The sequence below is a fragment of the Stenotrophomonas sp. 05N37 genome, from assembly GCF_056397365.1.
The window spans coordinates 115,344-171,467 of sequence record NZ_JBFTNG010000005.1 but is presented as its reverse complement, the minus strand read 5'-3'; the positions used below and the strand labels follow the sequence as shown (position 1 = coordinate 171,467).

Genomic DNA, 56,124 nt, shown 5'->3' with positions numbered 1-56,124 from the left:
ACATGGTGCGCGCCAGCGAGATGCCGCGCTCGACCATCGCGGTGAACTGCAGTTCGTGACCGGGGCGCCCTTCATGCGCGCTCAGCGTCCACGCCGCCGAGCCGAAATTGAAGTCGTCGTACTGCGCGGCCTTGTCGCCGGCGGCCGGGTTGCCCAGCGGCAGCACGAAGGTGCCCTGCTGGCCGGTGTTGCCGACCAGCGGGGCCGGCAGGAAGTGCGGGGCCGGCGACGCGGCGCTTTCGGCAGCCGAGCCCAGGCGCATCTGCATCGGGCGCTGCGGCACGTCCACGATCTTTTCCTTGCGGATGATCGGGTCGATGGCATCGATCACGCCCCGGTAGTGGTGCTCGAGCTGGTCGTCGGCGATCTTGTCGCCCTTCAGCGCGCGCACCACCGCGACCGGATCGGTCGGATCGGCAACCTTGAGGCCCTTGGCCTGGGCCACCAACGGCGACAGCTGGCGCATCGCCGAACGGGTTTCCATGAACTCCAGCTGCGCACGCTGCATCAGCACCGCCGGGGCGATGTCGATGCCCACGCGCTTGAGCTGGTAGGCATACAGCGGCTCGGGCAGGCGGGCATCGGTGCGCGCCTTGGGCAGCACGTCCTTGCGGGTCCAGTCGCGGTACTCGCGCAACTGGGTGGCGATGGTGTTCAGCGCCTCGTCGGCGCCGGCCACCTTGTACTTGCCGAACAGCTGCTCGATACCCGTGATGTAGGTGTCCACGTTGGCCAGCGACTGCTCGACCTCGATCTTCGTCGGCTGCAGCAGGGTCTTGTCACCCAGGCGCTCTGCATAGCGCTGGCGCGACAGCGTGGTCACCGGCTGGGTGCCGGGCGCCAGGCCGGCGTAGGCCTTCAGGCGGTCCAGCGCCTTGGCGCGGCGCTCGGCCGAGACCTGGTCGGAGAGCAGCATGTTGATGCCGCTGAACACGGTCTGCGGGGTATCGCTCCACGGCAGCAGGTACTTCTCGTTGAGCTCGCTGCCTTCGATGTTCTGGTCGGCGGCCGCGATCATGATCGCCAGGTCCTGGCGCACGTTGGGGTCGCGCTCGGTGGCCAGCCTGGACTGCAGCTCGCTGCGCGCCTTGGCCATGGCGGCGCGGTAGCGGGCGCCGTTGTCGGGGCCGAAGTCGGCCACCTTGTCGTCGTAGCCGGGCACGCCGAAGAAGCCGGTTTCTTCCGGCTGGAACGGGCCCTGCGCGTCCAGCAGGATCTGCGCCAGCTGGTTGCTGCGGGCGACCCAGGCCGGGCTGGCCGGCGTCTTGCTGGTGGCTGCCTTGGCAGCCAGGGCCGGCGGCGCACTCAGCGCGGCGGGAACGGAAAGGGCCAACGCGACGGCAAGGACTAGCGGCTTCATGCAGGACTCCCGGATGACGGATGCCCGTGACCCTACGCACTCGGCGCACGGGCGGCAATCGGCCGGAGGTCATGGGCCGGGCTCAAACCTCCAGCGGCGGTGCCAGCGCCGGGCAGTCGCCCTGCGCGCGACAGGCCTCCAGCGCGCATTGGGTGGCCGCTTCGGCGTCGTCCAGCGCGGTCAGGTCGATCGGTTCGGCGTCCTTGACCAGCACGTAGAGCATCGGATAGTCCCACCGGCCCTGCGCGCGGTCGGCCTGCAGGAACAGCCGGCCCTTGCCGCGCGGGCCGCTGAGGTGGACCACGAACTGGCTGGAGCCGGTACCGCTGCTGTCGGTTTCGATGCCCCCCATCGGCAGGAGCCCGTCCTGGATCGGCTCGCCCAGGTGCGCCACCAGGTCCACGCTGCAGCGCGCGCGCCGCATGGCTTCCTGGTAGGGCTCGCTGCCACGGGCCATCCTCGACACCTGCTGCAGCCCGAACCAGCCGGCGCCGGCCGCGGCCGTGATCGTCAGCAGTGCGGCCAGCGGCACTGCCCAGCGCCAGTGGCGTGCCCACCAACCCCGGGGGTGGGTGGGAAGCGGGGGTGGCAGGGTCATCGGCGTCCTCCTTGTCGTGCCGGTGGTGCGGTGTGCGGGCTGCGCTTACGGTGCCAGGCAGCGCCCCAGGAAGTCCTCGGCCAGGCGGTAGCGGTGCAGCGCATTGCTGCCCGACAGACCGTGCTTGGCGCCCGGGTAGGTCATCAGTTCGAACGGCTGCCCGCGCTTCTGCAGTGCGCTCATCAGCGAGGTGGAATTGGTGAACAGCACGTTGTCGTCGGCCATGCCATGGATCAACAGCAGGCGCGAGCGCAGCCCGTCGATGTGGGCCAGCACGCGCGCCGCTTCATAGCCCTTCGGGTTGTTGGCCGGCAGGTTCATGTAGCGCTCGGTGTAGTGACTGTCGTACAGCCCCCAATCGGTGACCGGCGCGCCGGCCACGCCGCAGGCGTAGGTATCGGAGGCCTTGGCCAGCAGCATCAGGGTCATGTAGCCGCCGTTGGACCAGCCCTGCACGCCGATGCGCGCCGGGTCCACCCAGGCCTGCTGCTTGAGCCAGGCCACGCCACGCAGCTGGTCGGCCACTTCCACCGTGCCCTGCACGCCGTACAGCGCGCCACCGAAGTCACGGCCGCGGCGCGGGGTGCCGCGGTTGTCCAGCGAGAACACCACATAGCCGTGCTGGGCCAGGTACTGGTTGAACAGATGGTCGCCGCGGCCGGGCCAGCTGTCGGTGACGGTCTGGCTGGCCGGGCCGCCGTAGACGTACACCACCACCGGGTAGCGCTTGGCCGGATCGAAACCGGCCGGCTTGATCACGCTGTAATGCAGGTCGGTCGTGTTGTCGGCCGCCTTGAGGGTGCCGAACTCCACCGGGCGCTGCGCGTCCAGGTAGCGCGCATACGGGTGCTGCGGATCCTGCAGGTTGTTCTCGACCAGCGTGGCGATCTTCTCGCCGTTGGCGCGGTACAGCGCGATCTGCGGCGGCGTGGTGGTGTTGGACCAGCTGTCCACGTAGACGCTGGCATTTTTGGCGAAGCTGGCGCTGTGCATGCCCGGCGCCTGCGACAGGCGCCGCGGCGTGCCGCCCTGCAGCGGCACCGCATAGATCTGGCTCTCGCGCGGGGAGTCCACGCCGGCACGGAAGTAGACCGTGCCGGCCGCTTCGTCCACGGCCAGCAGTTCGTCCACCGGCCAGGCGCCGGCGGTCAGCGCGGTGACGGTCTTGCCGTCCTCGGACACGCGGTACAGGTGCTCGTAGCCGGTGCGCTCGGAGGACCACAGGAAGCCGCCCTGCTTGAGGAAGCGCAGGCTGTTGTGCAGCGGCACCCAGGTCGGCGAGGTTTCGCTGACCAGCGTGTGCTGCGCGCCACTGGCCAGGTCGGCCTGGACCAGGTCGAGGCGCTTCTGGTCGCGCGACTGGCGCTGGAAGGTGAGCCGTTGCGGATCGCGCCAGTCCACGCGCGCCAGGTAGATGTCCGGGTTGCGGCCGAGGTCGATCCAGCGCGGCGCGGCATCGGCCCTGGGCGCGATCACGGCCAGCTTGACGGTGACGTTGTGGTCGCCGGCAGCCGGGTAGCGCTGCTCGATCATCTCGGTGCGGTCGGCGTACATCTCATAGCGCTTCTGCACCGGCACCGGGCTTTCATCGATGCGGGCGAAAGCGATCGCCGAATCGTCCGGCGCCCACCAGTACCCGGTGTGGCGGTCCATCTCTTCATCGGCGACAAACTCGGCCACGCCATTGCCGATGGTGTCGCTGCCATCGCGGGTGAGCTGGATCTGCTGGCCGCTGGCCAGGTCGATCACCCACAGGTTGCGCGCCCGCACGAAGCTGACAAAGCCGCCCTTGGGCGAGAGCTTGGCATCGGTGGCGAAACCTTCGCCGTGGGTGAGCTGGCGTACCGCCGCCTTGCCCTGCTTGCCCAGGTCGTACAGGTACAGCTCGCCGCCGAGCGGAAACAGCAGCGTGCGTGCGTCGGGCGACCACTGGTAATCGACGATGCCGGTCATCGCGGCGATGCGCTGGCGCTCGCGGCGGGCCTTCTCGGCGTCGCTCAGGGTTTCTTCGCCCGGCAGCACCACCTTGGAGTCGACCAGCAGGTGGGTCGTGCCGCTGGCGATGTCGTACGCCCACAGGTCCAGCTGGTTGCGGTCGGCGTCCTTGCCGCGCAGGAAGCTGACCTGCGAGCCGTCCGGGGCGACCTTGGGTTTCATCAGGGTCGGGCCGGACAACGGCAACGGGCCGGTGATGGCGTCCAGGGTCAGCTTTTCAGCGTGGGCGAGCGTGGTCGAAGCGAGCATGAGGGCAAGTGAAGCAAACAGGTGGCGCATGAAGGATTCCGGCAGCGTCTGGACGTTCCCCGCCCGCCTGGGGCGGACGGGGAGCAGTTCATCCTAACCAAAAGCCTTGCGGTCGTGCCGGGGTGGCCGGTGCCCCGGCCGCGCCAGGCATTGCCGGGCGCTGGCCAACGGCCGGCACTTCCCGGGCTCAGCGCTGGCCGAACAGGTGCTTGCGCTCTTCTTCGCTGAGCGGCTTGCCGGCATCCGGGTTGACCTGCTGGCGCAGCGCGTAGGCACGCTGGGTGGCCGGGCGCGCGGCGATGGCCTCGTGCCAGCGCTTGAGGTGGGGGAAGGCGGCAAAATCCACGGGCAGCTTGTCGTAGGCGCCGATCCACGGATAACTGGCCATGTCGGCGATGCTGTAGTCGTCCCCGCCGAGGAAGGCGCTGTCGGCCAGGCGCTTGTCCATCACCCCGTGCAGGCGGCGCACCTCGTTGTTGTAGCGCTCGATGGCGTAGGGGATCTGCTCGGGCGCGTAGACGTTGAAGTGGCCCATCTGCCCGCTCATCGGGCCCAGCCCGGCCATCTGCCAGAACAGCCACTCCAGCACCGCCACCCGGCCGCGGGCATCGGACGGCAGGAAGCGGCCGGTCTTCTCGGCCAGGTACAGCAGGATCGCGCCGGACTCGAACACGCTCTGCGGGGCGCCGCCGTCGGCGGGCTGGTGGTCGACCAGGGCCGGCATCTTGTTGTTGGGCGAGATCGCCAGAAATTCAGGCTTGAACTGGTCGCCGGCGCCGATGTTGACCGGCTTGATCTGGTACGGCAGGCCCAGCTCTTCCAGCAGCAGCGTGACTTTGTGGCCGTTGGGGGTGGGCCAGTAGTACAGATCGATCATGGCGACGCACTCGCGGATAGGGAAGCTGGAGTCTAGTGCGTCGGTTGGGTGGCGGCGTCATCGCGGACCCGTTAACCTGCCGCGTCCCCCGCAACGCAGCATTCCAGCATGAGCGCCACCGAGAAGCCCATCAGCCCCCTGTCGTCCCTGATCTTCGCCTCGCGCTGGCTGCAGCTGCCGCTGTACCTGGGCCTGATCCTGGCGCAGTGCGTGTATGTGTTCCTGTTCGGCAAGGAGCTGTGGCACCTGCTGCACAAGGCCAACAGCATGGGCGAGCAGGAAATCATGCTGCTGGTGCTGGGGCTGATCGACGTGGTGATGATCTCCAATCTGCTGGTGATGGTGATCGTGGGCGGCTATGAGACCTTCGTTTCGCGCCTGCGCCTGGAAAACCACCCCGACCAGCCGGAGTGGCTCAGCCACGTCAATGCCAGCGTGCTCAAGGTGAAGCTGGCGCTGTCGATCATCGGCATCTCCTCGATCCACCTGCTGAAGACGTTCATCGCCGCCGGCAGCCTGGACAGCCTTCCCTCCTGCAACAGCGATGTCTACATCCAGGCCGTGGCGACCGCTGTCGCGGCCGCCGGCCCGACCGCCGCCGCTGCCTTCAAGTGCACCGCCTTCACCTCCACCGGGGTGATGTGGCAGACCATCATCCATGCCGCCTTCATCCTGTCGGCGATCGGCATCGCCTACACCGACAAGCTGATGAGCGGTACGCCCAGCAAGACGCTGTCGCACTGACGCTTGCCCGGCGGCGCCGGCATCGGTCACGATGCCGGCCTGCCCTCGCCGCCCGGCCCCAGGCCGGGCGCGGTGGTGCTAGATTGCACACCTGCAGTACTGCCGTGGACGCCGGGAAACGTCCATGGGCCTCGGCCAGCCTGACCGCATCGGGCCTTACGTATCGTCGTCTTCAAAGGGGAGTTGGATGTCGCACGTCAACACGATCGCCAAGGCGCGCCTGCTTGCGCCGCTGACCTTGCTGGTGGCCCTGGCCGCCTGCTCGGGCAAGGACGAAACGGCTCCGGCCGCACCCGCCACACCGGCCGCAACGCCCGCCGCCGCACCGGTCGCCGCACCGGCGGTGTCGGCCAAGGTCCAGTCGATGGGCACCGAGGAACTGCGCGACCTGGCCAGCAAGGCGCTGCGCGAGAACCGCATGTACGCCCCGGCCGGCGACAACGCCATCGAGTACTACCTGGCGCTGCGCGACAAGACCCCCGATGACGCCTCGGTCAAGAGCGCGCTCACCGACCTGCTGCCCTACACCCTGATCGCCGCCGAGCAGAGCCTGAGCCGCGAGGACTTCGCCGAGTCGCAGCGCCTGGTCGCGCTGATCGAGAAGGTGGACGCCACCGCGCCGGCACTGCCGCGCCTGAAGCAGGGCATCACCGGCGGCATGCAGACCGCCCTCAAGCGCACCCAGGAAGAGACCGACAAGGTCAAGAAGGACGCCGAGAACCGCACCAAGCAGCTGGCCGACCAGCAGCGCCAGGCCCAGCAGCAGGCCACCGAAGCCGAAGCGGCACGCGCCATCGCCGCCCAGCAGGATGCCGCCCGCCGGGATGGCGAGCGCCAGGATGCCGAACGCCAGGCCGCGACCCGTCGCGAGGCCGAACAGCGCCAGCAGGCCGCCGCTGCCCAGCAGGCTGCCGCCGCACGCCAGGCCGCCGCACCGGCGGCCGCGGCGCCGAGCCTGCGCCCGGTCAGCACCCCGGCCCCGCGCTACCCCGCCGAAGCGCTGCGTTCGGGCACCTCCGGCGAAGTGCTGGTGGAGATCACCGTCGGCACCGACGGCTCGGTCACCAACGCCCGCGTGCTGCGCGCGACGCCGTCGCGCGTGTTCGACCGCGAGGCGCTCAACGCGGTCAAGCGCTGGAAGTTCGAACCGGTTGGCGCCCCGGTGACCACCCGCCGCACCCTGGCCTTCGCGCCGGGCGGTTGATCGCCGCAGCATTGCCGTCATGGGAAGGCCCGGAGCGATCCGGGCCTTTTCTTTTCAGCGGTCGGCGTCGACCAGGTCGCGCAGGGCGGGATCGCGCGGGACGAGGATCTCGAACAGGCCCAGCGCATGCAGCCCCGGCAGCAATGCGCGCAGGTCGGACGCGGCGCGGGCGCGTGCACCCGCGCTGGCAGCGGGGTCCTGCAGTACCCGCGCATTGGCAAGGAACGCACCCACGCTGCCTTTGCGCACGATGATGCCGTCGCGGTGCACGTGGTCCTGGTGGTCGGGGAGCAGGTCTTCGGGGCGCATGGTGGGCGACCTTTCATCGGGAGGCGCTCCAGTGTCCGATCCTGGCGCCGGCCGTTCTGTCGTATAACTGCCAATTGATATGGCAAATCAGACATCCTCCGCCCTGATCGACCCCATGCTGGCCGACGCCGCCCACGGCCCGCTGCTGTTCGCTGCCAGCAACCACCCGGCGGTGGGCCCACGCCGCACACCGCGCCACCAGCACGCGCGTGGCCAGTTGATCGGTGCGCGCCAGGGCCTGTTGCAGATCGAGGCCGGCAGTGCGCACTGGCTGCTCCCGGCCGGCCACCTGGCCTGGATCCCGCCCGGCCTGCCGCACGCGTTGCTCGCCCCGCAGGGCTTCGATGGCTGGAGCCTGTACTTCAGTGCTGCGGCCAGCGCGCGCCTGCCGGCCGATCCCCGCGTCCTGTTTCCCGACGCGTTGCTGCAGGCGGCGATCACCCGCGCGCTGGCCTGGCGGCCTGCAGCGCTGGATGCTGCCCAGCAGCGCCTGGCCGAGGTGATCGTGGATGAGCTTGTCGCCAGCGTGCCCTTGCCGCTGGCACTGGCCCAGCCCCGTGACCGCCGCCTGCGACAGGTGGCACGGGCATTGGCGCAGCAGCCGCATGACGGGCGCGAGGTGGAGGCGTGGGCCGCACGGATCGGTGTCTCCGCCCGCACGCTGGCGCGGCGCTGGCAGGCCGAGACGGGCATGGGGCTGGCGCAGTGGCGGCAGCGCCTGCGGGTGCTGCATGCGCTGCCACAGCTGCTGGCCGGCGACTCGGTGACGCGCACCGCGCTGGGCCTGGGCTACGACACGACGAGTGCGTTCATTGCCGTGTTCAAGCGCGAGATGGGGACGACACCGGCGCGGTACGTGCGCAGCCGGGGCGCGACGGCGTGATGTGGGGGCAGCCACGCGATGCGTGGCTGCAACGTCGACCGCAGGTCGCTGACGGGTCGGCAACGCGTGGCGGATCCGGTCGGGGCGATGGCACTGTTGCCATCGCCCCGTTCGCTCAACCGGAGATCGCCAGGCGCTCCTGGTGGTAACGACGCACTGCCGCGTACCACAGCACCGCTGCCAGGCCGAAGCCTGCCGCCAGGTACACGCCCCACATCTGCGCGCTGATCGCCTCGTGGCGGATGATCTTCAGCAGCATCTGGTTCTGCGCCAGGAACGGCACCGCAAACTGCCACAGCTCGCTCTTCAGCGGGTACACCATCAGCGCATAGCCAGGCAGCATCGGCAGCAGCATCAGCCAGGTCATGTGGCTCTGGGCTTCCTTCATGCTCTTGGCCGCCGCCGACAGGAAGGTCAGCAGGGAGGTGCCGATGAACAGCATCGGCAGCATGATCAACAGCATCTGCGCCATCGGCAGGAAGCCCATGTTGAGTTGCCGCCCGGCCCCGCTGCTGGAGAGCTGCGCGCTCAGCTTGAAGGCCAGCAGGGTGAGCAGCAGCGAGGCCATGCCGACCACGCAGGCGGCCACGATCTTGCCGCTGACGATCGCGCTGCGCGGTGCCGGGGTGGCCAGCAACGGTTCCAGCGACTGCCGCTCGCGCTCACCGGCGGTGGTATCCATGACCAGGTAGGCACCGCCAAGGAAGGAGGTGATGGTGAGCAGCACCGGCAGCAGGAAGGACAGCACCTGGCCACGCTTGGCTTCGGCGGTGGCGAGGTCCTGCGTGGCCAGGTCCAGCGGCCGCGCGACCTGGGCGTCCACGCCACGGGCGAGCAGCCGCAGCGCGCCCACCTGCTGGTTGTAGCCGGCCAGGGCGGTCTGCAGGCGCATGCTGGGGATATCGGCAGCGCGGCGGGTGCTGTCCTTGACGATCTCCACCAGCGCAGGGCGGCCTTCCGCCCAGTCCTTGCCGAAGTCCGGGCTGATCCGCAGCGCGACGTCGATCTGCTGGTCGCGGATCGCCGCGGTCAGGTCCTTGGGCGCATCCACCGCGTTGAGCCCCTGCGCGGCCAGGAAGCGCACCAGGTTGGGGGCGTTTTCACGGCCGATGGTGGCGATCTCCAACGGCTTGTCGATCTGGGTCTTGACCCGGCTCTCGGCCAGCTTGCCCATGCCCAGGATCAGGATCGGGTACAGCAGCGGGCCCAGCAGCAGGGTCAGCGCGAGGGTGCGGCGGTCGCGGGAAAGGTCGCGCAGTTCCTTGCGCATGACAGTCAACAACGTGGCGAACGAACTCATGCGTGCAATCCTTCTTCCGAACCGATCACCTTGACGAAGGCATCCTCGAGATTGTCTTCCCCGGTCTGCGCGCGCAGCTCATCGGCGCTGCCGGCGGCCATCACCGTGCCGTGCGCGATGATCACGATGCGATCGCAGAGCGCGGCCACCTCCTGCATGATGTGGCTGGAGAAGATCACGCAGCGGCCCTCGTCGCGCAGGCCGCGCAGGAAGCCACGCAGCGCGCGCGTGGTCATCACGTCCAGGCCGTTGGTCGGCTCGTCGAGGATGACGTTGCGCGGGTCGTGCACCAGTGCGCGGGCGATCGCGGTCTTGGTGCGCTGGCCCTGCGAGAAGCCATCGGTCTGCCGGTCCAGGATGTCGTCCATATCCAGCGCCTTGGACAGCACCCGGGTGCGCTCGCGGATCTGCGCCGCGCTCATGCCGTGCAGCTGGCCGAAGTAGGCGATGTTCTCGCGCGCGGTCAGGCGCTTGTACACGCCACGCGCGTCGGGCAGCACGCCGAGGCGGCGGCGCACGGCGACCGCGTCGGCGGCCGCGTCGATGCCATCCACCAGCACCTTGCCCTGGTCCGGCGTCATCAGCGTGTACAGCATGCGCATGGTGGTGGTCTTGCCGGCGCCGTTGGGGCCGAGCAGGCCGGTGATCTGGCCATCCTCGGCATGGAAGCCCACGTTCTCCACCGCCTTGATCAGGCCGGTCTTGGTCTTGAAGGCTTTATGCAGGTTCTCGGCGACGATCATGGTGCCCATCCGTTGAACGAAGTGAAGGCCGGCACCGGGCTCAGTGAGTCCAGGCAGGTGGCGTCGAGCGACTTGGCGTCTGCCTTGTCCATGAACTGGCCGAGCAGGCGCGGCATGCAACCGGCGTTGAGGGTGCCGTGGCCCTGGCCCTTGGCGACCAGGTGACGGCCGTTGGGCAGGGTCTTGAGCACCTGCTCGGCGTAGCGCGGCGGAGTGACCGGGTCGAACTGGCCGGACAGCAGCAGTACCGGCAGGTCGCTCTTCAGCGGCGCGGTGAAGTCTTTCGGGCGCGTGCCGACGTTCCAGCCCGGGCACGCGGCGAAGAACATGCGCGCCACTTCCGGCCCAAGCAGGCGGTCACTGGTGGCCGGCTCCTGGTACCGGTCGGCATCCTCGGCGCAGATCACCGACCACTGCATGCCACGATTCATCTGCACGCCCAGCGAGCGGCCGGCCATTTTGCTCAGCGACGCAAGCGAGGCGTAGCGACCATGCGCGGCTTCATCGAGCACCACCGGCAGCAGCGAGGACAGCTCGGGCATGTACGAGAACATGAAGGCCAGGCCGGTGACCGAATCGGCGGTGAGCACGTCGCGCTTGGCCTCGGCGGTGCCCGGGTCGCGGTACTCCACCTCGACCGGAGCCTTGGCCAGCGCGGTCATCACGTTCTTGAGCTGGGTGCGCGTGTCCACCGGGAAGCGCTTGGCGCAGACCGGATCCTTGCGGCACTGTTCGGCCTGCAGGTCGATGGCCGCCTCGAAGGTATTGGCGAAATCACCGCCGACCACCACGTCGTTCGGGGCCACGCCATCGATCACCACCGCGCGGGTGTGCTGCGGGTAGTGCGCGGCGTACTGCTGGGCCACGCGCGTGCCGTAGGAGCCGCCGATCAGGTTGATCTTGTCCACGCCCAGTGCCGCACGGACCGTGTCGATGTCGGCGATGGCCTGGGTGGTGGTGTAGAAGCGCGTGTCGGCGCGATCGGCCAGCGATGCGGCGCACTGCCGCGCGAAGTCGGCGATCAGCTGGGTGGAGGGCGTGGCGGTGTCGTCCAGCGTCATTTCCTTGCCGTCGGCACCCACGCAGGTCAGCGGATTGGATTTACCCGTGCCGCGCTGGTCCACCAGGATGATGTCGCGCTGCTTGCGCACTTCGCGCAGGGCCAGGTTGATCACCGCGGCCACCTCGGTGGCCGCCTGCCCCGGCCCGCCGGCCAGGAAGAACACCGGGTCGTGCTTGCCCTCGCCTTCATTGCTGGTTTCCAGCCACGCGATGTTCAAGCCGATCTTGCGACCGTCCGGGGCGGCCGGGTTCTCGGCCACCTGCAGGGTGGTGCACTGGGCCTCGACGTTGTCGCTGGCCTGGGTGCTGGTCAGCGTGCACGGCTTGAACGTCAGGCGTCCGTACTGGCGTTGCGCCGCATCCGGCGCGGCCTCCGGGGTAGCCTGGCAGGCGGCCAGCAGCAGCAAGGCTGCAGCGGTCGCCAGGGGACGGCAGGAAACTCGCATGTTCGATCGCATCCTGGATTGAAGGGGTTCAGCATGCCATGACGACAGGGCAGGCTGGATGTGACCGATGCCATGCCGCGGCGTCGGCGGGCGGCGCAGCGATCAGGCGGCGGCCACTGACGCGGCACTGACGGTGCGGTCGCGGCCGTCGGCCTTGGCCTGGTAAAGCGCGGCATCGGCGGCGGCCAGCAGCGCCGCAAGATCGTGCTGCCCCGATCCCACCGCCAGCCCGATGCTGGTGGTGACCTGCACCTGCGCCGTGCCCACCTGCGCCGGATGCCGGCGCAGCTGGGCGTGGATCGTCGCGGCAAGCTCGACTGCCCGGGCATGCCCGGCGCCCGGCAGCAGGACGACGAACTCTTCGCCCCCGTAGCGACCGAGCAGGTGCTGCGGGCTGGACATGCAGCTCACCAGCACCTGCGCGACCTGCTGCAGGACGCGGTCGCCACACTGGTGGCCCCAGCGATCGTTGATCTGCTTGAAGTGATCCACGTCCAGCAGCAACAGCGCCATCGGTTGCTGCGCGCGGAGGCCGTGCTGCAGGTGCGCCTGGCCATCGGCCAGCACCGCGCTGCGATTGAGCAGCCCGGTCAGGCCATCGGTGCGCGCGGCGCGGCGCAGGTCCACCAGCATCCGCTCGACCAGCAGCAGGACCAGGGCGAAGCAGCGCGCCAGTTCCAGGAAGATCCCCGCCAGGTAGGTGGCGAACATCGGCGCGCCGGCCCGGAAGATGTCCTGCCCGGCACCCGGTGCCACCGGCAGCCACAGCCGCACCAGGTACACCCCGGCTTCGGCGGCGAAGATGGCAGCGGCAAGCCGGCAGCTGGTTCGCTGCGCCGGCGGTGCATGGCGGACCAGCAGCCAGGCCATCCAGCCGTTGACCAGGACCGCGAACAGGCTGGCCACGTTCAAGCGGATCGCCAGGTTCGGGAAGGGCACCACGAACACCACGATACCGGCGACATACACACCGGCCAGCAGGGCGGGCTGCCACGGTGGCAGCCGCCGCTCCAGGTGGCGGGCCACGCCATAGAGCATCAACACGGCCGACAGGGCGAGCACGGCGTTGCCGAAGATGACCAGGGGCACGACGGGCAACTGCGCGCGCAGCGCGACCGAGGTCAGGCTCAGCGCAAGCAGCCACAGGCTGGCCGTCCACAGGCGCAGTGCCGGCTGCCCGCGCAGCACCAGCAGCAGCAGCGAAAAGCCCAGTGCGATGCCCAGGCACAGCAGGTAGCCGAGCACGGCAACGGTGGGAAAATCCAATGACATGTCGCCTCGGGCGCCGGAGGGGCGGCCGCAGTTTACTGTGCGGCAAGGCGCGATGCCCGGGCGGGGAAGCCAGCCCCTGACGTACACTCGGTGGCTACCTCAATGCACGAAAGGAATCGTCATGCAGCCTGCCGCAGATCCCTCGCCGTGGACCGAACTGGTCCAGGCCCTGACCGCCAGCGGACTGGCGGACCAGGTGTGCAGTTCGCCGGCCGATGCCAGTTGGCGCCGGGATGGCGCGCTGCCCGACGATGCCCCCTCCGCAGCGCAGTTCGAGGCGCTGCTGCCGCAGGCCTACCGCACCTTCGTGGCAGCGCACGGCTATCCCCTGCTCGCCGTGCCCGCCGAACTGCACTATGGCTTCGCCTTCCTGCCGCCGCTGGCCGCACGCCAGGTGAGCACGCTGATCGCCGATGAGGAACGCGACTTCGCCGAGGTGCGCGCGGCGCGGCGCGCCGGCCAGTACACCTGGCGGTACGTGATGTTCGCCGGCTGGAACTTCGCCGATGGCGATGGCTGGGCGTTCGGGGTTGATCCGGAGGCCGAGGACGACGCCGAGCCGGTGGTGTGGCTGCTGGAAGGCGGCGTGGTAACGGAGAACGTGGGCACGTTCCAGCAGTGGCTGGCCGAACGCGCCGCCGATGTGCGCCGCCGCGTGGGCGCGCTGGATGCCGATGCGCTGGCCGAGGCCGCCGCGTGGGAAGGCGACTACGCCGATGGCGCGCAGGACCTGGAAGGCTTCGACGGCTGAGCCTGTCCCTGCGCGTGGCGGTGCGTGGATCACGCGATCCCGGATCGCATCTGCCCGCGCAGGATCAGGGATGAAGACATGCCACCGCTGGAACGGGCCCTGTCCAGCGACGATAGCGAGGCCAGTCCCTGTGGGAGTGATGCAGGGCGACGCTACTGCAAAGGCAGCCATGCGGCATTGCGCCTGCACCGGCCGCCAGGGGACGGCAGGACGCTCGCATGTTCGATCGCATCCTGGGATGTAGGGTTCAGCTTGCCATGACGGTGCCCTGCGGCGGATGTGACTCAGGTACTGTCCATCGCCGCGCTGCGCAGCATGTCGTCTTCAGCCCGGATCCTTGATCGCCCCGGACACCGGACGGCCCTGCCTGCGGTGCGGAAATGTGAGCGGCCATCCAGTCGCGGATCTGGTGCCATCACAGTTCGCTCCATGGCACCGCTTTTTGGGAACGGATCACCTTGATCGCCCACCAGGCCGGTTCGATAGTCCCCGCTCCACCGTTTGGCCGTACCGCGCCCGCGGGCATGGCGGCCCCGCGGAGGAGACAACGCACTCCACACCAAGAGGACGACGATGAACAAGACGATACTTGCACTCTCACTGCTGCTGACCGCGTTGGCCAGCCCCGCCGCACCGGCCAACCCACCGGAGGCGCCCCGCGCCACCGTGCAGGAATGCCGCGCCTATTGGAACATCTCCCCCGCCGCCTCCAGCCAGCGCTGCGTGGTCCAGACCATCAGCCCCTTCGGTCCCGACGGTTGCACCGTCACGGCCAACTGCCCTTACAACGGGGGTTGGGTCACCAGTGGGATGACCGTCCACGACAAGTGGGAACTGGGCAAATTGAAGAACTGCTCGGGTCGGTTGGGCACCGACTGTTGAGGCTTGCGCCCGCCGCGGCCTCGCGGGGTCGCGGCGGGTATGCGTCACCACGACTCGCCAATGGTTGTGCGAAGGGCGGCACGCAGCTGTTTTGATGCCAGCGCGCCTCCGGGCTAGGCGGCCCTGCCCGTGTCACGTGGCTCGGAGGCGCAACCCTTTCTGCGTTTCCGGAGGCAGCACGCGCATCACTTCGCTGAGGTGCGCGCTCTTATGGTGAGTCGGTCGCCTGGTCGCGACGGCGTTATCGAGGGTGACTCCGTCCGGCGCCATCGGCCATGCATCTTTTTGAACTCGCCACGAGTGTGACCTGCGCTTCTCTGGGCGGAAACCTCCCGCTTTCCACGCTTCGCCTTGCCGAAAGATCACATTTCACATCTCCAGAGGAGCGCAGGAAATGGTGGTTTGCGGTCGACCCGGAGGGCGATACGGAAAATTGAATCTTCATGGCGGACGCCGCATCATCACCACTGAGGGCCTTCAACGTTGCATTGAGTGGCTTGGGTGCAGGTCGTGGGGAGCCCATAACATCCCGAAGGAAAATTGAAGGGCCACTCCCCCAAGATGCCCTCCCGGTATGCTTTTCGATGTAAATGGCATCAGCATGAAGGCGTGCCGCAACGCCCGTTTCAACGGAGACCTCCCAGCGGGCATGCACACTCTTGGCCTCGGAAACAGCGCCACATCCCGGCACATACAGATGGCAGTAGTAATTTGCCATCACATTCGCCTGCTTCCTGGAGATTCCGTCATTCAGATCGACGCCGCCCAGGTCATTGGAAACGTCCTCGGCCTGTGTCACAACGTTTTGAGCCAACGTTGAGAAGGTGAAGGACAAAAGGGCGGTGGACGCCAGGACCTTGATGGTGCTCATCCAACACTCCACCGCTCGAAATGAGGAAGGGTTTCAAGTTACCTGCCCTTCGTCGCGCGTGTCCAGAAAGCAGCAGGCACACGGCTGGTTGGCCCAAGTGACTCTCGGACCCGGCCGACAAACTGAATGAGACGATCAGCGTCTTACCTGTCACACGTCCGGCCCGCCAGCCACAAACGAGGTCATCGTCATGGGTGAGCTTGATGCAAGTCAGACTGACCCGTCGTGCCCCCGTTGAGAAGAAGTGCCCATCGAGACGCACTATTGCGCCGCGACGTGAGCGCAGGCACGACCGGATCTGTCTGGTCTGATCCAGGAAGAAGCCACTCGTCATTACAACGCGCATCCAGATGGCGATGGGCTTCAACCGGGTACGAGCCGTCATCCTGTATGAGGATGGGAACGTACGGGTGCTTCAGCGCACCAGCAAACACTCCTTCCGGGGGTACTCCCTGACGCATGGCCAAGCATCCCGCTTGAACCTGGGCCGCAGCATACGCTTGCGATCGGCCCTGCCAAGCAGGGCGCGCTCAGGATTTTTTCGGGGGTGAGCTGACGTACTTCTCCCGCCGCACCTGCGGCGTCGGCAGCCCGGCGTCCTTCAACGCCTCGAAGGTGGCATCCACCATGTCCGGGTTGCCGCACAGGTAGGCGATGTCGGTGGCCGGGTTGGGCGCGAACTCGGCCAGGTGCTGCTGCACGTAGCCATGGCGCACATCCGGGTGCGGATTGTCGGGCAGCTCGCGGGACAGGCACGGCACGTAGCGGAAGCCCGGGTGGGCGTCGGCGAAGGCGCGGAAGTCGTCGCTGTAGAGCAGCTCGGCCGGGGTGCGGGCGCCCTGCAGCAGGACCACCTCGACGCCACGCTCGGCCATGGCGGTCGCCAGCAGCGGCAGCATCGACCGGTACGGGGTGACCCCGGTGCCGGTGGCGATCAGCAGGTAGCGGCCGTTGTGATCGCCCGGCTGCAGGCAGAACCGGCCGAACGGGCCGCTGGCGGTGACGTGGCCGCCGATGTCCAGGCCCTCGAACAGGGCCGTGGCGGCGCCGCCGGGGACGAAACTGACCGCGATATCGACCGCTTCGCCCGCGCCGAGGGCGTGGTTGTGAATGGTGGCCAGCGAGTAACTGCGCTTGGCGGCGGTGCCGTCCGCGTACTCGAAATGGACCTGGATGAACTGGCCGGGCTGGAAATCCAGCGGCTGGCCGTCATCACGCAGGAACTGGTAGTGGCCGACGGTCGGGGCCAGCATGCGCCGGTCGACCAGTTTGAGGGGGAATTGGGCAGGCACGACTTTTCGGGACAGTGTGTAGCCGGGGCAAGCCCTCGGGGTCTTCTATAATAGCCCCTCCCCGCCCCTATCCAGCGCCAGCCCATGGGCGCGAAGGCAAGAGCTTGGCTTCCCAGAACACTCCCGCGCCCTCCGCCGCCCCCGCCCTGCGGGTGCGTGACCTCCGCAAGACCTACGACAACGGCACCCAGGCGCTGAAGGGCGTCTCGCTGGACGTGGCCCCGGGCGACTTCTTCGCCCTGCTGGGCCCCAACGGCGCCGGCAAGTCCACCCTGATCGGCATCATCAGCTCGCTGGTGAACCTCAGCGAGGGCCAGGTCGAGGTATTCGGCAGCGACCTGGTGCGCAACCGCAGCGCCACCATGCGCCTGATCGGCCTGGTGCCCCAGGAAATCAACTTCAACCTGTTCGAAAAGCCCTTCGACATCCTGGTCAATTACGCCGGTTTCTACGGCGTGGCCCGCGCCGAGGCCGAGAAGATGGCCGAAGAGGAGCTCAAGCGCGCCCACCTGTGGGAAAAGGCCCAGGTGATGAGCCGCACCCTGTCCGGCGGCATGAAGCGCCGGCTGATGATCGCCCGGGCGATGATGACCCGCCCGCGCCTGCTGATCCTGGACGAACCCACCGCCGGCGTGGACATCGAGATCCGCCGCGACATGTGGCGCGTGCTCAAGGAGATCAATGCCGCCGGCACCACGATCATCCTGACCACCCACTACCTGGAAGAAGCCGAGCACCTGTGCCGCAACCTGGCCATCATCAACCACGGCCAGATCGTCACCCAGGGCCCGATGCGCGAACTGCTGGCCAAGCTGGACGTGGAAGGCTTCCTGTTCGACATCGACGGCAGCCTGCCGGCCCAGCTGCCGGAGATCGAGGGGGCCACGCTGATCGCCACCGACGGTCACACGCTGGACGTGGACATGCCGCGCGCGATGGACCTCAACCGCGTGTTTGACGCGTTGAATGCGGCGGGCATCCGGGTGCGTTCGATGCGGACCAAGAGCAACCGCCTGGAGGAGCTGTTCGTGCGCCTCACCGGCAACCAGGAGAACGCGGCATGAGCACTACCCCGACCCCCGTCCTCACCGACGGCCAGCGCAACCGCATCGCCCTGATGACCATCGTGCGCCGCGAAGTGGCGCGCATCCTGCGCATCTGGGGCCAGACCCTGGTGCCGCCGGCCATCACCATGACCCTGTACTTCCTGATCTTCGGCGGCCTGATCGGCTCGCGCGTGGGTGAAATGGGCGGCTACAGCTACATGCAGTTCATCGTGCCGGGCCTGGTGATGATGAGCGTGATCCAGAACAGCTACGGCAACATCAGCTCCTCGTTCTTCGGCGCCAAGTTCGGCCGCCACGTGGAAGAGCTGCTGGTGAGCCCGATGCCGAACTGGGTGATCCTGTGGGGCTATGTGTCCGGTGCGGTGCTGCGCGGCCTGATGGTGGGCGTGATCGTGCTGATCATCGCCATGTTCTTCACCCCGGTGCGCATCCCGCACCCGCTGGTGACGCTGACCACGGTGCTGCTGGGCGCGACGATCTTCTCGCTGGCCGGCTTCATCAACGCGGTGTACGCCAAGAAGTTCGATGACGTGGCGATCGTGCCGACCTTCATCCTGACCCCGCTGACCTACCTGGGCGGCGTGTTCTATTCGGTGAAGCTGCTGCCCACCTGGGCCGAGGCCGCCACCCACGCCAACCCGATCTTCTACATGGTCAACGCCTTCCGCTACGGCCTGCTGGGCACCAGCGACGTGCCGCTGTGGGTGGCCTACGCGCTGATGCTCGGTTTCGTGGTGGTGCTGACCGCGCTGGCCCTGTGGCTGCTGAAGCGTGGTGTGGGCATGCGCAGCTGACACCACAGCGTCACCTGATCGTGGATCGGGGATGCCCGGTCGGCAGTGGGCCTCGGCGGATTCGCCGGGGCCTTTTGCTTTCCGCAGTGCCGCACCGGCGGGTCCATCCGGGCCTGCCTGGCCACAAGGCCAGCGGGAATAGGGGCACAATGGCCTCAATGAGCGTTCAACAGCAGTGAGATTCCAATGCGCATACTGATCCTGGGCGCCGGCGGTACCGGCGGTTATTTCGGTGGTCGCCTGGCCCAAGCCGGCGTGGACGTCACCTTCTTGGTGCGCCCGGCGCGCGCGGCACAGCTGGCCGGCGACGGGCTGGTGATCCGCAGCCCGCTCGGCGATGCGACGTTCCCGGTACAGCACGTCACCGCCGAGGCGCTGCCGGCGCTGGCCGCGGCGCAGCCGTTCGACCTGGTGATCCTGAGCTGCAAGGCCTACGACCTCGCCAGTTCCATCGAGGCCATTGCGCCGGCGATGGGGCCGCGGACCACGGTGCTGCCGATCCTCAACGGGCTGCGCCATTACACCGATCTGGATGCGCGCTTCGGCCGCGACGCGGTATTGGGCGGGCTGTGCTTCATCAGCGCGACCAAGGCCGCCGATGGCGCGGTGGTGCATCTGGCGCCTGCGGCCAAGCTGACCTTCGGCGAGCGCGACGGCACCGGCAGCAGCGCACGGGTGCTGGCGCTGGCGGCGGCCTGCGTGCAGGCCGGCGTGGACCACGTGGCCACCGATGCGATCGGCCAGGAGCAGTGGATCAAGTACACCTTCCTGACCACGCTGGCGGCGGCGACCTGCCTGATGCGCGCCGATGTAGGCACGATCGTGGCCACCGATGACGGCGCGGCGATCGTGCGCGGGCTGTACGACGAATGCCTCGCCGTAGCCGAGGCGGCCGGCGAGCCGATTCCCGCCAAGGCGCGCGAGATCGCCCTGACCGCGACCACGCAGGCCGGTTCGGCGCTGAAAGCCTCGATGCTGCGCGACCTGGAGGCCGGCCAGCAGGTCGAGGCCGAGCATATCGTCGGCGACATGCTGGTCCGCGCGCGTGCCGCCGGGCAGGCGGCGCCACTGCTGGCCGTGGCCTATGCGCACCTGCAGGCCTACCAGCAGCAGCGCAAGGGCTGAGCATGGCCGCCGACGCCGCGCCGGCACGCGTGCTGGTGCTGGGCCTGGGCTACGGCGGGCGGCATCTGGCCGCGCTGCTGCACGCACATGGCATTGCGTGCAGCGGCACCGTGCGCGATCCGGCCACCGCGCCGGCCGACGGCGTGCCACGCCATCGCCTGGCCGAGGGATGCGCCATCGATGCGGACGTGCGTGAGGCGATCCGAACGGCCGACGCGATCCTGTGCAGTGTGCCACCCGATGCCGAGGGCGATCCTGCGCTACGGCTGCTCGGCGAGGCGCTGCACGATGCACCGTCGCTGCGCTGGGTGGGCTATCTCTCTTCGACCGCCGTGTATGCCGACCGCGATGGCGGCTGGATCGACACGCGCTCGACGGCCGATGCCACCGACGACACCGCACTGAAGCGCCTGCGTGCCGAACAGCAGTGGCAGGCCTTGGCGCGGGCGCGCGGCTTGGCCTCGGCGGTGTTCCGGCTGCCGGCGCTGTACGGACGCGGACGCAACGCGCTGGTGCAGTTGGCGCAGGGCAAGGCGCGGCAGGTCGTGCGTCCGGGCCAGGTATTCAACCGGCTGCACGTGGAAGACCTCGCCAGTGCGGTACTGGCCGCGATGCGCCGGCCGCAGGGCAACGCACTGTATCTGCCGGCCGACGATGAGCCGGCGCCGCCGCAGGACGTGCTGGCGTACGCAGCGGCGCTGAGTGGCCTGCCGTTGCCTGCCGCGCTGGCCTGGGATGACCCGGCCGTCCCTGCCTCGCTGGGGCGCTTCTACGGCAGCAACAAGCGCATCGACAGCCGTGGCACGCGCGAGGCGTTGCAGTGGCAGCCGCGATTCCCGACCTACCGCGAAGGGCTGGCCGATGCGTGGGCAGCCGGCGACGGGGTCGTCACCGCCCCCGCGTAACGCCGGGCCATGCTCGGCGGCTTTTCGGTGCGGTGTCCGGGTGGCGGGCTTCGTAGCCGCTGTTTCAGTATGGGCGCTGCACTGAGTACGCCCGGTGTGGGCCGCGCGTTGCGCGGTTGCCGAGCATGGCTCGGCACTACCAGATCGGGCACTGTCGCGCGTTGCTCGATTGCCGGCGTTACCGGGTCCGACATTGAATACGCCCGGTGTGGGCCGCGCGTCGCGCGGTTGCCGAGCATGGCTCGGCACTACCAGATCAGGCACTGTCGCGCGTTGCTCGGTTGCCGGCGTTACCGGGTCCGACATTGAATACGCACGGTGTGGGCCGCGCGTTGCGCGGTTGCCGAGCATGGCTCGGCACTACCAGATCAGGCACCGTCGCGCGTTGCGCGGTTGCCGGGCATGACTCGGCGTTACCGGGTCCGGCATTGAATACGAACGGTGTAGGCCGCGCGTTGCGCGGTTGCCGAGCATGGCTCGGCACTACCAGATCAGGCACTGTCGCGCGTTGCGCGGTTGCCGGGCATGGCCCGGCACATCGGGATCAGGCTGCGTCGGGCAGGCGGAAGAACGCGCGCGTGGCCGCCGTTGCGTTGGCCGCGGTGACGTCGACATCCTCGCCACGGTCACGCGCCAGTTCCTCGACGATATGCGACAGGAACATCGGCTCGTTGCGGCGGTCCTTGGGCATCGGCTTGAGCGAGCGCGGCAGCAGGTACGGCGCGTCGGTCTCGATCATGAGCCGGTTGGCCGGGATATGCCGGACCAGCTCGCGCAGGTGGGCGCCGCGGCGCTCATCGCACAGCCAGCCGGTGATGCCGATGTACCAGTCCTGGTCCAGGTAATCGAACAGTTCCTGGCGCTCGCCGGTGAAGCAATGCACCACCGCCGCGCCGAGCCGGCCATCGAAGTTCTTCATCTGCGCCATGAAATCGGCGTGCGCGTCGCGCTGGTGCAGGAACAGCGGCTTGCGCGCGCCGTCGGCAGCCCGCACGTCGCTGGCCAGCTGCAACTGGCGTTCGAACGCGCGGTGCTGGGCCGGGCGCGGGGCGAAATCACGGAAGTAATCCAGCCCGCACTCGCCCACTGCCACCACCTCGGCATGGGCATGCAGCGCACGCATCTCCGCATCGCACTCGTCGGTGTATTCCACCGCATGGTGCGGATGCACGCCGGCGGTGGCGTAGAGGAACCCCGGGTGCTGACGCGCCAGCTCCAGTGCCATCGGCGAGTGCTCGCGGCTGGCGCCGGTGATCACCATCTGCACTACGCCGGCATCGCGCGCGCGCGCCAGCACGGCATCGCGGTCGCGATCGAAGGAATCATGGGTGAGGTTGGCGCCGATATCGATCAGGTGCATGGGGGGCTACAGGACAGTGAACCCGCCCATTCTACCGTGCCGCCTGCACGGCCCCGGCGTACGCGTCTCGCCGCCCTCGCCCACGGCCCGTATCCTTGGCCGATGAGCACGCCGATTTTCCCGATCTCCCCGCTGCTGCCGCAGATCCTCGCGCAACTGGCCACCCACTCGCGGCTGGTCCTGGAAGCGCCACCCGGCGCGGGCAAGACCACCCAGGTGCCGCTGGCGCTGCTGGACGCCCCGTGGCTGCAGGGCCGCAAAATCCTCATGCTCGAACCGCGCCGGGTCGCCGCGCGCAGCGCTGCGCAGTTCATGGCGCGCCAGCTGGGCGACGAGGTCGGCGGCACGGTCGGCTACCGCATCCGCTTCGAAAACAAGGTCTCCGCGCGCACCCGCGTGGAAGTGGTGACCGAAGGCATCCTGACCCGGATGCTGCAGGACGACCCGATGCTGGAGGGCGTGGGGGCGCTGCTGTTCGATGAATTCCATGAGCGCCACCTGGCCGCGGACCTGGGCCTGGCGTTGGCGCTGGATGTGCAGGCGCAGCTGCGCGAGGACCTGCGCATCGTGGTGATGTCGGCCACGCTGGATGGCGAGCGCCTGGCCCGGTTCCTGGACGCGCCGCGCCTTAGCAGCGAAGGCCGCGGCTTTCCGGTGGCGATCAGCCATTTCCCTGCACGCCGCGAGGAAGCGCTGGAGGCGCAGGCGCGCCGCGCGGTGGAGCAGGCATTGGCCGAGCATCCCGGCGACGTGCTGGTGTTCCTGCCCGGCCAGCGCGAGATCGCGCGCACCCAGGCCGCGCTGGAGCAGGCATTGCCGGCCACCGTGCAGGTGCTGCCGCTGCATGGCGAGCTGCCGGTGGAGCAGCAGTCGCGCGTGCTGCAGCCCGATCCCGAGGGCCAGCGCCGGGTGGTGCTGGCCACCAACGTGGCCGAATCGTCGGTCACCCTGCCCGGCGTGCGCGTGGTGATCGACGCCGGGCTGGCGCGCGAGCCGCGTTACGACCCCAACAGCGGCTTTGCGCGGCTGGACGTGGTGAACATCGCACAGGCCTCGGCCGACCAGCGCGCCGGTCGTGCCGGCCGCGTCGCCGAGGGCTGGGCGTGGCGGCTGTGGCCGCAGTCGCAGCGCCTGGAGGCGCAGCGCCGGCCGGAGATCGCCCAGGTCGAGCTGGCCTCGTTGGCGCTGGAACTGGCCGCCTGGGGCAGCGACGACCTGCGCTTCGTCGATCCGCCACCGAGCGGTGCGCTGGCCGCCGCGCGCGAACTGCTGCAACGACTCGGCGCCTTGAGCGACGGCGGCGGGCTCACCGCAGTGGGGCGCCGCATGCTGACCCTGGGCACGCATCCGCGGCTGGCGGCGATGCTGCTGGCCGCCAGCGCCGGCGAGGAGCAGGCGCTGGCCTGCGACCTGGCCGCACTGGTGGAAGCGCGCGACCCGCTGCGCCAGGGCGGCGATGCGCTGGCCGCCCGCTGGCGCGCCCTGGCCGCCTTCCGCCAGGGCCGTGCACCGCACACGGCCAATCGGGGCGGGCTGGCCACCATCGACGCGGCCAGCAAACAGTGGCGCCGCCGCCTGCGCTGCGAGACGGCGCCACCGACCTCGGTGGAAGCACATCGGCTCGGCGACCTGCTCGCCCACGCCTTCCCCGACCGCATCGCCGCACGCCATCCCACCGACCCCCTGCGTTACCTGCTGGCCAACGGACGCAGCGCGCGCCTGTTCGATCCCAGCGACCTGCGCGGTGAGCCGTGGCTGGTGGCGGTGGAGCTGCGCGACGAAGCGCGCGATGCCTTGCTTCTGCGGGCCGCACCGGTCGATGAGAACCGGCTGCGCCGCGACTTCCCCGCCCGCTTCAAACAGGAAGACGTGGTGCGCTGGGATGCCGACAAGCGTGCCCTGGTGGCGCGCCGCGAATCCCGCTTCGACCGCATCGTGCTGGACAGCCGCTCGGCCGGACGCGTGGATCCGGCGCACGCCGCGCAGGCGCTGACCGAGGCCGTGGCCGAACTGGGCATCGATGCGCTGCCGTGGACCGACGGCCTGCGCCAGTGGCAGGCGCGCACACTGGCGCTGCGCGCCTGGATGCCCGAGCTCGACCTGCCGGACGTCTCCGATACGGCACTGATGGACAGCCTGCGCAGCTGGCTGACGCCGGCCTTCAACGGCAAGACGCGCCTGGATGCACTGGACGAGGCGAGCCTGGGCGAGGCACTGAGGTCGTCCCTGCCGTGGGCGCAGCGCCAATCGGTGGACCGGCATGCGCCGGTGCGCATCAGCGTGCCCTCCGGCATGGAGCGCCCGATCCACTACGCGCTCGACGCCGACGGCCACAGCCCGCAGGCCCCGGTGCTGGCGGTGAAGCTGCAGGAGCTGTTCGGCCTGGCCGACACCCCGCGCATCGCCGACGGCCGCGTGGCCCTCACCCTGCACCTGCTCTCGCCGGGAGGCCGCCCGTTGCAGGTCACCCAGGACCTGCGCAACTTCTGGGCCAACACCTACGCCGAAGTGAAAAAGGAAATGAAGGGCCGCTATCCCAAGCACCCGTGGCCGGACGATCCGTGGACGGCCACGGCCACCCACCGCGCCAAGCCCCGCGGTACCTGACGCGAACGTCGCATTCATGGCTGCCGGCTGACCGCGTCATCCGGTCCCACGGCAGGTGGCCGGGCAAGCGGCTACAGTCGTGGTCCGGTCGTGGCAGGCGGCTAACACGCCCTACACGGCCCACGCCCCACACTGGATCGGAACCAAGCAAAGGACCCCCCATGAGCAGACTGACTGTGATTACCGACCGCGCCCTCGAGCGCGCCCTGGATCTGGCAAGCAGCGCCGGCGACGGCCTCAAGCATGCCGGCGGCAGCCTGCGCCACTTCGGCCCGCAGGCCACCGACTGGATCAAGACCGGCGCCGCCCTTGGCGCGGTGAAGACCGGCAGCAAGGTCGCCGCGAAAGTGGTCCGCCGCAATCCGGCCGTGACCATCGCCGCCGCCGCGGTGGGCGTGGGCCTGCTCGGCTACGCGCTGTACCGCAAGCAGCAGAAGAAGAAGCTCGCCAACGGCGAGGTGGTGGACGGCCAGGCGCAGCGCATCAGCGCCCGCAACCGTCGCGCCAGCACCGTGGTGGACGAACACAGCGACATCGGCAGCGACGCCTGATCCTTGCGGGTCAGCGTTGACGCATCGAAACCGCCGGCAACGCCCGGCGGTTTTTTTTTGGCTGCGCTACCGGATCTCGCGCCATTGGCCGGGCTGCAGGTCATCGAGCGCGTGCGCGCCCATCGACACCCGCACCAGCCGCAGCGTGGGTAGACCGACGGCCGCCGTCATCCGCCGCACCTGGCGGTTGCGGCCTTCGCGCAGGGTGATCGCCAGCCATGCGTCGGGCACGGTCTTGCGGAAACGCACCGGTGGATCGCGGACCCAGAGCGCAGGCGCGGGATCGAGGCGCTCGATCTTCGCCGGCAGGGTCGGCCCGTCATTGAGTTCCACGCCGCGCCGCAGCGCCTGCAGCTGGTCATCCCCGACGCTGCCTTCCACCTGCACCCAGTAGGTCTTGTCGGCCTTGTGCCGTGGGTCGGTCAGCTGGTGGGCCAGGCCACCATCATCGGTGAGCAGCAGCAGGCCTTCGCTGTCGTAGTCCAGCCGCCCGGCCGCGTACACCGCCGGCGGCAGGCCGAAACCGGCCAGCGTGGCCCGCGGCGGCTGGCTGCGGTCGGTGAACTGGCACAGCACGTTGAAGGGTTTGTTGAAGGCGATCAGCATCGGGCGGGACAACGCGGGGGATGGGCCATTGTCCCATCCCCCGGCGAACTCAGCGCGCCGGCTTCACGAAACGCAGGGTCATGCGGTCGCTTTCGCCGATGGCCTGGTACTTGGCCTCGTCGGCCTTGTCGTGCTGGTTGGTCGGCGGCAGCGTCCACACGCCATTGGGATGGTCCTTGGTGTCGCGCGGATTGGCGTTGATCTCGCTGCTGCCAGCCAGTTCGAAACCGGCCGCCTTGGCCATGGCGATCACCTGCTGCTGGCCGACATAACCGGTCTTGTCATCGGCCGGCACGTCGGCCTTGGCGCGGTGTTCGACCACGCCAAGCACGCCGCCCGGCTTGAGCACGCTGTAGAAGCCCTTGAACATGCCCTCGGCCTGGTTGGCGCTGCGCCAGTTGTGCACGTTGCGGAAGGTCAGCACCACGTCGGCGGAATTGGCCGGGCCGAACGTCGGCGCCTTCGGGTCGTAGGCCACGATCGTGCTCTTGTCATACAGCGTGGCGGTGCCGGCGAACTTCTTCTCCAGGCCGTCGCGGCTGCGCTGCTGGTAGTCGCGGCCGCGCCCTTCGGCCACGGCCATCGGGTCGACCACGGCAGCCACGTAGCGGCCCGAGTCATGCAGCAGCGGGGCCAGGATTTCCGAATACCAGCCGTTGCCCGGGGTGACCTCGATGACGGTCTGGCCCGGCGCGACGCCGAAGAACGACAGCGTCTGCGCGGGATGGCGGTACGCATCGCGCTTGACGTTGGCCGGATCGCGGCGACTGTCCTGCACCGCCTTCTGCACGGCCGGCGTGATCGCGACCTGCGCGTTCGGCCCGGCCGGTTTGATCGCCATCGCCGGCGCGGCAAGCATCAGGGTGGAGACGGTGAACAGGCAGGCACAGGTCAACGAACGGGCTTTCATCGGCGGGGCTTCCGGTAGCGGGATGGCGCGAGACTAGCAGCCAACCGTGTACAGGTGTTCACAAAACGTTAGTGCGACGCAGCAATCCGGAACACTGTTTTGTGCCTGTTGCCGCAACGCTGTCACCACGTCGGCCGTATCCTGTGGAAACGATTCCCAGGGAGAACATCACCCATGACTGTTACGCGTGAACTCGGTCGTTCCGGCCTCCAGGTCGCCCCCATCGCCTTCGGTGGCAACGTGTTCGGCTGGAGCGCAGACGAAAAGACCTCGTTCGCCCTGCTGGATGCATTCGTCGATGCCGGCTTCAACCTGGTGGATACCGCCGATGCGTACTCGGCATGGGTGCCGGGCAATGCCGGTGGCGAATCGGAAACCATCCTGGGCCGGTGGTTCAAGCACAGCGGCAAGCGCGACAAGGTGGTGCTGGCGACCAAAGTGGCCAAATGGGCCGAGCGCCCGGGCCTGTCGGCCGACAACATCGCCGCGGCCGTGGAGGATTCGCTGCGCCGCCTGCAGACCGACGTGATCGACCTGTACCAGGCGCACGAGGACGACGAGTCCACCCCGCTGGAGACCACCCTGGCCGCGTTCGGGCGCCTGATCGAACAGGGCAAGGTACGCGCCATCGGGGCCTCCAACTACAGCGCCAGCCGCCTGCACGATGCGCTGAAGGTATCGGCCGACTACAAGCTGCCCCGCTACGAGACGCTGCAGCCGGAGTACAACCTGTACGACCGCAGCGGCTACGAGGCCGGCCTGGAGCCGCTGGTCCGCGAGCAGGGCCTGGGCGTGATCAGCTATTACTCGCTGGCCAGCGGCTTCCTCAGCGGCAAGTACCGGCGTGCCGAGGATGCGGCCAAGAGCAGCGCACGCGGGCGCAGCGTGGTGGACAAGTACCTCAACCCGCGTGGCCTGCGCATCCTCACTGCACTGGATGATATCGCCGGCAAACACGGCGCGAGCGCATCCCAGGTCGCGTTGGCCTGGTTGATCGCACGCCCCGGCATCACCGCGCCGATCGTGAGTGCCACCAGCGTCGAGCAGCTGAAGGACGTGCTGGCCGCCGCGCAGGTACGGCTGTCGGCCGAGGACGTGGCGCAACTGGATGCAGCGAGCGCCGAGCAGGACTGAGTCGCCGTCCATCGCCGATGACACGCAGCCGCCGCAGGGCGGCTGCGTCGTTTTCGATGCGGGCGAAACGACGAGATAATAAAAAAGTTTCATTTTCTGCTTGCGGACTGAAACAAACCCCGGTAATGTTCGCGCCCATCGCCGCAGTGTGCGGCACCCATCCACCCAACCGAGCCCGTCATGCACCGTTGTTTCTCCGCCATCGCCAACCGACTGCACGCTGCGCACAGCGCGCTGCGTCTGTGCGACAGCGCGGGGAAAGCAGATGCACTGACCACCGACTGATCTTTCCTGCACGGAGATCGGTCACCGATCTCCGAGGCACGCCAACGCCCTCGGATGCTGCATCCGGGGGCGTTTTCGTTTGCGTTGGCGTCGCCTCACCCCAGGATCACCATGCCGTATCTCCCCATCGTCCACACCCGGGCAAGGACTGCCTGACCACAAGGACGTGTCGTTTCGAGGCGCGCAAGCGCTGTGCCCTGGTGTGGGGCACGGGCGACGGGGGATTATGTGCATGACATATTGATATCGGTCACCCGATATTGATGCGTCGTCAATTCGATTATCTCAACGGCGCAGGCTTTTCCGCCTGCCTGGTGCGCGCGACGTTGTCGTGGCGTATGCCGGGATGCTCGGATCCGACGCGACATCCGCCTGCTGGTGCAGGCAACGGCGCGAGCCGTGGAGGTCGGTTCGATTCCGGCATGTCACTGCGCAGCTCTGGTAGCGCGGCAGGCACGTCCTGTCGTCGCGGGTTCGATTCCCGCTCCACGCCGCTGCACCCGGGCGAAAGCCCACCCGGGATCCCCCGCCCTGCCGCCGCATCGCAATCCATCGCGAGCGCGTGCCGGGCAACGCTACCGCCGCCGGGCCCTGGCCCTGGACGCGCACCGGCTCCAACCCTGCCACGCCTGCCGAGGTGGCAGCGTTCGTGGGTACGACGCCGACAGCGCCACGGCGTCGCTGCGATGGCGTCGCGGGGCTCCCACCTTCTTCCGCCCCCACCGGGGCACCCCGCGCGCCAGGTCGGTATCCGGCTGGCGCGCGATCGATCTACCGGATGCCACCACCAGAGCCCACAGGAGAATGCACATGTTCTGGACCAGGAAGGTCGTGATCGGCGACGGCGAGCGCGGCCTGGTGTATCGAAATCGTCAGTTCGAGGCCGTGCTCGGCCCCGGCACCCACCGCTGGTTCGATCCACGCGGCGAGCGCACGATCGTGCTGCACGACATCCGCACGCCGCGCTACGACGGCGCCGATGCCGACTTGCTGATGGCGCGTCACGATGCGTCGTTGCAGCAGGCCTTCCTGCTGGCCGATATCGGGCCACGCCAGATCGGCCTGGTGTACTACCAGGACCGCCTGCGCGATGTGCTGGCCCCGGCCGCGCGCCAGTTGTACTGGCGTGGGCTGGTGCCGGTGCGGGTAGAGACGCTGCCCCTGGAGGCGGTGCCGCAGGTGCCGGCCGAGGTGGTGCTGCGCCTGCGCCAGATCGGTCTGCTGTCGCGCTACACGGTGACCACCCATGTGCCGGAGCAGCACGCGGCACTGGTGTTCATCGATGGCCAGTTGGCATGCACGCTCGGTCCCGGCCCGGCGTCGTTCTGGAACCTGCAGAACAACGTGGTGGTGGACGTGGTGGACCTGCGCCTGCACAGCGTGGAGGTGGGCGGCCAGGAGCTGTTGACCCGCGACAAGGTATCGCTGCGGGTGAACCTGTCGGCCAGCACCCGCGTGGTCGATCCGGTGGCGGCGCGTACCGGCGTGGCCAAGGTGGGCGAGCAGGTCTACCGCGAGCTGCAGTTCGCGCTGCGCCAGGCGGTGTCGGCGCGCTCGCTGGATGAGCTGCTCGGCGACAAGGCCGCGCTGGATGCCGAGATCCTGGGCAGTGTCCGCGCGCGCGTGGCCGGCCTGGGCACCGAGGTGCTCGGCGTTGGCGTCAAGGACGTGATCCTGCCCGGTGAAATGCGCGAGATCTTCAATGCCGTCGTACAGGCCGAGAAGCAGGCGCAGGCCAACGTGGTGCGGCGTCGCGAGGAGGCCAATGCCACGCGCTCGCTGCTCAACACCGCCAAGCTGATCGAGGACAACCCGGTGCTGATGCGGCTCAAGGAGCTGGAGGCACTGGAAAAGGTCACCGAGAAGATCGACAAGCTCACCGTGTTCGGCGGCCTGGATGGCGTGCTGAAGCAGCTGGTGACGATGAAGCCATGACATGCCCGGCAGGGGGAAGGGAATCCACCTGCCGGCGCTCAAGGGAATGACCCGATGAATACGCAAACACACTTTGAATTTCTTCACGCCGAAGGCGCTACCCCGATCAAGGCCTGGGTGCGCGGCGTGCCGGTCGACAGCCTGGCCCGCGAGCAGCTGGCCAACATCGCCGCGGTGCCGTTCGTCGGCCCCTGGGTGGCGGTGATGCCGGACGTGCACGTGGGCAAGGGCGCCACCGTAGGGTCGGTGATCCCCACGCGCGGCGCGATCATCCCGGCCGCGGTCGGCGTGGATATCGGCTGCGGCATGGCGGCGGTCCGCACCACGCTGCGCGCCGAGGACCTGCCCGACAACCTGGCCCGGCTGCGCAGCGACATCGAGCGCAGCGTGCCGGTGGGCAACGGCCGCGGCGGCGAGCACCGGCAGCTGCCGGACAGCATCCACAGCCGGATCGTGCGCTCCGGACTGGTCGAGCGGCTGGACGCCATCAAGCAGCGCCACCGGCGCGTGCGCACCGACAAGCTGGCGTGCCAGATCGGCACGCTCGGCGGCGGCAACCACTTCATCGAGATCTGCCTGGATGAAACCGGGGCGGTGTGGGTGATGCTGCACAGCGGCTCGCGCGGTACCGGCAACCTGATCGGCACCTACTTCATCGAGCAGGCGCGCGAGCAGCTGGCCCGGCGCGTGCTTGGTTTCCACCTGCCGGACAAGGACCTGGCCTTCTTCATGCAGGGCGAGCCGTTGTTCGACGACTACGTACAGGCCGTGTCGTGGGCGCAGGACTATGCCCGCGAAAACCGCGAGGCGATGATGGCGCGGGTGCTGGCCGAGATGCGCCTGCGGCTGCCGAAGTTCCAGCTGGAGAAGCTGGCGGTGAACTGCCACCACAACTACGTGCAGGCCGAAACGCACGGGGGCGAGGCGCTGCTGGTGACCCGCAAGGGTGCGGTCAGCGCACGCGCCGGGGAGCTGGGCATCATCCCCGGCAGCATGGGTACGCGCAGCTACATCGTGCGTGGCAAGGGCAATGCCGAGAGCTTCCACAGCTGCAGCCATGGCGCCGGGCGGGTGATGAGCCGCAGCGCCGCGCGCCAGCAGATCACGTTGGCGCAGCACCGCGAGGCGACCGCGCACGTGGAATGCCGCAAGGATGCGGCGGTGATCGATGAATCACCGGCGGCCTACAAGTCGATCGATGCGGTGATGGCCGCGCAGAGCGACCTGGTGGAGGTGGTGCACACCCTGCGCCAGGTGGTGTGCATCAAGGGCTGAGCAGGCCACGGACACACGACCCCGCGGCCACCTTCGGGTGGCCGTTTTCGTTCAGGCCGCCGCGCTGTCCTCGGCCACCAGTGCATGGTGCAGGCTGATCCCGGCACGCACGCCGTCGGCATTGGCCAGGGTGATGTTGCCGACCACGCTGGCATCGCCAGCGGCGTACACGCCCGGCACCGAGGTCTGCTTCTGCGCATCCACCCGCACCAGTACGCCGATCGGGCTGTCCTCCAGCGCGCAGCCCAGTTGTTCCACCAGCGCCGAACCCATGTGCTGGCGGGCGGCAACGAACAGCGCGCGCAGGTCGATGCGGCGACCATCGGCAAGCAGCGCACCGCTCAACTGCGGCGCCGCGCCCTCCAGGCCGACCACCTGCCCGGTTTCGATCCGAACGCCGCGCCGGTCCAGCATGGCGCGCTCGTCGTCCTCGATCTGCATGCCGTGGGCGAACAGGGTGACCTGGCCCCAGTCGGCCAGCAGCCCCGCCATCTTCACCGACATCGCATGCCCGCCGAGCAGGCCGATCGCGCCGCCGCCCACTTCGTAGCCATGGCAGTACGGACAGTGCAGCACGCTGTGGCCCCAGCGCTCGGCCACGCCGGGCAGGTCGGGCAGTTCATCGCGGATGCCGGTGGCCAGCAGCAGCTTGCGCGCGGCCCAGGTGTCGCCGGCGGCGGTGGTGAGCGCGAAACCGTCGACGGTGGGCTGCGCGTCGATGGCGGTATCGCTGACCCAACGCACGGTCGGGTAGGCCAGCAGTTGTGCCTTGGCCTGGCGGAGCAGGTCGCCGCCCGCGATGCCATCCATGCCCAGCACCCCGTGCGAATGCGCGGAGAAGCGGTTGCGTGGCAGGCCACTGTCGATCACCAGGACCTCGCGGCGCGCGCGCGCCAGCATCAACGCGGCGGACAGGCCGGCAAAACTGCCGCCGACGATCACGGCATCAAACGTCATGGGGAACTCCTGCTGCATGGTGGGCCAGGTGGCGGGCGAACGCCTCGCCGAGGCTGGCCAGGGTGGTGCCACGCAGGCGCTGTTCGAGCAGGGCCTGGGCCTGGCGGTAGCTGTCGTCCAATGCATCGTTGACCACCTGCTGCACCGGGCAGCCGCGCCCGGTGTCGCGCGCGCCGGTGTGCAGCAGCGGGGGCGCGCCGATCGCCACGTAGACGTCGTGCAGGGTGATCGTGGCCGGGTCGCGCGCGAGCTGGCTGCCGCCACCGTGGCCGCGCGCGTTGCGCACCACCCCGCCCTTGTGCAGCGCGGCCAGCAGGCGCCGGATCACCACCGGGTGGGTCGGCAGGCAGGCGGCCAGCTGCTCGGAGGTGCGAGGGCCGTCCTGCCCGACCAGATGGGCGGCGATGTGCAGGGCGTCGGAAAACTGGTTGCTGGATTTCATGTAACAAAAGTAGTTACAAATTAACCCGGTGTCCAGTCGTGCAGCGCGGCGGTGGCCCGAGGAGGCGGCCGGCCGTGGGTCGGCCCTGCCCCGTCTCAGCGGATGTAAGGCGGGCCCACCATCGCGGCCGCCAGGTGGTCCAGGAACGAGCTGATCCGCGCCGATACGGCGGTGTTGCGGTAGTACACGGCATGGATGGGCTGGCGCACGTCCACGGTGAGCGCGGGCAGCAGCTGCACCAGGTGACCGGCCTCGCGGTCGCGGTGGGTCATGAAATCGGACAGGCAGACGATGCCCACGCCGGCCAGGGCCAGCGCACGCAGGGTTTCGCCGCTGGACACGGCCAGCGCCGGGCGCACGTGCAGCAGCGCATCGGTATCGCCCGGCAGCGGCCAGTGGTTGAGCGAGTCCGGTTCGTTGAAGCCCAGCAGGGTGTGCCCGCGCAGGTCGGCGACGCTGGCCGGGGTGCCGTGCTGCTGCAGGTACGCCGGGCTGGCCATCACCCGCAGGCGGCTGTGTGCCAGCGGCCGGGCATGCAGGGTGGAATCGGCCAGTGGCCCGATCCGGATCGCCACGTCGGTGCGCCGCTCCAGCAGGTCGATGTAGCGCTCGCTGCTGTTGAGTTCCAGCGCCACGTCCGGGTAGCGCGCGCGATAGCCCGCCACCAGCGGGGCGATCACGTGCAGCACGAACGGCATCGCCGCATCCACGCGCAGCCGCCCGGCCGGGCGGTCGCGGCGGGCGGCGATCTGTTCCTCGGCGGCCTCCACCGAGGCCACGATCGCCCGGGCCTGGCCCAGGAACGCATCGCCTTCTTCGGTCAGTTGCAGCCGCCGCGTGGTGCGGGTCAGCAGGGTGGTGCCGAGCTTTTCCTCCAGCCGCCCCAGCGCCCGGCTCACCCCGGAGGTGGTCTGGCCGAGGGTTTCGGCGGCGGCGGTGATCGAGCCGCTGTCGATCACCGCGATGAAGGCCTGCATCTCGTCGAGGGTGGTTTTCATGGCGGCTGGCACCGGGATGGGACGCCCATTATTGACCACGGCGCAAGAGTGATTGGCGTGAAGGCCGCTTTTTCGGCAAGAGTGCGGCGCGCAGACTGCGCAGCCTCACCTCCCACCGGTAACCCACCATGTCCCGTGGCATCCCTTTGGCCCTGCTGGCGCTCACCCTCGGTGCGTACGCCATCGGCACCACCGAATTCGTCATCGTCGGCCTGATCCCGACCATCGCCGCCGACCTCGGCGTGTCCCTGCCCTCGGCCGGCCTGCTGGTCTCGCTGTACGCGCTGGGCGTGGCGGTCGGCGCGCCGGTGCTGACCGCCCTCACCGGCCGCGTGCCGCGCAAGACCCTGCTGGTGGCGCTGATGGTGCTGTTCACCCTGGGCAACGTGATTGCCTGGATGGCACCGGGCTACGGCTCGCTGATCGTGGCGCGCGTGCTCACCGGCCTGGCGCACGGCGTGTTCTTCTCGATCGGCTCGATCATCGCCACGTCGGTGGTGCCCAAGGAGAAGGCCGCCAGCGCGATCGCGATCATGTTCACCGGCCTCACCGTGGCGCTGGTCACCGGCGTGCCACTGGGCACCTTCATCGGCCAGCACCTGGGCTGGCGCGCGACCTTCCTGGCCGTGGCCGCGCTGGGGGTGATCGCGCTGATCGGCAGCCTGCTGTTCGTGCCGCGCAACCTGCAGCGCAGCGCGCCGGCGACGTTCGGCCAGCAGCTGTCGGTGCTGGCCCAGCCGCGCCTGCTGCTGGTGTATGCGATCACCGCACTGGGCTACGGCGGCACCTTCCTGTCCTTCACCTACCTGGCCTCGATCCTGCAGGACGTCAGCGGCTTCTCGGCCAATGCGGTCAGCGGCGTGCTGCTGGTCTACGGCGTGTCGGTGGCGATCGGCAACCTGTGGGGCGGCCGCCTGGCCGATCGCCGCGGCCCGATCCCGGCGCTGAAGCTGATCTTCGCCCTGCTGGCCGCCGTGCTGTTCGTGCTCACCTTCACCGCCTACAACACCTGGCTGGTGCTGCTGACCGTGCTCGCGCTGGGTGCGGTGGCCTTCGGCAACGTGCCGGGGCTGCAGGTGTACGTGGTCAAGCAGGCGCAGCGTTTTGCTCCGCAGGCCGCCGATGTCGCCTCGGGGCTGAACATCGCCGCGTTCAACGTGGGCATCGCCTTCGGTGCCTCGCTGGGCGGGCTGGTGGTGGACCACCTCGGCCTGATGCACACCCCGTGGCTGGGCGCGCTGGTGGTGATGGGCGCCTTCGGCCTGACCGTGCTGAGTGGCCGCCTGGATCGCCGCGATGGCGTGGCCGACCGGGCCGAGGGCATCGCCGTCGGTGCGCATTGATGGACGGCGTGGCGGACCGATGGTTCGCGTTACGCAACAGCAGCCGACCAGCTGTCGGCCCAACCAACGGCAGCCGACCAGCTGTCGGCCCAGCCAACGGCAGCCGACCAACGGTCGGCTCTACGTCGCTTTACGGTGCGCGGCGTAGCCTGCATCTCACCCCCATGAAGGAGTTTCCATGAGCATTCCCGCATTCGGCCTCGGCACGTTCCGCCTGAAGGGCCAGACCGTCATCGACTCGGTCCGCAACGCATTGGACGTGGGCTACCGCGCCATCGACACCGCGCAGATCTACGACAACGAAGCCGAGGTTGGCCAGGCCATCGCAGACGCCGGCGTGGCCCGCGACGATCTGTTCGTGACCACCAAGGTGTGGATCGCCAACTTCAGCCACGACGCGCTGCTGGACAGCCTGCGCGAGAGCCTGCGCAAGCTGCGCACCGACCACGTCGAGCTGACCCTGATCCACTGGCCCTCGCCCAAGGACGCCGTGCCGATGGCCGAGTACCTGGGCGCGTTGGCGGAAGCGAAGTCGCAGGGCCTGACCCGGCAGATCGGCATCTCCAACTTCACCATCGCCCAGACCCGCCAGGCCATCGACATCCTCGGTGCCGATGCCATCGCCACCAACCAGATCGAGGTGCACCCGTACCTGCAGAACCGCGCGTTGATCGCGTTCCTGAAGGACCAGGGCATCCACGTCACCGCCTACATGAGCCTGGCCTACGGCGAGGTGCTCAAGGACCCGGTGATCCAGGCCATCGCCGACCGCCACCAGGCCACCCCGGCCCAGGTCGCACTGGCCTGGGCGCTGCAGCAGGGCTATGCGGTCATCCCCTCCTCCACCAAGCGCGAGAACCTGGCCAGCAACCTGCTCGCCGCCGACCTGCGCTTGAGCGAGGAGGACATGGCGCAGATCGCCACGCTGGACCGTGGGCAGCGGCTGGCCAACCCGGCGGCGATTGCGCCCGACTGGGATTGAGGCAGGGCACGGCTGGCATTCGCGTCGGCCGTCCGCGGCTGCGGACGGCCTTCCGGGTGCCCCGGCGGTAGCGTCGCGTTCCCGGCGCTGGTCGCACCCTCCAGATCCAACGCGCGGTTGGGGCGGATCCCGATCGACCGCCGACCGCGTGGATCGGCGCGGCGGACGCATGACGTTGGCCGACGCGTCTGGCTCGATTCGGGGTCATGCCATCGCCGCACGTGCGCGTGTCGCGGCGGTGGATCGGGACCCGACCCTACCGGGAGCAGCGCGCGCGACGGTCCGGCCGGATCAGGCCTGCAACCACGCGCGCATCGCGGCGCTGACGCCGTCGGGTTCTCCATCGGCGCCAAATGGCCGCAATCGGGCAGCACCACCAGCGTTGACCCCGGCACGAGCGCATGCATTTCTTCGCTGATCGCCAGCGGGGTGATGCGGTCGTTGGCGCCACACACGATCAACAGCGGATCACGGTAGCCGGCCAGGACGTCGTGGCCATCGCCACGTTCCAGCGCGCTCTGGCGCAGGAATACCTCGGCCCCCAGCCGCGCGGTCATGTCGCGCACGCGCTGCACCAGCACGTCATCATCCAGCCGCGAGGCGTCGATGTAGCTGCGCATCAGTGTGTCGCCAAACCCATGGAACCTGCCGGGCAGGCGCACGCTGGACTGTTGCGACTGACGCTGGGCGGCACGCTCGGGGGAGTCCGCATGGATCGAGGTGTCGATCAACGCCAGCCGCAGCACCCGTTCCGGCGCCGTGCGCAGGATCTGCTGGGCCACGAAGCCGCCGAGCGAAAAGCCTGCCAACGCGAAACGCGGCGGCGCCTGCGCCAGCACGTCGTCGACCACGGCCTGCATCGTCTCGCCCCGGGTCTGGTCGCCCACGGTGCAGTCGGCGATGTCGGACAGGTCGGCGATCTGCGCGCGCCAGAGGTCAGCGTCGTTGAGCAGGCCAGGGAGCAGCAGCAGGGGAAGGCGGTCGGTCATGCGCTTATTGTCTCGCCCGCTGGGCAGGGAGGCCATGCCTGGGATGGGCCTATCCGTTCTACGGCAATCGTCCTTCGAGGGTGTTCGCGTCTTGAAAGAGACGCCCGAACCGAGGAAGGTATTCACGTCAAAGGTTCGCTGTGCCCTGCCCCTTCACTCTCCTGAGCTGGATCGCGCGTTCGCTTGGACTTTCCACCCGGATGAACGAGCATGGCGCGGAAGGGATGAACCCGTGATGCGTGTCGGCATTGGCGCACACGCGATATTCGAACCGCCGCTTGGCCCGGGTTGGGAGAAAAGAGCTGGGGAATGGCTACTCCTTGTGTTCTTGCCTCCGATGTTGGTGTCCTACCCCATGTACTTCATGGAGCTCAGCGCGTTCAAGCGCGTCCTCAAGGCCGGGAACCCAGAGGCATGGAACCAGGCCCGGCAGCGCTTCACGCTGAGTGAGTTCGAGGTGGCCTATCGCGTCCTGACAGCGTCCAAGGACGGCTTATTTCAGGCACTGCGCTTGGCCCGGCGGTGATGAAAGCGAGGCGCATTGCGGTCCGATGGCTGTATATCGGCATGCGTTGATTCATGGTCGTGCTTTTCATTTTGTTGGCGCAGTCGTTGGTCGAGGGTGAGTAGTAAATCGGCCATGGCACCCCATGGCCAACGTGGCATGCACGCCGATACCCCTTCGGCAGAAGGGTCCGGCAAGGACCGGGGCGGGATGACCATTCAGACAGGGAGCAGCACGATGCACAGGATCGAGCGTCTGCAGTTGCGAGGTTTCACCGGCATGTCCACCGGCACGCCGTTGCTGTGGCTTTGCCTGCTCTGGCCCGGCGTAGCGGCGGCTGCCGAGGACGACTGGGTGCGCGTCGCCGATGCCGCCTTGAAGGCGCATGGCTGGCGGCCTGCCGACCATGCGCGATACGCGGCAACGCGGCTGGATGCCAATGGGGACGGGGTGATGGACGAGGCCTACCTGGTGGAGAGCCGGGACAGGCGACGCACGGCGGTCAGGATCTGCCTGGGCACCCGGCCAGGCGCGGCGGCGGCACGGTGCTACATTGCCGCCGCCGAGGAGGGCGATGCGTCCGCGATGGGCGTGGACAGGCGTGCGCCCGGCTGCCACGCGTACACCGGCAATACACATGACGCTGTCACCGACAGCACCGTCTGCACGCCAAACGCCTCGGTGGAGTACTTCCGGATGGCCAGTGCGGGATCGCTGCTGGTCTATGACCGCAGGAGCGATGACTTCCAGCGGTTCTGGTACGCGGACTGAAACGGTGTGCCGTCGCCGTGTCCGCTCCGTGGAGAGGCGGGGCGGCTGCGACCCCACGAACAAATGAGGCAGTACCTGTCCGGAGCTGACGAATGTCCAGAACGTCCATGATGGCATGCTGCCTTTGCCTGGCCTGCGCACTCTCTGCATGCGGCCCGTCCGATGAGGAACGGCTGGCCGCCCTGCCCGCGCTGACAAGAGCCCATATTCTGGCTGCGAAGGAGCAACCCGACTGCGTGCGCGTCGTGGGCGCCTACGTCTTGCGCACCAGGTCCTGGAACGCCACGACGTACTTCGTCGCTGTATCCCACTCTGTGGCCGCTGGCCGCGGATTTGCCGTGTTGCATGTGGATGAACTTGCAGATCCGCTGTACCTGGGCGAACGCAAGTCGTTCCATGTGGAGCTGGATCCATCCTGCAGCAAGGTGACCGAGGAGCTCCAGTTTCAGTAAGCGCCGCCGGGTGGCGTGAACCAGGCGCAGGTCACACCGGCGCCTCGGGCACCTCTACCTCCTGCACCGGCAGGGTCACCACCATCACCGTGGAGTCGTCCGGGTCCAGCCTGGTCTTGAAGCCCAGGCTCTGGCACATCGCCAGCATCGTGCTGTTCTCGCGCAGCACCTGGCCTTCGACGATGTTCAGGCCCAGCCACTTCGCGTACTCGATCATGATCGCCATCAGTCGCCAGCCGATGCCGTGGCCTTTCAGGTCCGAGCGGATCAGGATGCCGTACTCGCCGCGGTCGTAGTCGGCATCGGCATGCAGGCGCACCGCGCCGAGCATGTCGCCGCTGCGCGGGTCGATGGCCACCAGCGCGATCGAACGGGCGTAGTCGAGCTGGGTCAGCCGCGCGATGAACTCGTGGCTGAAATGCTTCACCGACTGGAAGAAGCGCAGGCGCAGGTCGTCGTCGGTGACGCGGGCGAAGAACGCGCGGAACAGCGCGTCGTCTTCCGGCCGTACCGGGCGCACGAAGGCCGGCGCACCGTCGGACAGGGTGATGGTGCGCTCCCATTCCTTGGGATACGGGAACACGGCAAAGCGCGGATGGCCGCGGCCCTTGTGCAGTTTGCGCGAGGGCGCGATGGCCACGCGTGCGTCGAGCGCGATCACTCCTTCACGGTCGGCGAGCAGCGGGTTGATGTCCAGGCTGCGGATCTCGGGAATGTCGGCGGCCAGCTGCGCCAGCTTGACCAGGATCAGCGCCACGGCACGCTCGTCGGCCGCCGGCACGTCGCGGTAGGCCTTGAGGATGCGCGAGACGCGGGTGCGGCCGATCAGCTCGTGCGACAGGCGCAGGTCCAGCGGGGGTAGTGCGAGCGCCTTGTCGTCGATCACCTCGACGGCGGTGCCGCCACGGCCGAACACGATCACCGGTCCGAAGGTGGGGTCGTCGGCGATGCCGGCGATCAGCTCGCGCGCCTTGGGGCGCACGATGGTGGGCTGCACCAGCACGCCATCGATGCGGGCGTCGGGGCGCTTTTCGTGCGCGCGCGCGATGATCGAGGTGGCCGCCGCATGCACCGCCTGCAGCGAGCCCAGGTTGAGGCGCACGCCGTCCACGTCGGACTTGTGCGGGATGTCGGCGGAAAACACCTTCACCGCCACGGTGGCGCCCTGCTCCAGCAGCGGCTGGGCCAGCTCCATGGCCTCGCGCGCGTCGCGGGCCTGCATCACCGGCGCCGACGGAATGCCATAGGCGGTGAGCAGCTGGTGGGTGGCGATGGGGTCGAGCCACTGCTGCCCGGCCGCCAGCGCCGCCTCGACCAGCGCGCGCGCCGTCGTGGTGTCGACAACGAAATCTTCGGGCAGGCTGGGCGGGGTTTCCATCAGCGCGGCCTGCGCATCGCGGTAGCGCACCAGATGCTGGAAGCCGCGTACCGCCTCGGCTTCGGTGGGATAGGTGGGCACGCGCGCGGCGTTGAGCGTGGCGGTGGCCCGGTCATCGTTGCCGAGCCAGACCGCGAACACGGGTTTGTCGCGGTGGTGGCGCGGGCGCAGGCCCAGGGTGCGGGTGAGTGCCTGGGCGGCGTCGGCCGATGAGGTGAACGCGGTGGGCACGTTGACCACCAGCACGGCATCGTTTTCGCTGTCGGACATCAGCGCGTCGATGGCCGCGGCATAGCGCTCGCCATCGGCGTCGACGACGATGTCGACCGGGTTGCTGCGCGACCAGCCCTGCGGCAGCACGCTGTCCAGCTGCGCCACGGTGGCCGGCGACAACTCCGCCAGGCTGCCGCGCAGGGCCAGCAGCTGGTCCACGGCCAGGCGCCCTACCCCGCCGCCGTTGCTGAGGATGGCCAGCCGGCGGCCGGGGAAGGTACCGAGGCGGCCGAGCGTTTCGGCGGCGGTGAACAGTTCGTCCAGTGCGCCCACGCGCAGCAGGCCGGCGCGGTTGAAGGCGGCGCCGTACACGGCATCGGCGCTGGCCAGTGCCTGCACGTGGGTATCGGCGTCCGGGTTGATGCGGATGTGGCGACCGGACTTGACCACCACCACCGGCTTGGCGCGCGCGGCGGCACGCGCGGCGGACATGAACTTGCGCGCATCGCCGATGTGCTCGACGTAGAGCAGGATCGCGCGGGTGCGGTAATCGGTGGCGAAGTAGTCGAGCAGGTCGCCGAAGTCCACGTCCAGGGTGTCGCCGAGCGAGACGACCGCGGAGAAGCCGACCGAGCGCGCGACGCCCCATTCGACCAGGGCGGCGGCGATGGCGCTGGATTCGGAGATCAGCGCCAGGTCACCGGCCTGCGGGAAGTGCGCGGCGATGCTGGCATTCAAGCGTGCGTGCGGGGCAATGACGCCCAGGCAGTGCGGGCCGAGGATGCGCAGGCCCTTGGCGCGGGCGGCGGTTTCCACCTGTTCGGCAAGCGAGCCGGGGCCCTGGCCGAGGTTGGCGGTGAGGATGATGGCGGCGGCCACGCCGCGCTCGGCGGCGGTGGCCACGACCTGGGGGACGATGCTGGCCGGCGCGGTGATGATGACCAGCTCGGGCACCCAGTCCAGGTCTTTCAGGCGTTTGACCGTGCGGATGCCGTCGATGTCGCTGTAGCGGGGATTGATCCAGGCCACCTTGCCGGGGAAGCCGGTGCTGCGCAGGTTGCGCATGACGGCACGGCCGGCGGAGCGTTCGCGCGGGCTGCCGCCGATGACGGCGACCGATTGCGGACGGAAGACGGATTGCAGATGGTAGGTGCTCATGGGCCGCACAGTCGCCGGGTCATGGGATGACACGGTACACGCGTGGAGGGGTGGGTGGGATGATCTGGCGCAGGTGCAGGATCGAGATTCAAGGCAGATCAACGACGCATCCACCGGTAGGTCCTTTCCCCGTGTGGGACAGGGCCGCCCTGCCAGGCCCGGACGGTTTGAACCTGCGCCGCCGTACGAACCGGGCGCCGTTGTGTCCGGCACGTGGCCGCGCGCTCGTGTGGCTTGGCGGGTCCCGCGTCGCGCTGCCGAGCATGGCGCGCCACGACCGTGGGGCATCCATGCCCGGCGGGAATGCCGCCGCGCGCCCGGACAGCGGCGCATCCCGGTAGAGCCACGCCATGCGTGGCGGTGGCCCACCGCGCTCGACTACAACAACGTACCGCTGAGAATCATCGCGGCGATGCTGAAATAGATGACCAGGCCGGTCACATCCACCAGGGTGGCCACGAACGGCGCCGAGGCGCTGGCCGGGTCGAAACCGAGGCGCTTGAGGATGAAGGGCAGCATCGAGCCGGACAGCGAGCCGAAGGTGACGATGCCGACCAGCGCCGCGCCGATGGTGAGCGCCAGCAGCTGCCAGTGCTCGCCGTAGTCGTGCAGGCCCAGCAGCTGCCAGGAGACGATGCGGATCATCGCCAGCACGCCGAGGATGGCGCCGAGGGTGAGGCCGGTGGGGACTTCGCGCAGGGCGACTTTCCACCAGTCGCGCAGGCGCAGTTCGCGCAGCGCCAGGCTGCGGATCAGCAGCGAGGTGGCCTGCGAGCCGGAGTTGCCGCCCGAGCTCATGATCAGCGGAATGAACAGGGTGAGCACGACGGCGCGCGACAGTTCGTCCTCGTAGTGCTGCATGGCGCTGGCCGTGAGCATCTCGCCCAGGAACAGCACGCTGAGCCAGCCGGCGCGCTTGCGGATCATGCCGAAGAAGCCGATCTGCATGTACGGCTTGTCCAGCGCTTCCATGCCGCCGAACTTGTGCGCGTCTTCGGTCGATTCCTCGATGAGCGCATCGAGGATGTCGTCGACGGTGACGATGCCCAGCACGTGCTGCTGGGCGTCCACCACCGGGATGGCGAGCAGGTCGTGGCGACGGATCAGCTGGGCCACCTCTTCCTGGTCGAGCTGGGCATCCACGGTGACCGGCGGGTTGACCTGGGCCACCTCGAGGATGGGCTCGTCGGGCAGGCCGGTGATCAACCGGCGCATGGTCACCACCTGCACCAGGGTGCGGGTGTGCGGGTCGAGCACGTAGATGGCGTAGACGGTTTCGCGGGTGCGTTCGACCTCGCGGATGTGCTGCAGGGTGCGGCCCACGGTCCAGTCGGCGGGGACGCTGACGAACTCGGTGGTCATCAGCGCGCCGGCGGTGTGCGCGGGGTAGCTGAGCAGCTGCTGGATCGACTGCCGCGCCTCCGGGCTGAGCAGCGGGATCAACCGCGCGCGTTCCTCTTCGTCCAGTTCATGGACGATGTCGGTGGCACGGTCGTCGGCCATCAGCCCGAGCAGGGCGGCGGCGCGGGCCACCGGCAGCAGGCCGACCAGCTCGCCGCTGCGGTTGAGCTCGGGCTGTTCGAGCATCTTGACCGCGCGCGGCAACGGCAGCGCGGCCAGGGTGTCGGCGGCGTGCGACAGCTCCAGGGTATTGAGGAATTCCACCGCGTCGGCGGTGTTGTAGTGGTCAAGTGGTGCGCTCAACGCGGCGGCATCGGCCACCGGGCGCAGCAGGTCTTTCTGGTTCATCGGGTTCGCCTGTGGGGATCGCCGTGCGCGACGCCAGCGGTGGCGAACCGTCCCTCGTCAGGCGGTGGCCATCACTGGCGTCGAGCAAGGTCGACTTCTACTGTCGCTGGACATGGGTTTGGGGACTCCGCAAGGGTGTACTGCCGGACACGCCGGCAGCGGCGGGCAGTCTGGACCCGGGCGCGGGGCCGGTCAACCCGGGCGCGGTTGCCGCGTTGGGCTGCGATTGACGTTGGCAGAACGCGTGCGCCGCATAATGGGCGGACATTTCCATGAGCTGGGCCTTCCATGCATAGCGGCGCCCTCGAACTGGCCCTGGTCCTGCTGCTGGCCGCGGTGATCGCCGTGCCGGTGTTCAAGAAGCTGGGCTTCGGCGCGGTGCTGGGCTACCTGGCCGCCGGGGTGGTGTTGGGGCCGGATGGGCTGGGCTTCGTGCAGGACGCCGACCGCATCCTCGGCGCGGCCGAGATCGGCGTGGTGATGCTGTTGTTCGTGATCGGGCTGGAACTGTCGCCGGCACGCCTGAAGGTGATGCGGCGCTCGGTGTTCGGGGCGGGCGCGCTGCAGGTGGCGCTGAGCGCGATCGTGCTGGGCAGCCTGTTGCTGCTGGACCACGTCCAGTGGAAGAGCGCGTTGATCGTGGGCCTGGCCCTGGCCCTGTCGTCCACCGCGGTGGGGCTGCAGCTGCTGTCCGAGCACAAGGCGATCAACAGCGACTACGGGCGCCTGGGCTTTGCCATCCTGCTCTTCCAGGACTTGATCGCCATTCCGTTGCTGGCCGCGATCCCACTGCTGGGTGGGGCCAGGAACGACACCCTGCAATGGAGCGATGTGGCGGTGGCGCTGGGCGCGCTGGCCGTGGTGATCCTGTGCGGGCGGCCGGTGCTGCGCCGTTTGTTCAACATCATCGCGCGTACCCGCAGCCCCGAAGTGTTCACCGCGATGGCGTTGCTGGTGGTGCTGGGCACGGCGTGGTTCATGCAGGAGGCCGGGCTGAGCCCCAGCCTGGGGGCATTCCTGGCCGGCGTGCTGCTCTCCGATTCGGAGTTCCGGCACGAGCTGGAATCGCAGATCGAACCGTTCAAGGGGTTGCTGCTGGGCCTGTTCTTCATCGCGGTGGGCATGGGCATCGACCTGGACCGGATCATCGCCGAGCCGGCGATGATCGCCGCCGGGGTGGCCATCCTGCTGGTGGTCAAGTTCGGGCTGCTGTTCGGGATCGGCAAGCTGGCCAAGCTGCGCACCCGGCATGCGGTGATGCTGGGCAGCGTGCTGTGGCTGGGCGGCGAATTCGCCTTCGTGGTGTTCAACGAGGCGCAGCGCGCCCAGTTGCTGGGCAGTGCCAACCATGACCGGCTGGTGGCGATCGTCGGCCTGTCGATGGCGATCACGCCGCTGCTGATGATCGCCCTGCTGCGGCTGCTGGGCCGCGAGGATGCGCCCAAGGCCAGTGCCCAGCCGGCCGACACGGTCGACACCGGCGGCATCCAGCCGCAGGTGATGATCGCCGGCATGGGCCGCTTCGGGCAGGTGGTGGCGCGGCTGCTGACCGCGCAGAAGATTCCGTTCGTGGCGCTGGAGTCCAACCCGGACACGGTCTCGGACCTGCGCCGCTTCGGCAACAAGCTCTACTACGGCGACCCGACCCGGCCGGAAATGCTGCGTGCGGCCGGCGGCGAACAGATCCGCGTGTACGTGGTGACCCTGGACGACCCGGACGCCAACATGCGCGCCACCCGGTTGATCCGGCGCATGTACCCCGATGCGGTGGTGCTGGTGCGCGCGCGCAACCGCCAGCACGCCTGGCGCCTGATGGACATGTCCGCCGAACCGTTCCGCGAGGTGTTCGGCACCAGCCTGGAGCTGAGCGAACGCATGCTGATCGCGCTCGGCATTCCCGCCGACACCGCGCGCAGCCACGTGCAGCGCTTCCGCGAGCACGACGAGAAGCTGCTGCGCGACCAGTACCTGGTGTATGACGACGAGGCGGCGGTGATCCAGACCTCGCGCGATGCCAGGGCGGACCTGATGCATCTGTTCGAGGCGGATGCGGAGCGGGATGGGAAGCCAGACGCATCCGACCGGGGCGGCTGACCTCCCACCTCCTTTCGCCGGCAACCGCGCGCCGCCAGAGGCCGGGGCGGAACCCTCGCCGCCGCCGGGAATGGCCCGGGGCGGGCGGCCGCCGACCAACGGTCGGCGCTACGTCGGGGTGGGATGGGATCAGCCGTTGTCGCGCAGGAAGCGGGCCATCGAGGACACGCCCGGCACGCGCGGTTCGAACTCACCGGCGACGTCGATGAAGCCACGCATCACCGCGATTTCGCGCGGGCTGCGGTTGAGCGCGTCGCGCACGTCCGGGTCGGCGCCGGCGCGCAGCAGGCGCTGCACCAGCAGCGGCAGGCCGTGCAGGGCGGCGAGGTGGAGCGGGCCGAAACCGCGCGGATCGCGCACCTCCAGCGAGACATCCTCGTCCAGCAGGCGCTCGACGGCGGCCAGCACCACCTGCTCGTCGCAGGCGGTGCCCGGTTCGGCGCGGGCGCCCAGCAGCAGCAGCAGCGGCGTCACCGAGCCGGCGGCAGCCTGGTCCGGTTCGGCGCCGGCCAGCAACAGGGTGTCGAGCAGGGCCAACAGGCGCGAGCGATCGCGGGCGCTGAAGCCGTAGAGCGCGGCGCAATGCAGCGGGCCCAGCTGCTGCGCGTCGCCGGCATGCACGTTGGCACCCGCGGTGAGCAGCCGCGCGACGATATCGGGCAGGCCCAGCGCCGAGGCCAGCATCAGCACGGTCACGCCGCCAGGCAGGCGGTATTCGAGTTCGGCACCGGCATCGAGCAGGGCCGAGACGATGTCGATCTGGCGCATGCTGACCGCCGCCGACAGCGGCGTGGCACCACTGGCCGCGGCGTGCTGCGGGTTGGCGCCACGCGCCAGCAGCAGGTCGACCACGGCCAGGTGGCCACCGCCGGCGGCGCGCAGCAGCGCGGTGCAGCCCTGCGCGTCGACCACGTCCACCGCAAAGCCCAGGTCGATCAGGCGACGGACCGCGTCGGCATCGCCGGACATCGCCGCCGCCGGCAGGTCGCCGTCGCGCAGGGCGCGGCGCGGCAACGGCCACACCCGCCAGTCCAGCCAGTCGGCCAGGTCGCGACGACCGATCGACAGCGCCACGCCCAGCGGGGTCTGGCCGTCGGCGGCGCGTGCTTCCGGCGAGGCGCCCTGCTGCACCAGCAGCTTCAGCGAGCCTTCGCGGGCCAGTGCGGTGGCCAGGTGCAGCGCGGTCATCCCATGGCTGTCGCGCGCTTCGCGGTCCACCCCGAGCAGCAGCAATGCCTGCTGCAGGCGCAGCCAGCCCAGCCGCACCGCCAGCGACAACGGTGGATCACCGGCCGGCGACGGCGCGAAGGGGTCGGCGCCACGTTCCAGCAGTTCCAGGGCGAGCTGTTCCAGCCCGCGCGAGGCGTGGTCGTGCTGCGCGCAGGCGCTGAGCAGGCGGGCAAGGCCGCCGCGGCCGGCCGGGGACAGGCCACGACGCAACAGGACCTGCAGCGCAGGCACGGCATCGATGCCGCGTGCCAGCAGCGCGAACATCGGTGTGTCCCCGCAGGCATCGAGTACTTCCGGGGCGGCACCGTTGGCAAGCAGCCAATCGACTGCCTGCGGGTCCAGCGCCAGTTCGGCGTCGTGCAACAGGGCGCCCAGTTCCTGCGGATCGCACAGCCGCGCCAGTGCGGCCATGCCGTCGAAGTTGCCGAAGCCCAAGGCTTCGCGCAGCAGGTCCAATGGCGGGCGGTCGGGCAGCGAGGGGGTGGCCGGGTCGGCGTCGGCATCGACCGCGGCAAGCCCGTCGGTGACCGAGGCCGGCAGCGGGTAGCTGCGGTCCAGCAGCGAGACGATGGCCCAGCGACCGGCGCTGGCGGCGATGTCCACGGCGCGGCGGCCCTGCGGGTCGACGGCGTCGGCGGCGATGCCCAGTTCCAGCAGGCGGCGCACCAGCAACGGCGAGACGTTATCGGCCATGCACGCCAGCAGGACCGCGTTGCGCCCTTCCACGTCGACCGCGTTGAGGTCGGGATGGTGCGGCAGCAGGTGTTCGATCACCGCGGCGCGACCGCCGCGGGCAGCCTCCAGCCACGGCGTACGCGACAGCGCATCGCGCGACTCGAGGTTGGCACCGGCCCCCAGCAGCACGTCGATGATGTCCACATGGCCGGCCAGGGCGGCTTCATGCAGGGCGCTGCGGCGCTGGCGGTCGCGCGCGTCGGCGCGGGCCTTGTGCTTGAGCAGCAACTGCACGCCGGCCGGATCATCCTCTTCGGTGCCGGCAGCCGCCAGCAGCACGGGGGTGCCATCGGCCGGCTCGGTCTTGGCGCCGCGCTCGAGCAGGAACCGCGCCAGCCGCCAGTTGCCGACCTGGCAGGCCACCGCCAGCGGTGACCAGCCGTCGTTGTTGAGCGCGTCCACTTCGGCGGCGGCGTCGCGCAGCAGCGCGGCCACGCCCGGGTCCGAACTGCGCGCGGCGTGGTGCAGGGGCGTGTTGCCCTCGCTGTCGACCGCGCGCGAATCGGCGCCGTTGGCCAGCAGGGTCATCACCGCTTCGGGCCGGCCGTGCCAACTGTCGCGGGTGGCGGCCAGCAAGGGGGTCATGCCACGGTGCGGAGCATTGATGTTGACGCCGCGCGCGATCAACTCGCGCAGCAGGCGCAGGTCCGGCAGCACCGCGGCCAGCACCGGCAGGTTGCGCTGATCGCGCCAGGCCGGGTCGGGCAACCCCTGCGGATCGGCACCGGCGGCAAGCAGTTGCAGGGCACGGTCGACGCGACCGCTGCGCGCGGCGTCATACAGGGCGGGCAGGTGTTCGTGCTGGCCGAGCGGTTCCAGCGGCTGCGGTTCGGCGGCGTGGCCGGCGAACGCATCAAGGCGGTCGTCGCCCATGTCGACCGCGGCGCGGGCGGCCAGGCTGGCGGCCGGCGCGATCTTCTGCAGCGCCAGATGGGCCAGCGGCGAAAGCACCACGACGGCGGCGGTGAGCGGCCAGCGCAGCGCGTCGGACACCAGGCCGGGCCAGGCCGGCAGCACTACCAGCGCGCACACCAGCACCACCAGCGCGGCCACGGCCAGGCCGCGCCACGCGCTGAGGTCGCGGCCGGACAGGGCCTGCCAATGGCTGTTGAGGCTGCCAGCGGTGCGTTCGACTTCATTCCACAACGGCCAGGTGCGCCAGACCCCGAGCAGGGCGGCGCTGACCGCCACGCTGAGCCCGAGCACGGCGGCCAGGCTGCCGCTGTCGTGCAGGGCGCTGAGCGGCCAGGCCACCAGCGCGGCGAGCAACACGGGGCCGGCCAACCAGGGGATCAGCAGCGCGGGCAGGTCCTGGCGCAGCACCTTGGCCGGCGGCTGCACCGGGCGGGTGCGACGCCACCAGGAAATGCCCAGGGCGAAGGCCGGTTGCGCCAGCGCGACGCCGAGTGCGGCAGGCACGCCACCGAGCGCGGCCGCCAGGGCCAGCAGGACGCCGGCGGCGAACGCGCTGGCCAGGGCGCGGCTGCGCAGGGTGTCAGTCATCGCGGCGACGCGGGACCCGGACCGGGGCGACCGGCGGCGGGGGCATCTGCAGGTGGAATCCGCGCTCGGCCAGGTTGGCGCGCACTTGCGCGACGTCGGCCAGGGCCAGGCGACGGTCGGGGGTCAGGGCAACTTCCAGCACGAATGCGAACGGCGCCAGCGTGGCCTGCAACGCTTCTGGAACAGCGTTGAAGTCATCGCGGACGGCGAGGTAGACGTAGGTGTCCTGCTTGCGTTGGCTTTTGTAGACGTAGGCTTGCATTGCCCGCGGGGCGTGGCCCTGGGAAGTGATGGCGATGATTGTGTCGGAAACCACGCGGGGGGGAAAGCCGCGATCGCGTCCAGACGCCGGTTTACTGGCGCGCGGCAGATTCAGGTTCATCAATGTCGCGATGGCGTTCAGGTGGCGCGGGCTGCTCTGGCCACGATCGTCCGGCGCGAGGGCCGCAACGGTATTTGTCTTTCGGCGGGCTGGGCCGGGCCGCGAGCGGGATTCACAGCGTGCCCCGTCAATCCACCCACGCCTGCCCTGCCAGCGACACCCGCAGGGCAACCGGTGCTCGATGGCCACCGCTCGCGACGAGCGGTGGCCGACAGGGCTTACTTGACCTTGGCGTAGGTGCCCTTCAGGGCGACGCCGGCCATGATCGTGCCGGCGTAGCACTCGTAATTGGTCGCGCTCTTGAACTCGTTCTTCTTGTAGTAGCTGACGATATCCACCACCGCATTGGCGTTGCGCGACTTGGCGCCGTCCTGCAGCGCGCGCAGCGCCGACAGCGCCACCCAGCGGCAGGCTTCCTCGTCGCTCTTGTTGGCGGCGTTGGTCTTCTTGTTGGTCACGTCCTCGCCGAGGCGCTGCTGGACGTTGACCTTTTCGCCGGCCAGGTAGAAACGCACGCTGCCGTCGATACCGGCATCACGGGCGGCCTGGGAGCTGACCAGTTCACGCAGCGACTGTTCCACGCGGGTGTCACGGGCCTGGGCGGTGCTGGCGACGGCGAGCAGCGCGGTGGCGGCAATCAGGGCAAAACGACGCATTCAACTTTCTCCTTGTTGGTGGGGTGCTGGGTGCTGCGTTGGAAACCGGCCCGCGCGGGGGCCGGGTACATCAGTCTTGCCAGCGACGGAAGATCAACGAGGTGTTGATCCCGCCAAAGGCGAAGTTGTTGCTCATGACGTAGTCGGTCTGCAGCGCGCGGCCCTCGCCCTGGATGAAATCCAGCGCCCCGCAGCGCGGGTCGACCGTGTGCAGGTTCAGGGTCGGTGCGAACCAGCCTTCGCGCATCATTTCGATGGTGAGCCAGGCCTCGAACGCACCGCACGCGCCGAGCATGTGGCCGACGTAGCTCTTCAACGAACTGATCGGCATGCCCGGCCCGAACACCTGCGCGGTGGCCTGGGTCTCGGCGATGTCCCCATGCTCGGTGGCGGTGCCGTGGGCGTTGACGTAGCCGATCCGGGACGGTTCCAGGCCGGCATCTTCCAGCGCCAGGCGCATGGCCTGGGCCATGGTGTCGGCGGTGGGCTGGGTGACATGCTGGCCGTCGCTGTTGGTGCCGTAGCCGACCACCTCGGCCAGGATCGTGGCCCCGCGCGCCTGCGCATGCTCCAGTTCCTCCAGGATCAACGTGCCGGCGCCCTCGCCCAGGACCAGTCCATCGCGGTTGGCATCGAACGGGCTGGGCGTGGTCTGCGGCGCATCGTTGCGCACGCTGGTGGCAAACAACGTGTCGAACACCGCCGCAGCCGTGGCATCGAGCTGCTCGGCGCCGCCGGTGACCATCACCTGTTGCTTGCCGCTGCGGATCGCCTCGTAGCCGGCGCCCACGCCCTGGCTGCCGGAGGTGCAGGCGCTGGAGGTGGTGTAGACGCGCCCGGACAGGCCGAAGAACACCCCGATGTTGACCGGCGAGGTGTGGCTCATCATTTTCAGGTAGGTGGTGGCGCTGATGCCTTCGGTGGTGTGCTCGTGGAGCATGCGACCGAACTCGGCGGTGGCCTCGTGGCTGCCCGACGACGACCCGTAGGCAACCCCGGCCATGCCGCTGCGCAGCACCGGATGGCCGAGCAGGCCGGCCGCCTCCAGCGCCAGCTCGGTGGCGCGCACCGACATCACCGCCACCTTGCCCATGCTGCGGGTGGTCTTGCGGTTGTAATGCGGCGGCAGCGCGTAGTCCTGCACCGGCGCGGCCAGGCGCGTGTTGAGGCCGTCGAAGACTTCCCACTCGGGGATGTAACGCACCGCGTTGACGCGCGCGTGCAGGCGTTCGCGGATGCTCGGCCAGTCATGGCCCAGCGGGCTCAGCGCGGCCGCGCCGGTGACCACGACGCGACGTTCGGTTCTGCTCATCAGACCATGCCTCCGTTGACCGAGATCACCTGGCGGGTGATGTAGCCGGCCGACTCGGACAGCAGGAAGGACACCGCGTGGGCGACCTCGTCCGGCTGGCCCATGCGACCGGCGGGAATCAGTTTGAGCGCGTGGTCGAGCACCTCCTGGTTGACCATCTCGGTCTCGATCAGGCCCGGGGCCACGCAGTTGACGGTGATCGCGCGGCTGGCCAGTTCCAGCGCCAGCGCCTTGGTGGCGCCGATGATGCCGGCCTTGGCCGCGCTGTAGTTGGTCTGGCCGCGGTTGCCGACCAGCCCCGACACCGAGGACAGGGTGACGATGCGGCCGGGCTTGCGCCGCCGCACCATCGGCATCACCAGCGGGTGCAGCACGTTGTAGAAGCTGTCCAGGTTGGTATGCACCACCGCGTCCCAGTCTTCGGCGGGCATCGCCGGGAAGGCGCCGTCGCGGGCGATGCCGGCATTGCAGACCACCCCGTAATAGGCGCCGTGCGCCTCCACGTCGGCCTCCAGCGCGGCGCGCGCGGCCTCGCGATCGGCCACGTCGAACATCAGCACGCGGGCCTGCCGCCCCAGCGCCTGGATCTGGGCGACCACCTCCTGTGCCTCCTCGATGCGGCTGCGGCAATGCACCACCACGTCGAAGCCATCACGCGCGATCCGCAGCGCGATGGCGCGGCCGATGCCGCGGCTGGCGCCGGTCACCAGCACCGTCAGATTCCCTGTCATGCCTCTCCACTCTCCAGATAGGCCATCGCATCGCGTGGTTCGAACACGGAAACGTTGGCGACCGCCAATTCGGTAGCGCCTGCCAGGATCCGGCAGGCAAACATGCCCAGGCCATTTTCGCCCATCAGCTCGCACTGTGCCTCTACCCGCAGGCAGGTACCGGCGGCGAAATACGGCTGGTGCGCGGTGTAGCGGCGGGTGCCCAGCAGGAAGCCGATCGACGGCTCCCGCCCGGCCTGGCGCGCCTTGCACCCGGCCCAGGCGGCGATCGCCTGGGCCATGTATTCCACCCCGACCCAGGCCGGGACGCCCTCGGGCGTGGTGAACAGCCCCTGCGCGGGCACGTCCACTTCGACCACGATCGATTCGGGCTGCCAGTCCAGCAGCCTGTCGATCAGGCGCATGCTGTCGCGATGCGGCAGCACGTCATCGATGTCATGCGGCAGCTGCATGCTCACTCCCGGGACAGGGCCAGCACGGCATTGCTGCCGCCGAAGGCGAACGAATGGCTGAGGACGTGCTGCGGCGGGTGCGCCGCGCGCGTGCCCGGCGCGACCAGGGCCAATGCCGGCAATGCGGCATCGCCCTGCCCGTCCCACCAGTGCGTGGGCAGCTGCTGGTCGGGGTTGTCGGCCAGCACCATCCAGCACAGCGCGGCCTCGATCGCCCCCGACGCGCCCAGCGTGTGCCCGGTCAGTGGCTTGGTCGAGCTGGCCGGCACCGCGGTGCCCAGCACCGCCGCAACCGCCTGGCTTTCCATGGCGTCGTTGTGGCCGGTGGCGGTGCCGTGCAGGTTCACGTAATCCACCTGCGCGGGCGCCAGCCCGGCGCGGTCCAGCGCCTGCTGCATGGCGTCGATCGCACCGCGCGCCTGCGGATCCGGCGCGGACATATGGTGGGCGTCGGACGACTCGCCCCATCCGGACAGCCGCACCGGGCCGGGCGTGGTGGTCATCAGGAACAGCGCGGCACCTTCGCCGATGTTGATGCCGTTGCGGTTGGCCGAGAATGGATTGCAGCGCGCCGCCGAAACCGACTCCAACGCGCTGAACCCGGCCACGGTGAAGCGGCACAGCGAATCGGCGCCGCCAGCCACGACGGCATCGACCAGGCCGGCGCGCAGCAGGCGGGCGGCCGTCATCAACGCCTTGGCGCTGGAGGAACAGGCGGTGGAGATCGTCCACGCCGGGCCGTTGCTGCCGATACGCTCGCGCACGAAGCGCGCGGAGGTGCCCATTTCCTGCTGCGCGTAATCGAAATCAACCGGCCACTGGCCCGTGTCGCGATGCTGGCGCAGCGCGTTCTCCGATTCGCCGATGCCCGAGGTGCTGGTCCCGATGATGACCGCGACGCGGTCGGCGCCGTGCCGCGCGATCGCCGCATCCACCGCCGGGCGGATCTGTACCAGTGCCGCCTCCAGCAGCGCGTTGTTGCGACCGCGCAAGGCCACCGGCAACGCGGACAGGTCCGGCAGCGGGGTGCCCACCTCGCCCAGCGCCAGGCGGCGGCCAGCGATCAGCTGGTCGTTGTCGCGCAGGCCGCCGGGCTGCCCGGCGAACAGGCCGTCGCGCACCTGCACGCGGTCACCGCCGAGCGCGCAGACCACGCCCAGGTCATTCAGATAGATCGCGCTGCTGCTACTGCTCACGGCGGTGCCTGTTCCATGTCCAACGATTCGATCACCAGTTCATAGCCCTCGGCCAGGTTGCGCAGGCGCACCCGGCCATCGGCCAGCGGCTCCAGCAGGAGCCAGGCCTTGCCGTCCTGCTCGAGGCGGCGCTGCCCGCCCGTCTCGACCAGGGTCCACCCGGCGGGCAGCGCGGCACGGATCGCCGCCACGGGCCACAGCGCGAACTGCAGGTCATCCAGCACGCGCTCACCGCGCACCTGCGGCGGCAGCCAGGGCGCGCGCGTCTGCTGCAGGGTGGCGCCGTCCCAGACCATGCGCACGCCGGTCTGGCCCATGGCCTGCACCGCCAGCCGCACCTCGCTGCCGTCGGCTTCGAGCAACGCATCCAGCTCGCGCTCGTGGCTGCCGAAGCGGAACTGCAGGCGCTGCTGCAGCTGCAACGGCTGCGGCAGCGCCGACGGCGGCAACCGCAGGGTCGGCAGCTGCACCAGGGGCGCGGGCATGCGCGTGCTGGCACAGGCGGCCAGCAGCAGGCACAGCAGCAGGGAGACGATCAGACGGTGCACAGTTCCTCCAGCACCCGCAGGCGGCGACCGGTCGCATCGGCCACGTACGGATTATTGGTGTCCCACGCATAGCCGGCCAGGATCGAGGAGATCATGCGGCGCACGTCGGGCTGCTGGGCGGGGTGGTAGATGATTTTCTGGAAGCCACCGGCATACCAGGCCTCGACGAAGCGGCGGAAGGTCTTCACCCCGGCGCGCAGCGGAATGGAGAAGTCCTGCTCCCAATCCACGGTTTCGCCGGCGTGTTCGCGCGCCAGGCACTCGCTGGCCAGCTGCGCCGACTTGAAGGCGATGGTGACGCCGGAGGAGAACACCGGGTCGAGGAACTCGCCGGCGTTGCCGAGCAGCGCGTAGCCCTCGCCCCACAGCGAGCTGACGTTGGCCGAGTAGCCGGTGATGGTGCGCACCGGCAGCACGGCCCACTCGGCGTTCTTGAGCAGGCGGGTCAGGTTGGGATCTTCGCCGACGATGGCCTGCAGCTTCTCCAGGTCGCTGCCCGGGTATTTCTCGAAGAAACTCGGCTCGGCGACCACGCCCAGCGAGCAGCAGCCGTTGGAGAACGGGATCGTCCAGTACCACACGTCCACGTGTTCGGGATGGGTGGTGATCAGGATCTTGTTGCGGTCGAAACCGGCGCCGGCCGGGATGTGGTCGCGCACGTGGCAGAAGATCGCCCCACGCACCGGGAAGTTGGACGGCGATTCCAGGTCCAACAGTCGCGGCAGCAGGCGTGCAAAGCCGCTGGCATCCAGGATGAAGCCGGCCTCGATGGTGTACTCGCTGCCATCGGGGCGGCGCACCTGCACCCGTGCGGGGCGGCCCGGCTGCACCGACAGCACTTCGTCGCCGAAGCGCAGGGTGGTGCCCATGCGCTCGGCACCGCGCGCCAGCACGTCGTCGAAGTCGGCGCGCTGCACCTGGTAGGTGGTGCCCCAGCCCGGCGAGAACTTGTCGCGGAAGTCGAACTCGGTGCTGGCCTCGCCACGCACGAAGGCCGCGCCGTTCTTGTACTGGAACCCGGCCTGCACCACGTCCTGCAGCAGCCCGGCCGCTTCGATGTACTCCATGCTCTGCGGCAGCAGGCTCTCACCAATGGAGAACCGCGGGAACTGCTGGCGCTCCAGCATCAGCACCTGGCGGCCCTGCTTGCGCAGCATCGCCGCGGCGACCGAGCCGGCGGGGCCGGCGCCGATCACCAGGATTTCCGTGCGTTCGACTTGCGGGTTCATCGATACATCCTTGATCAGAAAACGTGGGAGAGGAAAAGGCGGACGCGTCGCTCAGTGCGGTGCGTCGTGCGGCGGTGGGCGGAACAACGGCGAGATGATCCAGACCAGGCCGATGCCGAACAACAGGGTCAGGCCGAAGGCGCGCAGCGCCGGCGTGGCCGACAGGCCGAGCAGCCCAAACGACAGCCAGGTACTGGCCGCGCCCACGCACACCGCCAGCCATGCGCTGGCATCGCCGCGGTGCTCGATCAGGAAGATGCCGTAGTCGATGCCCATGCCCAGCAGCAGCATCAGCGCCAGCACGTTGAACAACTGCAGCGGCTGGCCGAACAGGCCGAGCAGGGCCAGGGTGAGGGCGCCGGCCACCAGGGTCGGGGCGAACACGCGCCAGGCCTGCGCGCGGTAGCGCCAGTACAGCACCGCGAACACCAGCACGATGCCAACCAGCAGCAGCCCGCTCATCAGCTTGCGGTAATGCTTGAGCAGCTTGGAGAAGTCGGCGGTGCGATCGACCCAGCGCACGCCCGGGATGCCCTGGGCCTGCGCTTCAAGCAGGGTCAGGGCATCGGCACGCGACAGGTCATCGACCATCACCACCGACGCCAGGCCGCCGCCCACCTTGCCCAGCCACAGGTGCCGGAACGGCATCGCCGCCGGCGAGGCCAGGAACGCATCGGCGTCCAGGTCGCTGGCCGCGTAGTACGGGCGTGCCAGCGGTTCGCCGACC

At 69.2% G+C, this 56,124-nt stretch carries 49 protein-coding genes, 1 tRNA gene and 1 pseudogene (2 of these 51 running past the window's edge); 21 read left to right on the top strand and 30 right to left on the bottom strand.

Annotated features, from left to right (window positions below; genetic code table 11):
* From AC1DGC_RS15035 to AC1DGC_RS15020, 4 genes are all read right to left on the bottom strand, one after another.
* Nucleotides 1-1,360 carry the 5' portion of a DUF885 domain-containing protein gene (locus AC1DGC_RS15035; protein WP_478048249.1) on the bottom strand. 455 nt of this gene lie to the left of the window's left edge, so the window shows 1,360 of its 1,815 coding nt (coding positions 1-1,360); it begins with the start codon at nt 1,358-1,360; its stop codon lies beyond the left edge, outside the window.
* 82 nt (nt 1,361-1,442) lie between these two features.
* Nucleotides 1,443-1,958, bottom strand: coding sequence for a cytochrome c oxidase assembly factor Coa1 family protein (locus AC1DGC_RS15030; RefSeq protein ID WP_394163214.1), 516 nt, complete (start codon nt 1,956-1,958; stop codon nt 1,443-1,445).
* Nucleotides 1,959-2,003: 45 nt separating this feature from the next.
* A complete protein-coding gene (locus AC1DGC_RS15025) occupies nt 2,004-4,232 on the bottom strand; it encodes a S9 family peptidase (protein WP_478048248.1) in 2,229 nt (742 codons plus the stop codon).
* A 157-nt stretch (nt 4,233-4,389) separates the two neighbouring features.
* Nucleotides 4,390-5,079, bottom strand: coding sequence for a glutathione S-transferase N-terminal domain-containing protein (locus AC1DGC_RS15020; RefSeq protein WP_394163210.1), 690 nt, complete (start codon nt 5,077-5,079; stop codon nt 4,390-4,392).
* Nucleotides 5,080-5,187: 108 nt separating this feature from the next.
* Here AC1DGC_RS15020 and AC1DGC_RS15015 point away from each other — a divergent pair, with 108 nt between their 5' ends.
* The gene (locus tag AC1DGC_RS15015; protein ID WP_259208653.1) at nt 5,188-5,823 is read left to right on the top strand and encodes a TIGR00645 family protein; all 636 of its coding nucleotides are present in this window, start codon (nt 5,188-5,190) and stop codon (nt 5,821-5,823) included.
* A 187-nt stretch (nt 5,824-6,010) separates the two neighbouring features.
* A complete protein-coding gene (locus tag AC1DGC_RS15010; protein WP_259208650.1) occupies nt 6,011-7,027 on the top strand; it encodes an energy transducer TonB in 1,017 nt (338 codons plus the stop codon).
* A gap of 54 nt (nt 7,028-7,081) precedes the next feature.
* Here the strand turns inward: AC1DGC_RS15010 and AC1DGC_RS15005 are convergent, their stop codons facing one another.
* Nucleotides 7,082-7,336, bottom strand: coding sequence for a hypothetical protein (locus tag AC1DGC_RS15005; protein ID WP_449336334.1), 255 nt, complete (start codon nt 7,334-7,336; stop codon nt 7,082-7,084).
* A gap of 79 nt (nt 7,337-7,415) precedes the next feature.
* Here AC1DGC_RS15005 and AC1DGC_RS15000 point away from each other — a divergent pair, with 79 nt between their 5' ends.
* Nucleotides 7,416-8,219 (top strand): AraC family transcriptional regulator, encoded by an 804-nt coding sequence (locus AC1DGC_RS15000; RefSeq protein ID WP_478048247.1) that lies wholly within the window; start codon nt 7,416-7,418, stop codon nt 8,217-8,219.
* A 115-nt stretch (nt 8,220-8,334) separates the two neighbouring features.
* Here AC1DGC_RS15000 and AC1DGC_RS14995 read toward each other — a convergent pair whose 3' ends face one another.
* The 4 genes from AC1DGC_RS14995 to AC1DGC_RS14980 all read right to left on the bottom strand — a co-directional run bounded on the left by AC1DGC_RS14995 (nt 8,335) and on the right by AC1DGC_RS14980 (nt 13,042).
* Nucleotides 8,335-9,519 (bottom strand): ABC transporter permease, encoded by a 1,185-nt coding sequence (locus AC1DGC_RS14995; RefSeq protein WP_259208645.1) that lies wholly within the window; start codon nt 9,517-9,519, stop codon nt 8,335-8,337.
* Entirely contained in the window at nt 9,516-10,262 is a 747-nt protein-coding gene (locus AC1DGC_RS14990) for an ABC transporter ATP-binding protein (protein WP_259208642.1), read from the bottom strand. The genes AC1DGC_RS14995 and AC1DGC_RS14990 overlap by 4 nt, the downstream gene beginning before the upstream one ends.
* Entirely contained in the window at nt 10,259-11,770 is a 1,512-nt protein-coding gene (locus AC1DGC_RS14985; RefSeq protein WP_478048246.1) for an alpha/beta hydrolase, read from the bottom strand. Before AC1DGC_RS14985 ends, AC1DGC_RS14990 begins: the two co-directional genes overlap by 4 nt.
* A gap of 102 nt (nt 11,771-11,872) precedes the next feature.
* The gene (locus AC1DGC_RS14980; RefSeq protein ID WP_478048245.1) at nt 11,873-13,042 is read right to left on the bottom strand and encodes a GGDEF domain-containing protein; all 1,170 of its coding nucleotides are present in this window, start codon (nt 13,040-13,042) and stop codon (nt 11,873-11,875) included.
* A 121-nt stretch (nt 13,043-13,163) separates the two neighbouring features.
* Here AC1DGC_RS14980 and AC1DGC_RS14975 point away from each other — a divergent pair, with 121 nt between their 5' ends.
* Nucleotides 13,164-13,793, top strand: coding sequence for a hypothetical protein (locus tag AC1DGC_RS14975; protein WP_394163198.1), 630 nt, complete (start codon nt 13,164-13,166; stop codon nt 13,791-13,793).
* 573 nt (nt 13,794-14,366) lie between these two features.
* On the top strand, nt 14,367-14,675 hold the full coding sequence (locus AC1DGC_RS14970; protein WP_394163196.1) for a hypothetical protein: 309 nt from the start codon (nt 14,367-14,369) through the stop codon (nt 14,673-14,675).
* A gap of 241 nt (nt 14,676-14,916) precedes the next feature.
* Here AC1DGC_RS14970 and AC1DGC_RS14965 read toward each other — a convergent pair whose 3' ends face one another.
* Nucleotides 14,917-15,546 carry an energy transducer TonB gene (locus tag AC1DGC_RS14965; RefSeq protein ID WP_478048244.1) on the bottom strand — a complete coding sequence of 210 codons (630 nt, stop codon included), beginning with the start codon at nt 15,544-15,546 and terminating at the stop codon, nt 14,917-14,919.
* Between the two features lie 530 nt (nt 15,547-16,076).
* On the bottom strand, nt 16,077-16,838 hold the full coding sequence (locus AC1DGC_RS14960; RefSeq protein WP_394163192.1) for a ferredoxin--NADP reductase: 762 nt from the start codon (nt 16,836-16,838) through the stop codon (nt 16,077-16,079).
* Between the two features lie 104 nt (nt 16,839-16,942).
* Here AC1DGC_RS14960 and AC1DGC_RS14955 point away from each other — a divergent pair, with 104 nt between their 5' ends.
* The 4 genes from AC1DGC_RS14955 (at nt 16,943) to AC1DGC_RS14940 (ending at nt 20,729) form a co-directional block, all read left to right on the top strand.
* A complete protein-coding gene (locus tag AC1DGC_RS14955) occupies nt 16,943-17,902 on the top strand; it encodes an ABC transporter ATP-binding protein (RefSeq protein ID WP_259208633.1) in 960 nt (319 codons plus the stop codon).
* Nucleotides 17,899-18,699 carry an ABC transporter permease gene (locus AC1DGC_RS14950; protein ID WP_259208631.1) on the top strand — a complete coding sequence of 267 codons (801 nt, stop codon included), beginning with the start codon at nt 17,899-17,901 and terminating at the stop codon, nt 18,697-18,699. The genes AC1DGC_RS14955 and AC1DGC_RS14950 overlap by 4 nt, the downstream gene beginning before the upstream one ends.
* A 180-nt stretch (nt 18,700-18,879) precedes the next feature.
* The gene (panE, locus tag AC1DGC_RS14945; RefSeq protein WP_394163291.1) at nt 18,880-19,824 is read left to right on the top strand and encodes a 2-dehydropantoate 2-reductase; all 945 of its coding nucleotides are present in this window, start codon (nt 18,880-18,882) and stop codon (nt 19,822-19,824) included.
* 2 nt (nt 19,825-19,826) lie between these two features.
* Nucleotides 19,827-20,729, top strand: a complete 903-nt coding sequence (locus tag AC1DGC_RS14940; RefSeq protein ID WP_478048243.1) for an NAD-dependent epimerase/dehydratase family protein — start codon at nt 19,827-19,829, stop codon at nt 20,727-20,729.
* 544 nt (nt 20,730-21,273) lie between these two features.
* Here the strand turns inward: AC1DGC_RS14940 and AC1DGC_RS14935 are convergent.
* Nucleotides 21,274-22,089 (bottom strand): TatD family hydrolase, encoded by an 816-nt coding sequence (locus AC1DGC_RS14935; RefSeq protein WP_478048242.1) that lies wholly within the window; start codon nt 22,087-22,089, stop codon nt 21,274-21,276.
* Between the two features lie 102 nt (nt 22,090-22,191).
* Between AC1DGC_RS14935 and hrpB the strand changes: the two genes are divergently transcribed.
* Both hrpB and AC1DGC_RS14925 read left to right on the top strand, forming a co-directional pair.
* The gene (gene hrpB, locus AC1DGC_RS14930; protein ID WP_478048241.1) at nt 22,192-24,696 is read left to right on the top strand and encodes an ATP-dependent helicase HrpB; all 2,505 of its coding nucleotides are present in this window, start codon (nt 22,192-22,194) and stop codon (nt 24,694-24,696) included.
* A 161-nt stretch (nt 24,697-24,857) separates the two neighbouring features.
* Nucleotides 24,858-25,247, top strand: a complete 390-nt coding sequence (locus AC1DGC_RS14925; RefSeq protein ID WP_259209551.1) for a hypothetical protein — start codon at nt 24,858-24,860, stop codon at nt 25,245-25,247.
* A gap of 66 nt (nt 25,248-25,313) precedes the next feature.
* Here the strand turns inward: AC1DGC_RS14925 and AC1DGC_RS14920 are convergent, their stop codons facing one another.
* Nucleotides 25,314-25,853, bottom strand: coding sequence for a pseudouridine synthase (locus AC1DGC_RS14920; protein WP_478048311.1), 540 nt, complete (start codon nt 25,851-25,853; stop codon nt 25,314-25,316).
* A 49-nt stretch (nt 25,854-25,902) separates the two neighbouring features.
* Complete coding sequence (locus tag AC1DGC_RS14915) at nt 25,903-26,763, bottom strand: class I SAM-dependent methyltransferase (protein WP_394163184.1); 861 nt, start codon at nt 26,761-26,763, stop codon at nt 25,903-25,905.
* 174 nt (nt 26,764-26,937) lie between these two features.
* Between AC1DGC_RS14915 and AC1DGC_RS14910 the strand changes: the two genes are divergently transcribed.
* The 4 genes from AC1DGC_RS14910 (at nt 26,938) to AC1DGC_RS14895 (ending at nt 31,392) form a co-directional block, all read left to right on the top strand.
* Entirely contained in the window at nt 26,938-27,897 is a 960-nt protein-coding gene (locus AC1DGC_RS14910) for an aldo/keto reductase (RefSeq protein WP_394163182.1), read from the top strand.
* Nucleotides 27,898-28,601: 704 nt separating this feature from the next.
* A tRNA-Arg gene (locus AC1DGC_RS14905) sits at nt 28,602-28,676 on the top strand.
* A 316-nt stretch (nt 28,677-28,992) separates the two neighbouring features.
* Nucleotides 28,993-30,117, top strand: coding sequence for a slipin family protein (locus AC1DGC_RS14900; RefSeq protein ID WP_478048240.1), 1,125 nt, complete (start codon nt 28,993-28,995; stop codon nt 30,115-30,117).
* Nucleotides 30,118-30,171: 54 nt separating this feature from the next.
* On the top strand, nt 30,172-31,392 hold the full coding sequence (locus AC1DGC_RS14895; protein WP_394163178.1) for an RtcB family protein: 1,221 nt from the start codon (nt 30,172-30,174) through the stop codon (nt 31,390-31,392).
* A 51-nt stretch (nt 31,393-31,443) separates the two neighbouring features.
* On the opposite strand, the gene AC1DGC_RS14890 is transcribed toward AC1DGC_RS14895, so the two are convergent.
* The 3 genes from AC1DGC_RS14890 to AC1DGC_RS14880 all read right to left on the bottom strand — a co-directional run bounded on the left by AC1DGC_RS14890 (nt 31,444) and on the right by AC1DGC_RS14880 (nt 33,789).
* On the bottom strand, nt 31,444-32,349 hold the full coding sequence (locus AC1DGC_RS14890; RefSeq protein ID WP_478048239.1) for an NAD(P)/FAD-dependent oxidoreductase: 906 nt from the start codon (nt 32,347-32,349) through the stop codon (nt 31,444-31,446).
* On the bottom strand, nt 32,339-32,791 hold the full coding sequence (locus tag AC1DGC_RS14885; protein WP_259209542.1) for an Rrf2 family transcriptional regulator: 453 nt from the start codon (nt 32,789-32,791) through the stop codon (nt 32,339-32,341). Before AC1DGC_RS14885 ends, AC1DGC_RS14890 begins: the two co-directional genes overlap by 11 nt.
* A gap of 95 nt (nt 32,792-32,886) precedes the next feature.
* Entirely contained in the window at nt 32,887-33,789 is a 903-nt protein-coding gene (locus tag AC1DGC_RS14880) for a LysR substrate-binding domain-containing protein (protein WP_259209540.1), read from the bottom strand.
* A 128-nt stretch (nt 33,790-33,917) separates the two neighbouring features.
* Between AC1DGC_RS14880 and AC1DGC_RS14875 the strand changes: the two genes are divergently transcribed.
* Nucleotides 33,918-35,132 carry an MFS transporter gene (locus AC1DGC_RS14875; RefSeq protein ID WP_259209538.1) on the top strand — a complete coding sequence of 405 codons (1,215 nt, stop codon included), beginning with the start codon at nt 33,918-33,920 and terminating at the stop codon, nt 35,130-35,132.
* 178 nt (nt 35,133-35,310) lie between these two features.
* Nucleotides 35,311-36,114, top strand: a complete 804-nt coding sequence (gene dkgB, locus AC1DGC_RS14870; RefSeq protein WP_259209535.1) for a 2,5-didehydrogluconate reductase DkgB — start codon at nt 35,311-35,313, stop codon at nt 36,112-36,114.
* A gap of 291 nt (nt 36,115-36,405) precedes the next feature.
* Here the strand turns inward: dkgB and AC1DGC_RS14865 are convergent.
* Nucleotides 36,406-37,103 (bottom strand): annotated as a pseudogene (locus AC1DGC_RS14865) (alpha/beta fold hydrolase).
* A gap of 355 nt (nt 37,104-37,458) precedes the next feature.
* On the opposite strand from AC1DGC_RS14865, the gene AC1DGC_RS14860 reads away from it, so the two are divergent.
* The 3 genes from AC1DGC_RS14860 (at nt 37,459) to AC1DGC_RS14850 (ending at nt 38,831) form a co-directional block, all read left to right on the top strand.
* Nucleotides 37,459-37,629 (top strand): hypothetical protein, encoded by a 171-nt coding sequence (locus tag AC1DGC_RS14860; RefSeq protein ID WP_394163171.1) that lies wholly within the window; start codon nt 37,459-37,461, stop codon nt 37,627-37,629.
* Nucleotides 37,630-37,767: 138 nt separating this feature from the next.
* A complete protein-coding gene (locus AC1DGC_RS14855; RefSeq protein ID WP_478048238.1) occupies nt 37,768-38,379 on the top strand; it encodes a hypothetical protein in 612 nt (203 codons plus the stop codon).
* Between the two features lie 92 nt (nt 38,380-38,471).
* The gene (locus AC1DGC_RS14850; protein WP_478048237.1) at nt 38,472-38,831 is read left to right on the top strand and encodes a hypothetical protein; all 360 of its coding nucleotides are present in this window, start codon (nt 38,472-38,474) and stop codon (nt 38,829-38,831) included.
* Between the two features lie 31 nt (nt 38,832-38,862).
* Here the strand turns inward: AC1DGC_RS14850 and AC1DGC_RS14845 are convergent, their stop codons facing one another.
* Both AC1DGC_RS14845 and mgtE read right to left on the bottom strand, forming a co-directional pair.
* On the bottom strand, nt 38,863-41,580 hold the full coding sequence (locus AC1DGC_RS14845; RefSeq protein WP_394163165.1) for a bifunctional acetate--CoA ligase family protein/GNAT family N-acetyltransferase: 2,718 nt from the start codon (nt 41,578-41,580) through the stop codon (nt 38,863-38,865).
* A gap of 378 nt (nt 41,581-41,958) precedes the next feature.
* Nucleotides 41,959-43,329 carry a magnesium transporter gene (mgtE, locus tag AC1DGC_RS14840; RefSeq protein WP_259209527.1) on the bottom strand — a complete coding sequence of 457 codons (1,371 nt, stop codon included), beginning with the start codon at nt 43,327-43,329 and terminating at the stop codon, nt 41,959-41,961.
* 288 nt (nt 43,330-43,617) lie between these two features.
* Between mgtE and AC1DGC_RS14835 the strand changes: the two genes are divergently transcribed.
* Nucleotides 43,618-45,423 carry a monovalent cation:proton antiporter-2 (CPA2) family protein gene (locus tag AC1DGC_RS14835; protein WP_478048236.1) on the top strand — a complete coding sequence of 602 codons (1,806 nt, stop codon included), beginning with the start codon at nt 43,618-43,620 and terminating at the stop codon, nt 45,421-45,423.
* A 129-nt stretch (nt 45,424-45,552) separates the two neighbouring features.
* On the opposite strand, the gene AC1DGC_RS14830 is transcribed toward AC1DGC_RS14835, so the two are convergent.
* From AC1DGC_RS14830 to AC1DGC_RS14785, 10 genes are all read right to left on the bottom strand, one after another.
* Nucleotides 45,553-48,891: an ankyrin repeat domain-containing protein gene (locus tag AC1DGC_RS14830; protein WP_478048235.1), complete on the bottom strand. Its 3,339-nt coding sequence runs from the start codon at nt 48,889-48,891 to the stop codon at nt 45,553-45,555.
* Nucleotides 48,884-49,153: a YcgL domain-containing protein gene (locus AC1DGC_RS14825; RefSeq protein WP_259209559.1), complete on the bottom strand. Its 270-nt coding sequence runs from the start codon at nt 49,151-49,153 to the stop codon at nt 48,884-48,886. Before AC1DGC_RS14825 ends, AC1DGC_RS14830 begins: the two co-directional genes overlap by 8 nt.
* Nucleotides 49,154-49,491: 338 nt before the next feature.
* A complete protein-coding gene (locus AC1DGC_RS14820) occupies nt 49,492-49,929 on the bottom strand; it encodes an excinuclease ATPase subunit (protein ID WP_259209519.1) in 438 nt (145 codons plus the stop codon).
* A gap of 70 nt (nt 49,930-49,999) precedes the next feature.
* A complete protein-coding gene (locus AC1DGC_RS14815; RefSeq protein ID WP_259209517.1) occupies nt 50,000-51,241 on the bottom strand; it encodes a beta-ketoacyl-ACP synthase in 1,242 nt (413 codons plus the stop codon).
* Complete coding sequence (fabG, locus tag AC1DGC_RS14810) at nt 51,241-51,972, bottom strand: 3-oxoacyl-ACP reductase FabG (protein WP_259209515.1); 732 nt, start codon at nt 51,970-51,972, stop codon at nt 51,241-51,243. Before fabG ends, AC1DGC_RS14815 begins: the two co-directional genes overlap by 1 nt.
* On the bottom strand, nt 51,969-52,424 hold the full coding sequence (locus tag AC1DGC_RS14805) for a hotdog family protein (RefSeq protein WP_259209514.1): 456 nt from the start codon (nt 52,422-52,424) through the stop codon (nt 51,969-51,971). The genes fabG and AC1DGC_RS14805 overlap by 4 nt, the downstream gene beginning before the upstream one ends.
* Before the next feature lie 2 nt (nt 52,425-52,426).
* Nucleotides 52,427-53,620: a beta-ketoacyl-[acyl-carrier-protein] synthase family protein gene (locus AC1DGC_RS14800; protein WP_478048234.1), complete on the bottom strand. Its 1,194-nt coding sequence runs from the start codon at nt 53,618-53,620 to the stop codon at nt 52,427-52,429.
* On the bottom strand, nt 53,617-54,168 hold the full coding sequence (locus AC1DGC_RS14795) for a DUF3261 domain-containing protein (RefSeq protein WP_478048233.1): 552 nt from the start codon (nt 54,166-54,168) through the stop codon (nt 53,617-53,619). Before AC1DGC_RS14795 ends, AC1DGC_RS14800 begins: the two co-directional genes overlap by 4 nt.
* Complete coding sequence (locus AC1DGC_RS14790; RefSeq protein WP_259209508.1) at nt 54,156-55,397, bottom strand: NAD(P)/FAD-dependent oxidoreductase; 1,242 nt, start codon at nt 55,395-55,397, stop codon at nt 54,156-54,158. Before AC1DGC_RS14790 ends, AC1DGC_RS14795 begins: the two co-directional genes overlap by 13 nt.
* 51 nt (nt 55,398-55,448) lie before the next feature.
* On the bottom strand, nt 55,449-56,124 hold the end of the coding sequence (locus AC1DGC_RS14785) for an MMPL family transporter (RefSeq protein ID WP_478048232.1). Its footprint extends 1,694 nt past the window's final position; the window shows 676 of its 2,370 coding nt (coding positions 1,695-2,370); the start codon falls outside the window, past its right edge — the gene reads right to left on this strand; its stop codon occupies nt 55,449-55,451.

Bases quoted from the DNA above. Each gene is read 5' to 3' on its own strand.
- AC1DGC_RS15030 (WP_394163214.1), bottom strand. From the start codon at position 1,958: ATGACCCTGCCACCCCCGCTTCCCACCCACCCCCGGGGTTGGTGGGCA.
- AC1DGC_RS15025 (WP_478048248.1), bottom strand. From the start codon at position 4,232: ATGCGCCACCTGTTTGCTTCACTTGCCCTCATGCTCGCTTCGACCACG.
- AC1DGC_RS15020 (WP_394163210.1), bottom strand. From the start codon at position 5,079: ATGATCGATCTGTACTACTGGCCCACCCCCAACGGCCACAAAGTCACG.
- AC1DGC_RS15015 (WP_259208653.1), top strand. From the start codon at position 5,188: ATGAGCGCCACCGAGAAGCCCATCAGCCCCCTGTCGTCCCTGATCTTC.
- AC1DGC_RS15010 (WP_259208650.1), top strand. From the start codon at position 6,011: ATGTCGCACGTCAACACGATCGCCAAGGCGCGCCTGCTTGCGCCGCTG.
- AC1DGC_RS15005 (WP_449336334.1), bottom strand. From the start codon at position 7,336: ATGCGCCCCGAAGACCTGCTCCCCGACCACCAGGACCACGTGCACCGC.
- AC1DGC_RS15000 (WP_478048247.1), top strand. From the start codon at position 7,416: ATGGCAAATCAGACATCCTCCGCCCTGATCGACCCCATGCTGGCCGAC.
- AC1DGC_RS14995 (WP_259208645.1), bottom strand. From the start codon at position 9,519: ATGAGTTCGTTCGCCACGTTGTTGACTGTCATGCGCAAGGAACTGCGC.
- AC1DGC_RS14990 (WP_259208642.1), bottom strand. From the start codon at position 10,262: ATGATCGTCGCCGAGAACCTGCATAAAGCCTTCAAGACCAAGACCGGC.
- AC1DGC_RS14985 (WP_478048246.1), bottom strand. From the start codon at position 11,770: ATGCGAGTTTCCTGCCGTCCCCTGGCGACCGCTGCAGCCTTGCTGCTG.
- AC1DGC_RS14980 (WP_478048245.1), bottom strand. From the start codon at position 13,042: ATGTCATTGGATTTTCCCACCGTTGCCGTGCTCGGCTACCTGCTGTGC.
- AC1DGC_RS14975 (WP_394163198.1), top strand. From the start codon at position 13,164: ATGCAGCCTGCCGCAGATCCCTCGCCGTGGACCGAACTGGTCCAGGCC.
- AC1DGC_RS14970 (WP_394163196.1), top strand. From the start codon at position 14,367: ATGAACAAGACGATACTTGCACTCTCACTGCTGCTGACCGCGTTGGCC.
- AC1DGC_RS14965 (WP_478048244.1), bottom strand. From the start codon at position 15,546: ATGAGCACCATCAAGGTCCTGGCGTCCACCGCCCTTTTGTCCTTCACC.
- AC1DGC_RS14950 (WP_259208631.1), top strand. From the start codon at position 17,899: ATGAGCACTACCCCGACCCCCGTCCTCACCGACGGCCAGCGCAACCGC.
- AC1DGC_RS14940 (WP_478048243.1), top strand. From the start codon at position 19,827: ATGGCCGCCGACGCCGCGCCGGCACGCGTGCTGGTGCTGGGCCTGGGC.
- AC1DGC_RS14935 (WP_478048242.1), bottom strand. From the start codon at position 22,089: ATGCACCTGATCGATATCGGCGCCAACCTCACCCATGATTCCTTCGAT.
- hrpB (WP_478048241.1), top strand. From the start codon at position 22,192: ATGAGCACGCCGATTTTCCCGATCTCCCCGCTGCTGCCGCAGATCCTC.
- AC1DGC_RS14925 (WP_259209551.1), top strand. From the start codon at position 24,858: ATGAGCAGACTGACTGTGATTACCGACCGCGCCCTCGAGCGCGCCCTG.
- AC1DGC_RS14920 (WP_478048311.1), bottom strand. From the start codon at position 25,853: ATGCTGATCGCCTTCAACAAACCCTTCAACGTGCTGTGCCAGTTCACC.
- AC1DGC_RS14915 (WP_394163184.1), bottom strand. From the start codon at position 26,763: ATGAAAGCCCGTTCGTTGACCTGTGCCTGCCTGTTCACCGTCTCCACC.
- AC1DGC_RS14910 (WP_394163182.1), top strand. From the start codon at position 26,938: ATGACTGTTACGCGTGAACTCGGTCGTTCCGGCCTCCAGGTCGCCCCC.
- AC1DGC_RS14900 (WP_478048240.1), top strand. From the start codon at position 28,993: ATGTTCTGGACCAGGAAGGTCGTGATCGGCGACGGCGAGCGCGGCCTG.
- AC1DGC_RS14895 (WP_394163178.1), top strand. From the start codon at position 30,172: ATGAATACGCAAACACACTTTGAATTTCTTCACGCCGAAGGCGCTACC.
- AC1DGC_RS14890 (WP_478048239.1), bottom strand. From the start codon at position 32,349: ATGACGTTTGATGCCGTGATCGTCGGCGGCAGTTTTGCCGGCCTGTCC.
- AC1DGC_RS14885 (WP_259209542.1), bottom strand. From the start codon at position 32,791: ATGAAATCCAGCAACCAGTTTTCCGACGCCCTGCACATCGCCGCCCAT.
- AC1DGC_RS14880 (WP_259209540.1), bottom strand. From the start codon at position 33,789: ATGAAAACCACCCTCGACGAGATGCAGGCCTTCATCGCGGTGATCGAC.
- AC1DGC_RS14875 (WP_259209538.1), top strand. From the start codon at position 33,918: ATGTCCCGTGGCATCCCTTTGGCCCTGCTGGCGCTCACCCTCGGTGCG.
- dkgB (WP_259209535.1), top strand. From the start codon at position 35,311: ATGAGCATTCCCGCATTCGGCCTCGGCACGTTCCGCCTGAAGGGCCAG.
- AC1DGC_RS14860 (WP_394163171.1), top strand. From the start codon at position 37,459: ATGTACTTCATGGAGCTCAGCGCGTTCAAGCGCGTCCTCAAGGCCGGG.
- AC1DGC_RS14855 (WP_478048238.1), top strand. From the start codon at position 37,768: ATGCACGCCGATACCCCTTCGGCAGAAGGGTCCGGCAAGGACCGGGGC.
- AC1DGC_RS14850 (WP_478048237.1), top strand. From the start codon at position 38,472: ATGTCCAGAACGTCCATGATGGCATGCTGCCTTTGCCTGGCCTGCGCA.
- AC1DGC_RS14845 (WP_394163165.1), bottom strand. From the start codon at position 41,580: ATGAGCACCTACCATCTGCAATCCGTCTTCCGTCCGCAATCGGTCGCC.
- mgtE (WP_259209527.1), bottom strand. From the start codon at position 43,329: ATGAACCAGAAAGACCTGCTGCGCCCGGTGGCCGATGCCGCCGCGTTG.
- AC1DGC_RS14835 (WP_478048236.1), top strand. From the start codon at position 43,618: ATGCATAGCGGCGCCCTCGAACTGGCCCTGGTCCTGCTGCTGGCCGCG.
- AC1DGC_RS14830 (WP_478048235.1), bottom strand. From the start codon at position 48,891: ATGACTGACACCCTGCGCAGCCGCGCCCTGGCCAGCGCGTTCGCCGCC.
- AC1DGC_RS14825 (WP_259209559.1), bottom strand. From the start codon at position 49,153: ATGCAAGCCTACGTCTACAAAAGCCAACGCAAGCAGGACACCTACGTC.
- AC1DGC_RS14820 (WP_259209519.1), bottom strand. From the start codon at position 49,929: ATGCGTCGTTTTGCCCTGATTGCCGCCACCGCGCTGCTCGCCGTCGCC.
- AC1DGC_RS14815 (WP_259209517.1), bottom strand. From the start codon at position 51,241: ATGAGCAGAACCGAACGTCGCGTCGTGGTCACCGGCGCGGCCGCGCTG.
- fabG (WP_259209515.1), bottom strand. From the start codon at position 51,972: ATGACAGGGAATCTGACGGTGCTGGTGACCGGCGCCAGCCGCGGCATC.
- AC1DGC_RS14805 (WP_259209514.1), bottom strand. From the start codon at position 52,424: ATGCAGCTGCCGCATGACATCGATGACGTGCTGCCGCATCGCGACAGC.
- AC1DGC_RS14790 (WP_259209508.1), bottom strand. From the start codon at position 55,397: ATGAACCCGCAAGTCGAACGCACGGAAATCCTGGTGATCGGCGCCGGC.